This window comes from Allobosea sp. P1_B10, from assembly GCF_056406735.1.
The window spans coordinates 832239-888500 of record NZ_JBFTZP010000001.1 but is presented as its reverse complement, the minus strand read 5'-3'; the positions used below and the strand labels follow the sequence as shown (position 1 = coordinate 888500).

Genomic DNA, 56262 nt, shown 5'->3' with positions numbered 1-56262 from the left:
CAGTCGTGATGAACCACTGCAAACCGTGAGCCGGCACTGCTTAAGGAAGTGCTTCAAGCGCGTCGAAGAGCGCGCTTTTGCGTGTCTTTTTCCGGCAATGTGAGGGCGCCGTGCAACAATGGTCGAATATCTCTGGCGCTGGCGCCTCTGGGCGGCCGTGAATGCCTCCGTTTGCTTGCAAAGGGCTGTTGCGACGGCGATACAGGCAGCAGGGGTGGAACGGGAACGATCGGACGGACGCCGCAGACGGGCCGTTGACGCGGCGCCGTAGGGCAGGGACAGCACATCGACCATGGCGAGCCTTGATACCGCCGAACCTCAGGCCGTATTCCGTGACGATGCCGGCACTCTGTCGGTCGCGCTTGCGGGCTCGTGGAGCGCCGACCGGGCGCCGCGCGTCGAGGCACTTGTGTCCGAAATCGCCGGGCGCATCGCCAAGGGCCTGCCTGCGAGGCTCGATCTCTCCGCCGTCACACGCCTCGATACGCTCGGCGCCTATGTTCTCAACCGGCTGAAAGCACAGCAGGAAGAGGCAGGCCACGCGGTCGAGATCATCAGCAAGCGCCCCGAACATGCGGTGCTGCTGGCAGAGATCACGCTCAACGACGAGAGCACGCAGGGCCATGCCGGCCATTTCGGCGTCGTCAGCGTGCTGGTCAACATCGGCGTGTCCGTGGTGCGCTTCGGCCGCGACATGGTCGCCGGCGCGATGTTCCTGGGCGAGGTTGTGGTCGGCTCCATCAGCGTCGTGCTGGGGCCACGCAAGTTCCGCGGACCCTCGCTCGTCAACCAGATCGAGTTGATCGCCTTCAACGGCGCGCCGATCATCATGCTGATCTCGTTCCTGGTCGGCTGCATTGTCGCGCAGCAGGGCATTTTCCAACTTCAGCAATTCGGCGCGACCGCCTTCGTGGTCAATCTGACCGGCATCCTGATCCTGCGGGAACTTTCAGTCCTGCTCACCTCGATCATGATCGCGGGGCGCTCCGGCTCGGCCTTCACTGCCGAGATCGGCTCGATGAAGATGCGCGAAGAGATCGATGCGTTGCGCGTGATGGGGCTCGATCCCATCGAGGTGCTGGTGGTGCCGCGCATCCTGGCGCTAATCATCTCGCTGCCGATCCTGACCTTCCTCTCGACCTTGTCGGGCCTGACCGGGGCGGCGCTCGTGGCCTGGCTCTATGGCGGCATCGGCGTGGACACGTTCCTGGCCCGCCTTCAGTCGGTGATCACCTGGAAGCATTTCGCCGTCGGTCTCATCAAGGCCCCTTTTATGGCCTTCGTGATCGGTTTGATCGCGTCGATCGAGGGTTTGGCGGTAAAAGGCTCGGCTGAGTCGCTTGGCCGGCAGGTCACGGCGTCGGTGGTGAAGGCAATCTTCATGGTCATCGTCGTCGACGGCCTCTTCGCCATGTTTTTTGCATCCATCGCATTTTGAGGATCGTACCGGCCCGATGACCGAAGCAGCGACAGAGCTCCGCACCGATGCGCGCCAGGACGGCGCCGCATCCGGCCGCGATGCTGCTTCCGCCCCTGCGGATGCGGTGATCCGCGTGCGCGACCTCAAGGTCCAGTTCGGCGACAAGGTGATCATGGACGGACTCGACCTCGACGTGATGCGCGGCGAGATCCTGGGCTTCGTCGGCGGCTCGGGGCAGGGCAAGTCGGTCCTGACGCGCACGATCCTCGGCCTGGTCCGCAAATCGCGCGGGACCATCGAGGTGCTGGGCGAGGATGTCGACACGCTCGATGCCGTCCGGCGGCGTGCGCTGGAGAGGCGCTTCGGGGTGATGTTCCAGCACGGGGCGCTGTTCTCGGCATTGACCGTGAAGCAGAACATCCAGGTGCCGATGCGCGAATACCTCAAGCTCTCGCCGGGCCTGCTCGAGGACATGGCGATGGTGAAGCTCGATCTGGTCGGGCTGGCGCGCGATGCCGCCGACAAATCGCCCTCGGAACTGTCCGGCGGAATGATCAAGCGCGCGGCGCTGGCGCGCGCGCTGGCGCTGGACCCCGAGATCGTCTTCCTCGACGAGCCGACCTCGGGCCTCGATCCGATCGGCGCCGCCGAGTTCGACGAACTGATCATGACGTTGAAGCAGACGCTGGGGCTCACCGTCTTCATGGTGACCCATGATCTCGACAGCCTCTATTCGGCCTGCGATCGGATCGCGGCGCTGGCCGACAAGCGGGTGATCGCGGTCGGCCCGCTTGCCACAATGCTGGCCTCGGACCATCCGTGGCTCAAATCTTACTTCGGTGGCGAGCGGGCGCGAGCACGGCAGCCGGCGCATATGCAAGGATGAAGCGCTAGACCATGGAATCGCGGGCAAACTATGCGCTTGTAGGGTTGTTCACGCTTGCGGTTCTCGCGGCGCTGTTCGGCTTCGTCTATTGGTTCAACAGCGGTGGCGCCGGCCGCCGCGTCGATGTGCGCGTCATCTTCAGCGGCACGGTGACCGGCCTCGGACGCGGGTCGAGCGTGCTGTTCAACGGCCTGCGCGTCGGCGAGGTCACCCGCATCGAATTGCAGCCCGACGACCCACGCCAGATCTATGCGGTGATCCAGGTCGACAGCTCGACGCCGCTACGCGTCGATACGCGCGCTCGCATCGAGGCGCAGGGGTTGGCCGGCGTGGTCGCTGTCCAGCTCCTCGGCGGCGATCCCAACTCCGCCCCGCTCCAGGCTCAGCCCGGCCAGTCGATGCCGGTCATCATCGCCGAGCGTTCGGAACTGCAGGACATCATCGAGACCGTGCGCACCATCGCCAAGCGCGCCGACGAGGTGCTCGGCGGCATCGAGGGACTGGTCAAGGACAATGCCGGGTCGATCAGCAACACGGTCCGCAATGTAGAGAAGTTCTCGGCTGCGCTCGGCGACAACTCCGATGGCGTCGACAAGCTGATGAAGTCGTTCGGCACGATTGCCGAGACGATCGCGCCCCTGGCGCAGAAGCTCGGCGTCCTCAGCGATGAACTGACCGAGATCGTGCGCTCGGTCGACGACAAGAAGGTGATCGCGATCGTCGAGAATGTCGACAAGTTCACTGCGGCGCTTGGAAGCTCCAGCGGGGATGTCGGCAAGGCCGTGAAGGATGTCGCCTCGATCACCGACAAGCTCAACCGTGCGGCCGATCAGGTCGAGGGCGTGCTCAAGAGCGCGCAGGCTTTCCTGAACACTGCCGCCGGACAGGATGGCCGCAGCGCCTTCACCGAGGTGGGGGACGCCGCCAAGTCGATCCGCGTGCTTGCCGACAACCTCGACAAGCGCACCGCCGAGATCACCCGCGGCATCGCCGGCTTTACCGGGCCGGGCCTGCGCCAGATCGAGTCGCTCGCCAGCGACGGCAAGAAGACGCTGTCGGATCTGAACCGGACGATCCGCAGCATCGAACGCAACCCGCAGCAATTCATCTTTGGCGGCAAACCGTCATTGCCCCAGTACAATGGATCACGCTAGCCTCATGCCGATGATCTCCCGCCCAACGCCGCCTCGTCTCCATTCCCTCAGCGCCATCGCCCTGCTCTTCGCCGGTTCGATGCTTCTTGCGGGCTGCGGCGGAGGGGCGACGCCGACCACTTATGATCTCTCCGCGCCGGGGCCGCGCGATGTCGGGCGCGTCGCCGGCAGCCGTGCCGCGCTCGTCGTGGCCGAGCCGACGACGGTGCAGACGCTGGATTCCGACCGTATCATCGTCAAGGATTCCGCGGGCGCGCTGTCGTTCGCAGGCGGAGCCCAATGGGCCGATCGCGTGCCCAAGCTCGTCCAGGCGCGGTTGATCCAGACGTTCGAGAATGGCGGCCGGCTCACCTCGGTGTCGCGGCCGGGCGAGCGCATTGTTCCGGATATGCAGCTGAATACCGATATCCGCAGCTTCAACATCGATACGGCGAGCGGCACGGCCGTCGTCGAGATTTCGGCCAAGCTTGTCGGGGATCGTACCGGCCAGATCCAGCGCGCGCGCCTGTTTTCCGCTCGCGTGCCAGCCACCGCCGGCGATGGCGGAGCCGCGGCGCAGGCCCTGAACAAGGCACTGTCGCAGGTGCTGGTCGAGATCGTGCGCTGGGTGCGCTGACAGGCCGCGCGAAGGCGATGCCTCGCTAGAGATGCAGCGCCAGGATGTCGGCCAGGCGCGCCTGCTTGTCCCACAACGCGGCGTGCCATCCCCGAGCCCGCGCTGCGTCGATGTTCTCCTGCGTGTCGTCGATCAGAAGAAGTTCCTGCGGCTGAAGCCCGTCCGTTGCTCGATGCACGCAAAGAATCGCGCATCGGGCTTCGCCACGCCGAGATCAGCCGCATAGTGCATAGCCGTGAAATGGCGCTTGAAGCCCAGCACGTGCCAGAGGTAACGCGCCCGCGCGTGATCCTGCACCGTGGCGAGATGTAGTTCCGGGCCGGCTGATTGCAGTGCGACCAGCGCATCCAGCAGATCATGGTTCACATGGGCATCGTGTTCGAACCAGTAGTCGACCAGCCTTTCGGAGCTGACACCGGTGCCGATCTCCGCCAGGGCCGCATCCAGCGTCGGATGGAGATCCGCGCGCCCCACGACGATATCGTGCCAGTGCTTGGCGAAGAACGCATTCTGGAGCGTCTCTTTTGAGATGCCGAGGTCGCGTTCGAGATTGCTCGACCAGCCGCCGGGGTCGGGGTGCAAGATCAGCACGCCGTCGACATCGAGCATGAGAGCCTTGAGCCGCATCGCCGAACGCTATCAGGCTCTCTGTCTCCGTTGAAGCGCCGTGACGCGGGCGGCCGTCACGCTGACTTGCCGAATGTGCGAAAACGCAGCCAGCCGCAGTCCCCAACGAGAACAGGCCGCCCGTCAGGGCGGCCTTCCTTATCGGTCTGTCGAGGGCGCCCTCGGCGTCAGTTCGCCTCGAAGCGCCCGCTGGCATGGGCGAGCATGGTGTAGACCTTGCCCGTCTCGGAGGTGAGGTAGGTCTTGGCCACCATCGAGTCGCGATCGTCCTTGGCGGCTTCGCCGAGCAGGCGCTCGAACTCGTCGATGTAGCGATCGACGGTCTCCTTGAACTCCGCGTCGCGGCGGTATTTGCGCCGGATCTCGTCGAAGGTCTGCTGGCCCTGCAGCGTGTAGAGCCGGCGCGTGAAGACATTGCGCTCGCCGCGCTTGTAGCGGTCCCACAGCTCGACGGCCGCCTCATGATCGATCATGCGGGCGATATCCACCGACAGCGAGTCGAGCTTCTCGATCGAATGCGCGGTGGGCTTCGAGGTTTCGACCGGCGGCTCCTCACGCGAGGCGCGGTTGAGCAGGTCGGACAGCCATCCGGCCTTGGCCGGGGGCTGGGCCGGCTGCACCTGCTGCGGGCGGGGCTGCGCCTGCGGCTCGGCCGCGCGACGCGGCAGCTCCTGCACCGGCGCCGGCCGCTGCACGGGGGCAGGGGTGACGGGCCGGGGCTCGGGCCGCGCTGCCTGCTGGACCGGAAGCTCGGCGCTGGCGTCGATCGACGGCCGCAGCAGCGGCTCGGAAACCACCGGCATCCGGGCCTGGGTCACCGTCGTGTAGCTGGGCATCGCGGGGGCCGGGGCAGGCGCCGGAGCGGCTGCGACCGGAGCACGACGCGGCTGGCTGTCGGCTGCCGCCGCGACGTCGTGGCGACGGCCCGACTTCGTGACGATCTCCGTCAGCTCGTTCAGCGCCTTGATCTGCTCGGACACGACGCGGCGCATGGCGCTGGTCGATTCCTGCGTCTCGCGGGGCAGTTCGAGCACGCCGCGCTTGAGTTCCGCGCGGGTCGCCTCGAGATCCTGGTGGATCTCGGCGGTGACGTTCTTCATGTCCTTGGCCGCGCTCTGGAAGCGCTCGGTCACCTTGGCGAGTTCGTTGCCAACCTCGGTGGTGACCTGCTCATAGGCCGCGCGCAGGGCGCTGGCGGTGCGCTCGCGCTCCTTGCCGGTGGTGGCGCGGATCAGCTCGAACTGATGCTCGATCGCATGGGTCGAGGCCTCGGCGGATTCGCTGAGCACGCCGCCGATCTGGCGGGCGCGGGCTTCCGCCGAGCTCAGCTGGTCGTCGATCAGCGCCGCAAAGGAGCGCGTGATCGATTCGACGTCTTCTGTGCGCGTGGCGATCAGGCCGTGCAACTCGTCCAGTGCGGACTTGCGCTCGGTCAGGGCCTTGCCGACGCGGGCTTCGACCTGTTCGAGGCGTGCCGCGACGGCGTGCAGGGCCGATGCGCTCGTCTGGGTGGCTTCGCTGAGCGAGGCGCCCTTGTCGTCGAGCTGCGCGACGAGCGCGGTGGTCTCGCGCAACGTCCCTTCCGAGAAGGTCTTGAGCTCGGCGACCTGGGCGGCGACCTGCTGCGAGGCGCGCCCGGTTTCCTCCATCACCGTGCCGATCACCTCCTGCAGCTCGCCGACGCGGGTCGAGAGACCGCCTTCGATCGCTGCGAGGTTCTTGTTCGCGCCGGTGACGATCTGCTGCATCAGCTTGTTGGCTTCGCCGAGGCGGCCGAGCATGCCGCCGAGTTCGCCGCGCAACTGCTCGTTGGTGTTCACCAGCGCGTCCACGGAGAGGCGTGTGCCGGATTCGAGGGTTTCGCGCAGCGCGCCCGCCGATGTGTCGAGCGCGGTGGTGATCTCGACGCCATGCTGGCGCAGGCCCGCCACCATCGAGGTGCTGCGGCCTTCGATGGCGCGCACGATGGCCTCGCCGACGCTGGCGACCTCGCCGGCGATGGCCTCGCCACGCTGGCTCAGCGCGTCGACCATGCCGCCGCCCTTCTCGTCGAACAGGTTACGCAGTTCGTCGGCGCGGGCACCCAGCGCCGAGGCGATGGCCTCGCCACGCAAGGTGAGGGCGCTGACGGCATTGCCGCCCTTCTCGTCGAAGAGAGCGCGCAGGGCTTCGGTATGAGCCTCGAGCGCGGCGGCGATGGTCTCGCCGCGTTCGCCCAGCGCATCGACGACGCCGCTGCCCTTTTCATCGAGCAGGGCACGCAAGGCATTGGTGCGAGTTTCGAGCGCGGCGGCGATGATCTCGCCACGATGGCGCAGCATGTCGACCATGCCGCTGCCCTTCTCGTCGAACAGCCCGCGCAGTTCCTCGGTGCGGGCGGTGAGGGCGCCAGTGATGGCGTCCGAACGGCTCTGCAGCGTGTCTGCGAACTCCTGGCTGCGTGTATCGAGCGTGCCGGAGACGGTATCGAGCCGGTTGACCACGCGCTCCTCGAAGCGCGCGACGCTCTGGTCGAGCGTATCGGCGATCTGCAGGGCGCGTCCGCCGAGCGTGGCGTTGATGGCATCGGCCTTGTCGCCGAGCGTGCGGGTCAACGCCTCGCTCTTGGAGGTGACGACCTCGCCGATCTCGTCCGCCTTTGCGGCAAGCGCGCGGGTGACCTCGCGGCCGCCCTCCGCCAGCACGCGGGCGATGTCGACCGTGCGTTCCACCAGCGCCTCGTTGAGGGCCGTGGCGCGCGAGCCGAGATTGCCGTCGATGCGTGCGATCAGCGTGTCGAGCGACTGGCCGATCTCGGCGCTCTTGGCGCTGGAGCGATCCTCGAAGACCTTGATCTGGTTCTCCATCGCGGCAGCGGCTTCCGCAGTCCGGCCGGCCAGGATCTCGGCGGCTTCGAGCGAGCGGGAGCCGACGCGATCGGCCAGGGCAAGCCCTTCCTCGCCGAACAGGCGCTCGACCTGAGCCAGGCGCGCGGTCACGGTGTCCGAGAAGCTGCGAGCGTTTTCGGCGACGCGGGAGGCGAGGGAACCGCCCTGGTTGAGCAGGATGTCCTCGAAGGCGGCCAAACGAGCACCGAGATCAGACGAGATCTCGCGGCCCTGGGTGTCGAACAGCTTGATCAGCGCATCATGCTTGCCGGCGAGCGCCTCGTTGAGCGCCTGCGAGCGGCTTTCGACCGAGCGCAGCATGGATTCAGCGTTGGCAGCCAGCGCCTCGTTGACGCGTCCACCCTGCTGGGTCAGCGCCATCACGATCTCGCGCCCGGTGCCGGCCAACATCGTCCGTGCGTCCTCGGCGTGGACGGTGAAGGTGTCGCGCAGGGTCTGCGTCGCTTCGGTGACGCGGTCGGCGACGTGCCGTCCATCGACGTTGATCGTCTCGGTCAGGGTCCGGGTGGCGTCGGTCATCCGGCGCGCCAGCTCCTCGCTCTGCTCGCCGAGCAATCCGTGAACCTCGCGGCCTGTGCTGACGAGATCGCGAACCATGAGGTCGCGCTGCTCGCCGAGCAGCGAGCCGACCTGCTCGCTGGTCTCGCCGAGGCGGGCTAGGAAGCCGCTCTGCTGGTGTTCCAACGTGACGCGGGCGCTCTCCGTCGCGTCCTTGACGCGGGCGGCGAGAACCGCGCCCTGCTCGTCGAGCTGGCGGTTGACGGTATCCCCGGTCTCGTTGAGGCGGGTGATGAGCGTGCTGCTGCGCTCAGCCAGCACGCCATGGACGGAGCGGCCAACATCGGCGATCCGGGAGACCAGTGCCTGGCTCTCGTTTCCGAGCAGGTCCTTGAGCTCAAGCCCGGCCTGCGAGACCGTGAACGTCATCATGCCGGCCTGCTCGTCGAGCAGGGCGCCGACGCGCTGGCCGGTATCGGTCAGGCCCGTGATCAGGGCCTCGCGCTGGTTGCCGATCAGGCTCTCGACCTGCGTGCCGGCCTCGTTGATTCGCAGCACGAGCGCGTCGCTCTGGCGCTCGACCAGCGTATCGACCTCACGGCCGGCCTCGCTGAGGCGCGAGACCAGTGCATCTGTGCGGTTGGCGAGCAAGGCGTCGACTTCGGTACCGGCCCCCGAAACGCGGGAGACCAGCGCCTCGCTCTGGCCATCGATGAGCTTGACGAGCTGGGCTCCTGCGCCAGTGACGCGCGAAACCAGGGACTCGCTCTGTCCGGCGACCCGGGCCGCGAAATCGCTGCCGGCGCCCGCGACGCGCGACACCAAGGTCTCGCTCTGCTCGGAGAGCAGGGTTGCGACGTCGTTACCCGTGCCGGCGACGCGGGAGACCAGCGCCTCGCTCTGCTGCGCGAGCATGGCGGCGACGTCCGAGCCGGTGCCCGAGACACGCGAGACCAGCGCGTTGCTCTGCTCGGCGACCAGCGCCGCGACATCCTTGCCGGCGCCCGAGACGCGCGAGACGAGCGCATCGCTCAGTTCGGTCAGAAGGGTGACGACCTCGGTGCCCGTGCCCGAGACGCGGGCCACAAGGGCGTCGCTCTGCTCGGCGACGAGGGCGGCAACATCCTTGCCTGCGCCCGAGACGCGCGAGACGAGCGCATCGCTCTGTTCAGTCAGAAGAGAGACGACCTCGGTACCCGTGCCGGAGACGCGAGCCACAAGGGCGTCGCCCTGTTCGGCGACGAGGGCGGCGACGTCCCTGCCGGCGCCGTTCACGCTCGAAACGAGGGCCGCGCTCTGGTTGGCGAGCAGGCTGGCGACTTCGGCGCCCGTGCCCGAGACCCGGGTGACGAGGGCCTCGCTCTGCTCGGCAACGATCCGCGCGACGTCCTGGCCTGCGCCGGAGACCTTGGAGACCAGCGTGTCGGCCTGGCTGCTGAGCAGGTTGTGAACGGTTTCGCCGGTCTCCGAGAGACGCGCGACCAGGCTGCCGCCCTGTTCGCTGAACAGGCCGTGCACGGTGGCCCCGACCTCGGTGATGCGCGAGGTCAGTTCGTCGCCATGGCGGCTGACGCTGTCGCCGATCGACTGGCCGGCTTCGTTGACGCGCAGGACGATGGCGTCGCTGCGCTCGCGCAGCACATCATCGACCGTGCGGACGGTGTCGTTGAGGCGCGAGACCAGTGTCTCGCCCTGGGTTCCGATCAGTCCGTTGACGCTGTCGCCGATCTCGATCAGGCGCGATGCGATCAGCTCGTTCTGGCGGTTCAGCAGGCCGTGCACACCGCGGCCGACTTCGGCCAGGCGGGTGGTGACGCTCTCGCCTTCGTTGGAAAGCGTGCTGCGCAGGGTCTCGCCGGTCTCGGCCAGACGGGTGCCGATCTGCTCGCTCTGGCCCTCGATCAGGGCAACCATCGAGCGGCTCGAAGCCTCGAAGCGTTCGGCGACATCGGCGCCGCGTGCCGAGATTTCCTTGGCCAGGCCTTCGCCGGTGGCGCGCAGGGTCTCGTTGACGCTCTCGGCGCGCAGGGCAAGCGTGTCGGCGACCTGTGAACCGGTCTCGCTGATGGCGCGGGTGACGTCGCGGGCGCCGGCGGTGAGGCCCTCGGTCAGCACAGCGCCGGTGCGCTCCAGCGAGGAGGCGATTTCCTGGGCGCGGCCGTCGAGCAGCGTCGAGAGATTGTCGCTGGCGCCAGCAAGCCGATCGCCGACTTCGCCGGAGGTGATCTGCAGACGCTCGACGAGTTCGTTGCCGCGTCCGCTGATCTCGTCGACCATACGCTCGCCGGCCCGACCGAGCGCGAGCGTGATCTGGTCGCCCTTCTCGCCAAGCGAGCCGGTGACCCGGTCGCCGGCCTGGGCCACCGCTTCGGCGATGACGCGGCTGGCATTGTCGAGGTCCTTGGACAGCCCCTCATGGGCGCCGCTGATCGCAAACTTGACGCGCTCTGCATTGCCGACGACGGCCTCGCGCTGCGTCACCAACTCGTCGATCAGGGAGCGCAGGCGGATCTCATTGTCGGCATAGGCGCGCTCGAGCGTCGCGATCTCGCCACGCACGATCGTCTCAAGCTCGCCGGCACGGGCGACCGCCCGCTCGATGCCGTCGCCCATCGCGGCGACTTCGCGGCGGATGGTCTGGCTGAGGGAGAGGACGGAATCGGCGCCGACGATCTCGGGCTCGGCCAGGCGCAGGGCAACCTCGGTCATGGCACGGGCGACGAGGCGCATTTCCTGGCTGCGGCGATACAGCGCCGCCAGCACGAAGAAGAACACCAGCGGCGCGCCGATCGTCAGCGCGATCAGGGTCCATTCGGCGATGCCGAGCGCAGCCATGCTTTCGGGCACGCCCGCGCTGAAGGAGCCGAAGCGCCGGGTCAGGACGAAGCCGGCAGCGCCGAGCCAGGCGAGGGAGCCGGCGGCAGCGAACCAGTAGGGGCGCAGCGAAGGCCGCGCCGAGAAGGCATGGACCAGAGAGCTTGAATCGCGCCGGTCGTCATTGGCGACACGGCTGGTGTCAGGCGCGATCGAGGCACGCGCAGGGGCGGGCGGAGCGGCCGGGGGGGCGGCCTTCTCGGCGGGCGGCGGTGTTTCGACGCGCGGCAGCTCGATCCTGAGATCGGTATCGGCCGTGGAGGGCAGCTTAGGTTCGGGCAGCACCGGATCGATATCGGTCCTGACAGGCTGGTCCAGCCGCAAGGCCTCTTCGATGGCCGACATCGCGGCCTCGGTCGGATCCTGAAGCTTCTTTTGCCGGGTCATGCTTACCGCCTCGCAACGCTACAATCGAAGGGTGCTGCTTGCTGTCTGCGCCAACGCCACGAGCCGCCTCTGACCCGGGCACGACGGCAGACACTGCGCCCATCGTTTACCAGACAGGAAGGGTAGAGGAGGCATCAGGGTATGGGAACCCATTTGGGTGCCCGATTCACAAACGTCGTTAACGCCTCATTCACCATAGGAGCGCTTCTTGTAGCGTCAAAGCGCCGCGCGCGCGTCCTGTCCAAGCGTCATCCCACCCGTCATCCCGCCGAGCCAGAAATGCCTCAGACCGCCATCGATCTTGTCCATCTTTCCCGCCAGACCGGCGGTGACCACGAACTCGAGCGCGAGCTCCTCACGCTGTTCTCGCAGCAATGCGTGCGCCACCTGCGCACCATCCATGCCGGCGCCGACGCCAAGACCCGCATGGACGCCGCCCACAGCCTGAAGGGGGCGGCCCAGGCCGTCGGCGCCTGGCAGGTGGCCGATGCCGCCGCCGCAATCGAGCAGCAACTCGCGCAGCCCGACCCTCGCCGCGAAGAGACTGCGATGGACGCGCTAGCGCTCGCCGCCGCCGAGGCGCGTGCGGCGATTTCACGCTTCGACTGCGCCGCCTGAGCGGCGAAAACACTTCCCTCTGCGGATGGAAGTATTCTAAGCGGGGCGCGTCAATCGTCTGCCGGAGTTCTCCATGCCGACCATCACCTACATCGACGCTCAGGGAACGAGCCGCACCGCCGAGGGCGAAGTGGGCTCGACGGTGATGGAGGTTGCCGTGCGCAACGGCATACCCGGGATCGAGGCCGAATGCGGCGGCGCCTGCGCCTGCGCGACCTGCCATGTCTATGTCGACGACGCCTGGTCCGAAAAGGTCGGCGGCGCGGAGTCGATGGAAGAGGACATGCTCGACTTCGCCTTCGACGTCCGCCCGACCTCGCGCCTCTCCTGCCAGATCCGGGTCAGGGACGAACTCGACGGCCTGATCGTCCGCACGCCCGCCCGCCAGGGCTGATTTTCTGACGCATCGGAAACGACGCCCTCATCCAGCGGGCGCGAAGCTGCATCTCGACGGCTGAGCCCGCGCGGCCGGATGCGGGTTGAATCTGCCTTCGTGGTCCCGCCGCCTATTCCGCGGCTGCGGGCAGGGCTGGGGACATTGTCGTCTCGGCTCCCGCGACGGGATGGCGCGGCACGAGGAAGCCCAGCGACAGTGACACGGTCGCGACGCCCGCCCCGATATAGAACACGATCGCGGGATCACGGATCCAGAGCAGGCCGAAGGTCACCGGCAGGAACACGGCAGCGATGTGGTTGATCGTGAAGGCGACGGCCGACGTCGGCGCTATGTCGGCGGGATCGGCGATCTTCTGGAAATAGGTGCGCTGGGCCAGCGTCAGCGTGAAGAACACGCCGTCGACGATGAAGAGCGCGCCGGCGACATAGGCGCCCCATCCGGCGAAATGGCCGTGGCTCGCCAGCGCGTAGCCCACGAACACCGCGATCAGCGAGATATTCTCCATCTGGATGGTCGCGCGCTCGCCCACGCGCCCGATCAGGTTGCCCAGCATCGGCCCCATGAAGGTGTTGATGCCATAAGTCGCCAGCATCAGCGCCGCGGTGGCAGAGACGTCGTAGCCGAAGCGCTCGACCAGCAGGAAGCCGCCGAACGCCATGAAGATCTGGCGGCGCGCGCCCGACATGAAGGTCAGGGCATAGTAGAGCCAGTAGCGCTTGCGCAGCACGAAGCCCTTGTTCTGCGGCACGCTGCCCTGGAAGCGCGGGAACGCCAGCCACGCGCCCACGGCCAACACGATCGTCACCAGCCCCGCCACCATGAAGACGGTGATGTAGCCCGGCTGGAACAGGCGCCATACCAGGGCGATCGATCCGAAGGCGAGAAGCTGCGCCATCGCCGATGCGCCCGCGATGCGGCCCAGAAGTCGCGGCGCCTCGGCCTTTGGCAGCAACTGCAGCTGAAGGGATTGCTGTGCGGTCTCGTAGTAATGGAAGCCGAGCGACATGATCGTGGTGGTCAGCAGCAGGCCGCCCAGCGTCGGGTAGAAGCCGGTGATGGCGACTCCGACGCCGAGTGCGACCAGGCTGAAATAGGCCAGCACCTGCTCGCGCATGAACCAGAACAGGATGATGGCGGTGAAGGCGAGGAAGCCCGGGATCTCCCGCACCGATTGCAGGATGCCGATATCGGCGCCCGTGAAGCCCGCCGCTTCCTTCGAGAAGTTGTTGATCAGCGCGCTCCAGCTCGCGAAACCGAGCCAGTTGATGAAGGCGAGCACCATCAGGAAGGCGGTCGGCGAGCGCAAGACGGCCTGGATGCCGCGCGGGGCCTGCGAGAGATCGGTCATGGAATGGCCCGGAACGAGAAACGGCAAAAGCCGCGCCACTCTTAGTCCCGGATGCCGATGCGTCAATTTGCAGCGCATCATGACGACCATGCGCGGCTGTATCCTTCCTCACATGGTGGCTGCGGCTTTGGGGCCCGTGCGGGCAGGCTGAGCAGCGAGAGGAGGACGCCATGTACAAATCGATCCTGGTTCCCGTCGATCTTGCAGAGGCCGATCTGGCCCAGCCCGCGATCGACGCAGCCGTCATGCTCGCGGACGCGGCCGGCGGCACCGTCAGGCTGGTCTATGTCCGCTCGCTCGTGCCGATCACCTACATGGAATTCGTGCCCGCCGACTTCGACACCGAGCAGCAGGGCGATGCCGAGGCCAAGCTCGCAGGCATCGCGGCGACGGTGCCGTTGCCGCCTGAGCAGGTCTCGGCCAAGGTTCTCGTCGGCTCGGTCCACGGCGAGGTTCTGGCCGAGGCCGAGGCAAGCGGGGCAGACCTCATCATCATCGCCTCGCATGAGCCCGGCATGCTGGCCTATGTCATCGGATCGAACGCCTCGACGATCGTGCGCCGCGCGAAATGCTCGGTTCTGGTCGTGCGCTAGGGCATCGGCCCGAACAGCCGCATGCTGATGTCGGGACAGGCCGCTGCCTTGACGATCAGTTGCGCGGCCGCCCCGGGACGAGGTGGTCGGGCACTTCGCCATGGGCAAGCTCGCTTGGCCGGTTGAGCTTGACCATCGGCCAGACCTGCCACGTCGATGCTGCAAGCAGCGCGAGGCCGAGAAAACCGGTCGGCGCCGCGCCTTGCAGGAAGGCGCACGCCGTGAAAGCCGCCAGCATCACGAGCGACATGCCGCTCACCGCCGCCAGCGCCAGCCAGAGCGCGACCGGCTTGCCGGCCAGGAAGCGCGCCTTGGGAGAGGCGCGCGCGATCGTCTGCGAAAGCGCCGCCACGAAGGCGTGGTAGCCGGCATCGTCGCGTTCCATGTCGGTCAGCGAACGCCAGGACAGGTTGCCGAAGGTTACGACCTTGCCGTTGGTCAGCCTGAGCTGCGTTTTGAAGCCCTTGGTGCTGACGTTGCTAGGCGCATAGATGAAGCGCACCTGCTCGACGCTGTCGAGCCGGACATGGTCGATCTTGCGGGTGGTGTCGATCTCCAGCGTCTCGCCGTTGAGCCGGTAGCTGATCTCGAAGCCGATCGGCCTCGGACGCTGGCGCCAAGAGGGAAGGGGCGGGGTCTCGTGGGTCGGATCAGCGCGCATGGTGGGAGCCTTAGCGGCTTGCCGCTGCTTTGTCAGCGCGCCAGCACCTTCATCGCGCCGTCGAGCCCGTCGAGCGTCAGCGGGAACATGCGGCCGCCCATCAGGCCGCCGATGTGGCGGATCGACTGGGTGTAGCTCCAGAGATTCTGCTGCACCGGGTTGAGCCATACCGATTTCTGGAATCGGCCGGTGAGCCGTTCCATCCAGACCTGCCCGGCTTCCTCGTTCCAGTGCTCGACCGAACCGCCTGGCATGGCGATCTCATAGGGGCTCATCGAAGCGTCGCCGACGAAGACGACGCGATAGTCCGGCGGATAGGTCCGCAGGATGTCCCAGGTCGGAATCACCTGGTCGTGCCGGCGCCGGTTCTCGCGCCAGACCCGCTCATAGGGGCAGTTGTGGAAGTAGAAGTGCTCGAAATGCTTGAACTCGGCCCGGGCCGCCGAGAACAGCTCCTCGGCCAACTCGATATGCCAGTCCATCGAGCCGCCGACATCCAGGAACAGCAGCACCTTCACCGCATTGCGCCGCTCCGGCCGCAGCTTCACATCGAGATAGCCGTGGCGGGCGGTTTCCGAGATGGTTGAATCGAGGTCGAGTTCCTCTGCCGCGCCGGTGCGGGCAAATTTGCGCAGGCGGCGCAGCGCGATCCTGAGGTTGCGTACCCCGAGCTCGCGGGTGTCGTCGAAATCCTTGAACTCGCGCTTGTCCCAGACTTTCACCGCGCGGAAATTGCGGTTCTTATCCTGGCCGATGCGAACGCCTTCGGGGTTGTAGCCATAGGCGCCATAGGGCGATGTGCCGGCAGTGCCGATCCATTTCGATCCACCCTGGTGGCGGCCCTTCTGCTCCTCGAGGCGCTGCTTCAGCGTCTCCCAGAGCTTGTCCCAGCCCATCGCATCGATCTGGGCCTTCTCTTCGTCGGTCAGGTATTTCTCGGCGAGCTTGCGCAGCCAATCCTCGGGGATGCCGGTTGGCTCCATGGCCTGGCCCAGCGTCTCCATGCCCTTGAACACCTGGGCAAAGACCTGGTCGAACCGGTCGAGATGGCGCTCGTCCTTCACCAGGCAACAGCGGGCGAGATAGTAGAACTCGTCGACCCGGTGCTCGGCGAGATCCGCCTCTACGCCTTCGAGCAGAGCGAGGTATTCCCGCAAGGTGAGGGGAACCTTGGCTGCGCGCAGGTCGGTAAAGAGGCGGAGGAACATCCCGCTACTGTGCGGGTCGGCGCGCTGCGGTCAAGCAGCCCCGGCGCGAACGCCGGGTGCTGCCTGCCGACAACGCTTACGCCACGGCGTCGGCGAGGTCCTTGGTGACCTTGAACTTCACCACGGTCTTGGCGGGAACCTGGATCATGGCGCCGGTCGACGGATTGCGGGCCTCGCGGGCCTCGCGCTTGGCGGCCGAGAGCTTGCCGACGCCGCCGAGCGTGACGTCATCGCCGGACTTCAACGTCTTGGCGACGATGGCACCCAGCGCTGCGAGAACCGCAGACACGTCGGTCTTGGCCTTGCCGGTCTCGTCAGCGATGGCGGCGATCAGTTCGTTCTTGGTCATAAAATCCTCCTTGAGAAGGTTGTTTGGACAGCAACGCGTGAATGCGAGGCGTTTCGATTCCGCCTCCAATCGTACCCCCCAGTATTCCCGATCGCGTCACGCGTACTCGCCAGTTGGCACGGTCGTCGTCGAAAGACGACCTCCACGGCGGTACATACGCACAGAAATCAGCTTCGTTCCCCCTCCAATGACGCTAAAACGGCAGTACGTGGGCCGATTTTTCCGGCCGATTGACGAATCAGATCCTGTTATTTCAAGCTTAAAATAATAAGGTGGGGAGCGCAGACACATATGAAGATCATCATAGTCGGGGGCGGAATCGGCGGCTTGACGCTCGCTCTCATGCTGCACGCACGCGGAATCGAGGCGACGGTCTACGAGCAGTCGAGCGAGATCCGCGAACTCGGCGTCGGCATCAACACGCTGCCGCACGCGATCAAAGAGCTGGCCGACCTCGGCCTTCTGCCCGCGCTCGACGCGGTCGCAATCCGCACGCGCGAACTGATCTACATGAACCGCTTCGGCCAGCCCGTCTGGCGCGAGGCGCGCGGCCTGCATGCCGGCGCGCCGGTCCCGCAGTTCTCGATCCATCGCGGCAAGCTGCAGGGCCTGATCCGCGACGCCGTCGTCGCGCGCCTCGGGCCGGATGCGCTGCGAACCGGGCGGCGGTTGCAGGGCTTCATGCAGGATGAAGGCGGCGTCACCGCCCATTTTGCGGATGCAAGGCGGGGAGGGGCGGGCGAGACCGCGCGCGCCGATGTCCTGATCGCGGCCGACGGCATCCACTCCGCAGTCCGTGCGCATTATTTCCCGGACCAGGGGCCGCCGCGCTGGAACGGCGTGCAGATGTGGCGCGGCGCCTGCGACTGGCCGGCCTTCCATGATGGCGAGACGATGATCATCGCTGGCGGGATGAGCGGCAAGCTCGTGCTGTATCCGATCGGCGCGGGCTCCAAACCTGGAACGCGGCTGACCAACTGGGTCGTCAATGTCCGCACCGGTGATCCCGCCAAGCCGCCGCCGAAGGAAGCGTGGTCGAAGCCGGGCCGTCTGGAGGACGTGCTGCCCTTCGCGCGCCGCTTCACCATTCCCGGCGTCGATGTGCTGGGGCTGATCGAGGCGTCGCCCGGGTTCTGGGACTATCCGATGTGCGACCGCGACCCGCTGCCGCGCTGGACCCATGGCCGCGTCACTCTGCTCGGCGACGCCGCGCATCCGATGTACCCGGTCGGCTCGAACGGGGCCTCGCAGGCGATCCTCGACTCGCGCTGCCTCGCCGATTGGCTGGTCAAGGCCGAGCATCCGCGCCACGCGCTGGCAGCCTATGAGGCGGAACGCCTGCCCGCGACCGCCGAGATCGTCGCGATCAATCGCCTTGGTGGCCCCGAGCGGGTGATCGATGCCGTCGAGGCGCTGGCGCCGCACGGCTTCGACGATGTCGAGCGTGTCATGAACTATGCCAGGCGCGAGGCCATCGCCAAGTCCTACGCCGTCAAGACCGGCGCCTCGGAGCAGCGGCGGAGCTGATCGGCCCCGCCGGCCGGAGAAGTGGCCGCAAGGTCCGGTTCCAGGCTCTGGGCCGGACCTGCGGGGATCAGGCGCCTTCGGGAGGCGGCGGCAGGAAGTCGACCTCATGCTTGGCCGAGAGGGCCACGACATCGGCCGGGTTCTGCTGCGCCATCGAATGGATGCCCCAGAACAGGTCGAACAGGCGACCGGTCGGAGCGACCCAGAACAGGGCCTTCACCGTCGCATCGCTCTTGTTGAACAGGCCATGTGGGGAATTGCGGGGCAGGCGTACGAGATCGCCGGGGCCGGCAAAGCTCTCCTGGCCGTCCAGCACGACATCGAGGCGGCCTTCCAGAATGTAGACGAACTCGTCCTGCGTCGTGTGGATGTGGGGCGGGACGAAGGTGCCGGGCGGGAACGTCGCGTGCCAGGAGAACGAATCCTCTGTCAGCGTCTTGGGCACATAGGTCTGGCCAAGGATGTTCCACGAGATCGAGTCGAGGCCCTCATTGGCCTTGGTCACGCCGGCGGTGAGCGGCTTCATCATTCAATCTCCTCTTAAAGATGCAGAAAGCGGTCCTTGACGACGCTGTCGCTGCGCAGGTCGGCACTGCTGCCGCGCCAGACGACGCGTCCCTTTTCCAGCACGACATGACGGTCCGCGAATTTGGCGAGCGCGTCGACGTTCTTGTCGATCACGAGGATCGATTCACCCTCGCCCTTCAAGGCCGTCAGGCATGACCAGATCTCCTGGCGGATGATCGGGGCTAGACCCTCGGTCGCCTCGTCCAGGATTATCAGCTTCGGATTGGTCATCAGGGCCCGGCCGATCGCAAGCATCTGCTGCTCGCCGCCAGAAAGCTGGTTGCCGCGATTGCTGCGGCGCTCCTTCAGGCGTGGGAAGAACGCATAGATGCGCTCGATGTCCCAGCGCGCCTTGCCGAAGCGGCTGGCGGCGGTGGCGATCAGGTTCTCCTCGACGCTCAGCGTCGGAAAGATCTGGCGGCCCTCCGGCACCAACCCGATACCCGCCTGCGCGATCTTGAAGGGGGCGGCACCGGTCAGATCGCGGCCGGAGACGCTGACACGGCCGGACTTGGCGGGGATCAGCCCCATGATGGCGCGGATTGTCGTCGTCTTGCCCATGCCATTGCGGCCGAGGAGAGTCACGACCTCGCCCTCGGCGATGCTGAGGTCGATGCCGAACAGGATCTGCGCCTCGCCATATCCGGCGCTGAGGGCTTCGACGTTCAGCATTGTGCGGCACCCCATCGAGAGCCACGGACCGTTATTGCGAGGAGGCCATAGGGCGACGAAGCAATCCAGGGACAGACGGGTGCCGCGACGCTCTGGATTGCTTCGCTTCGCTCGCAATGACGATACAGGTGGAACGCCATCAGCCCTCCTCGCCGAGATAGGCTTCGCGGACTGCTGGGTCGGCGCGGACGACTGCCGGGGCGCCCGATGCGATGACGCGGCCATAGACCAGCACGGTCACGGTGTCGGCGAGCGCGAAGACAGCCTCCATGTCGTGCTCCACCAGCAGCATGGCGTAGCGGCCCTTGAGGCTGCGTAGCAGCGTGATCAGCCGTTCGCCTTCCTCGCGCCCGACGCCAGCCAGCGGCTCGTCGAGCAGGATTGCGGCTGGCTCGAGCGTGATCGCCATGGCGATCTCGAGCGCGCGCTTCTCCCCGTGGGAGAGCCTACCGGCCAGGACATGGGCGCGCTCGGTGAGACCGACCGCCTCGATGGCCGCCCATGCCGGCTTGTTCAGGCTGGCGTCCCGGGCGGCGTTGGCAAAAAGGGCGAGAGGATGGTTCGAGCGAGCCTGGACGCCGAGCGCGACGTTCTCCAGCACGGAGAGCGATGCGATGGTGGAGGTGATCTGGAATGTTCGGGCGAGGCCGGCTCGCGCGCGCTTCTCCGGGGGCAGGGCGGTGATATCGGTTCCGCGAAAACGAATGCTGCCGGTGTCTGGCCGGAGCATGCCGGAGATCTGGTGCACGAGCGTGGTCTTGCCGGCACCGTTGGGGCCGATGAGTGCGTGCAGTTCGCCGGGCGCGACCGCCAGGTCGACGCCGTCGGTCACCTTGAGCGCACCGAAAGCCTTTCGGACGCCCGTGAGAGTCAGGATCGGTTCAGCCATCGCCGCGCCCACCCAGTCTTGCGCCGAGCTTGCCGGCGAGCCCGACGATGCCGCCGCGCGTCAGCAGCACGAACAGCACGATCATCGGGCCAAAAATCGCCTTCCAGTGCTCGGTCCAGCTCGACAGGATATCCTCGGCGAAGAGGAAGGCGAGCGCGCCGATGATCGCGCCGTGGAGCGACCCGACCCCGCCGAGCACGACCATGAAGATCAGCTCGCCCGAACGCTGCCAGGACATGAAGGCAGGACTGACGAACTCGGTCTGGTTGGCGAGCAGGAAGCCCGAGAGCCCGGCGATCATGCCCGAGATGACATAGGCGATGAGCCGGACGCGATCGACGTCATAGCCGGTGACAGTGACCCGCGTGGCATTCTCGCGAGCCGCCCGCAGCACCCGGCCGAAACGCGAGGCGACGACGGTGGCGATCAGCAGGTAGCTTCCGGCCAATGTCGCCAGCACCACATAGTAGAACCGCGTCCGGTTGGAGAAGATGTCGATGCCCGCCAGCCTGCTGCGCTCATAGAGCGTCAGCCCGTCATCGCCGCCATAGGCCGAGAGGGCCTGCGCCAGGAAGAACGCCATCTGCCCGAAGGCGAGCGTGATCATGATGAAGGCAACGCCGCGTGTCCGCAGCGAGACCGCGCCGGTGATCGCGGCGAAGACGGCGCTGGCCGCCAGAATCACGGGGAGGATCAGCAGCGCCTCCGTGCGGCCCTCGGTGATCATGATCCCGGTCGCATAGGCGCCGATGCCGATGAAGGCGGCATGGCCGAAGGAGACCAGCCCGCCTATGCCGAGGATGAGATCCAGCGAGAGCGCGGCGATGGCGAAGATCATGGCGCGCGTCACCAGCGTCAGCCAATGCGCCGGCAGCCCAAGCTGGACCGCGAGCGGTACGGCCGCCAGGGCGAGGAACAGGACGATCGCGATGACGGGCGCGCGCCGCGCCCGCGCCGAAGGCTGGGCGGTGACTTCGGAAAGGGCGGTCATGAGCGGCCCTTGGCCGGGAGGAGGCCCTCAGGTCGCACGAACAGGACGATGGCCATCACCAGATAGATCAGCATGGATGAGAGCGCCGCGCCGGTTGCGCGCGCTGATGGCGCGCTCATGAACAGGCGCAGCAGGTCGTTCATGAAGGAGCGGCCGAGGGTGTCGACGAGGCCGACGATCAGCGCACCGACGAAGGCGCCCCGGATCGAGCCGATACCGCCGACGACGATCACCACGAAGGCGAGGATAAGGATGGTGTCGCCCATGCCGGGTTCCACGGAGAGGATCGGCGCGGCCATGGCGCCGGCAAAGCCCGCCAGCATCGTGCCGAAGGCAAAGACGATCATGAACAGCTTGCGGATATCGACCCCGAGCGCGGACACCATGGAGGCATTGGATGCGCCCGCCCGCAGCAGCATCCCCGTGCGTGTCTTCTCGACGATGAACCAGAGCAGCCCGCCAACGGCGAGGCCGGCGCCGATCAACGCAAAGCGGTATGTCGGGTAGAGGATGCCGTCCATCAGTGCGACCGAGCCGGACAGGAACTCGGGCACCGGGACGGAGAGGGGAGCAGCGCCCCAGACCAGCTTGACGCCCTGGTTCATGAGCAGGATCAGCCCGAAGGTTGCCAGAACCTGGTCGAGATGGTCGCGTTCATAGAGATGCCTGAAGACCAGGAACTCGAGCGCGAGCCCGATCAGCAGCGCCGCCGCCAGCGCAAGCGCCAGTCCGAGCACGAAACTGCCGGTCAGCGCGACGAAGGTCACGGCGAGATAGGCGCCCAGCATGTACTGGACGCCATGGGCGAGGTTGATGAAGTCCATCACCCCGAAGACGAGCGTCAGCCCCGCCGCCACCAGGAACAGCAGGATGCCGAGCTGGAGGCCGTTCAGGATCTGGACGATGAGGAGGCTGAGGGTCATGGGTCATACCGCCCGTCATGCCCGGGCTGGACCCGGGCATCTCAGGAAAGAGATCCTCGGGTGAGCGCTTCGCTTCACCCGAAAATGACGAAAAGGCTCACTTGAGAGCGCAATCCTTGGCGTGCGGATCGGCGTAGTCGGTGAACACCTTCTGCGCGATCTCGGTCTGGAACTTGCCGTCGGCGCGCTTGGCGACCTTGACCAGGTAGAAGTCCTGGATCGGGTAGCCATTGGTGTTGAACTTGAACTTGCCCCGCAGCGAGGTGAAGTCGGCCTTCTTGAGGGCGGCGCGCAGCTTGTCCTTGTCGCCGGTGCCGCCAGCGGCCTTGACCGCCGAGTCGATCAGCATGGCGGCGTCATAGGACTGCTGGGCATAGGAGCCCGGCACGATCTTGTAGGCGGCCTCGTAGTCCGAGACGAACTTCTTCGTCTGCGGGTTGTCCATGTTGGGCGCCCAGGTCATGCCGCCATACATGCCGACCGCGGCATCCTGCTGGGCAGGAAGCGTCGATTCATCGACCGTGAAGGCGGAAAGGAAGGGGATCTTGCCGGTCAACCCGGCCTGCGACCACTGCTTGACGAAGTTGACGCCGAGCCCGCCCGGGAGGAAGGCGAAGACGACGTCTGGCTTGGTCGAGGCGATCTTGGCGAGGTCGGAGGCGAAGTCCATCGAGGTGAGCGGAGCATAGACCTCGTCGACGATCTCGCCCTTGAAATAGGCCTTGAAGCCTGCAAGCGAGTCCTTACCGGCCTGATAGTTCGGCGCGATGATATAGGCGCGCTTGTAGCCCTGGTCCTGCGCGTACTTGCCCAGCACCTCGTGGACCTGGTCGTTCTGGTACGAGGTCACGAAGAAGTTCTGGTTGCAGGCCTTGCCGGCCATCGTCGACGGACCGGCATTGGGGCTGATCAGGAAGGCGCCGCTGTCGAGCACCGGCTTGGCGATGGCGCCGAGGATGTTTGAGAACACCGGGCCGACGACGAAGTCGACCTTGCCGCCCTCGACGAAGCTGCGGACCTTGCCCACCGCGACGTCGGGCTTCAGCTCGTCGTCGATCACGGTGATCTGCACCGGCACGCCGCCGAGCTTGCCGCCGTTCTTGTCGACGGCGAGCTGGAAGCCGTCGCGGACCTGCTGGCCGAGAGCCGCAGCCGGGCCGGTCAGCACGCTGACGACGCCGATCTTGAGCGGCTCCTGCGCCTGCGCGCTGGCGATGCCCAGTGCGAAAAGGCCTGTGCCCAGCGACAATGCGGATTTCAGTGTCATGTCTTTGTCCTCCCGGGACGAGCGAGAAAGCCTTGGCGCGACGGGGGACCCTCACCCTCTCTGCCGCGCGACGGGCTCATATTGTTTCAAGCTTAAAATATCTGCAAGGGGTGGCAGGCAGAGAATTTGAGGTGGGGATCCGGTGCGCGCTGCGGCGCTGAACACCACTCCGCAGACACGGGATCATCATCAGAAACAAGCGCTACGTGGCGCGCCGTCCCGCATCGGCGCACCAGCATGCAATGCTGCAGCGCGTGCGGGATGACTTGCGCCTCAGGCCTGCACGCCGTCGACGTACCAGTCCATCTTGGACATGATCTCGTCGCTCGCCTTCTCGCCGGCCTTGACCCGAACCTCGCCCTTCTGGTCCTTGAGTTCGCCAGTGAACGGGTGGAACGTGCCGGCCACGATGCCCTTCTGGACTTCGTCGGCAGCCGCGCGGGCGGCAGGCGTGATCGCCTCGCCATACGGCGCCATCTTGACCATGCCTTCCTTGAGGCCGTGCCAGACGTCGCCGGTCTTCCAGGTTCCGTCCATGACCTCCTTGACGCGCTTGATGTAGTAGCCTGACCAATCGTCGACGATGGCCGTCAGATGGGCCTTTGGCGCGAAGGCCTTCATGTCGGACGCCTGCCCGAAGGCGAAGACGCCGCGCTGCTCGGCCGCCTGCAGCGGCGCAGCGGAATCGGTGTGCTGGGTGATCATGTCGGCGCCCTGGTCGATCAGCGCCTTGGCTGCATCGGCCTCCTTGGCGGGGTCGTACCAGGTCGAGCACCAGATGACCTTGGTCTTGAAGTTGGGGTTCACCTTCCGCGCCGCGAGATGGAAGGCGTTGATGCCCATCACCACCTCGGGGATCGGGAACGATGCGACATAGCCGGCCTGACCCGATTTCGACATGTGGCCGGCGATTGTGCCCAGCACGGCGCGGCCCTCATAGAAGCGGGCGTTGTAGGTCGCGACGTTCTCGGCGCGCTGGTAGCCGGTCGCATGCTCGAACTTGATCTTGGGGAACTGCTTGGCTACCTGGATCGTCGGGTTCATGAAACCGAACGAGGTCGTGAAGATGATCTGGTTTCCGGCCTGGGCGAGCTGGCGGATGGCGCGCGCTGCGTCGGGGCCTTCGGCGACGTTTTCGATGAAGCTCGTCTTGATCTTGGCGCCGTATTCCTTCTCGAGCGCGAGGCGGCCCTGATCATGGGTCCAGGTATAGCCGTGGTCGCCGATCGGGCCGACATAGACGAAGCCGACGCCGAGCGGCGCCTGTGCCGAGGCGCCGCCGCCGATCAGGGGGAGGCTGGCGGCAGCCGCGCCGGCGCCGAAGCTGAAGCGGCGGCGGGTGATGATCGAGGTCATTGGTGTCTCCCGTTATGTCCGTGGCGGCTCTACTGGGCCGAGAAAGGTTTGCCGAGACAGGCAGGCGCATCGAGCCGGCCGGTCCTCCGTCCTAGCGACATCATGGTCAGAACCGCAATCGTCGCAAGGTAGGGGGCGGTGGCGAGAAGCTCGGGGGCGAGCCATGTCACGCCGGCGGCCTTGGCCTGAAGTTCGAGCGTCATGACCGCGCCGAAGAGATAGGCCCCGAACAGCAGCCGGCCCGGCTTCCAGGCGGCGAAGACCACCAGCGCCAGCGCGATCCAGCCGCGGCCAGCCGTCAGCCTGTCGGCCCACATAGGCGTCAGCGCCAGCGAGAAATAGGCGCCGCCCAGTCCCGCCAGCGCTCCGCCGAAGGCGATTGCGCCATAGCGGATGGCGATGACGGGATAGCCGATCGCATGGGCCGACGCGTCGTTCTCGCCGACGGCGCGCAGGATCAGGCCCGGCCGCGTGCGGCGCAGGAAGTAGCCGACGCCCGCCACCAGCAGCAGCGAGAGATAGACGACGATGTCGTGGCCGAAGATCGCGCGCAGCCAGGGATGGGCCGAAAGCGCGTCTGGGAAGATCGGACCCAGCCGTGCGATCGTCTTGCCGACGAAGCCGGCCCCGATCAGCGAGGAGGCGCCGATCCCGAAGATCGTCAGCGCGAGCCCCGTCGCGACCTGGTTGGCGGTCAGGCTGAGCGTCAGCACGGCGAAGACCATCGCGGTTGCGACACCTGCGAGTGCTGCCGCCACCAGTCCAAGCCCGGTGCTGCCGGTCGAGAACGCCACGGCAAAACCAGCGACTGCGCCGCAGAGCATCATGCCCTCGACGCCAAGGTTCAGCACGCCAGATTTCTCGACCACGAGTTCGCCCAGCGCCGCGAGCAGGATCGGTGTCGAGGCGGCGACGAGGGTCATCACGATCGAGACAAGGATGACGGAGTTCATGGGAGGGCATTCCGTGCAGCCAGCCCGTCATTGCGAGGAGGCGCAGCCGACGAAGCAATCCAGGACGTCGAGCGGGACCCCCTGGATTGCTTCGCTTCGCTCGCAATGACGGATGGGAAACTCATACGGCGCGCACCTTCCAGCCGATCCGGTAGCGCACCAGCACATCCGTCGCGAGCAGCATGAACAGCAGCAGCGCCTGGAACATGCCGGTTGCCGCTTGGGGCAGGCGCACCGTGGTCTGCGCGATCTCGCCGCCGACATAGGTCGCGGCCAGAACGATCCCGCCAAAGACGATTCCCAGCGGATTGAGCCGGCCCAGGAAGGCCACGATGATCGCGGTGAAGCCATAGCCGGTCGGGAATTGCGGCGTGAGTTGGCCGAATGGGCCCGCCGCCTCGAACAGACCGGCCAGCCCCGCAAGCCCGCCGCCCGCGAGCAGGGTCGCCCATGTGACCTTGTCGGCGCTGAAGCCGCCATGACGCGCGGCGGAGGGTGCGAGCCCCACGACTTTCACGGCATAGCCGGCGATGGTCTTCTCCATCAGCAGCCAGGCGAGGATCGCGATCACGAGCGCCACCGGGATACCGAGATGGACGAGCGATTCCGGGATGACGATCGGGAGCGCCTGCTCGGCGGTGAACATCCGCGTCTGCGGGAAATTGAAGCCGTCGGGGTCCTTCCAGGGGCCGCGCACGAGGAAATACAGGATCTGCACCGCGACATAGGTGAGCATCAAACTGGTCAGGATCTCGCTGACCTGAAGCTTGACCTTGAGCAGCGCCGGGATCGCCGCCCAGGCCATGCCGCCGAGCACGCCCGCGATGGCCATGGCTGGCAGGATCCACCAGCCGGTCATCTCATAGGTCGCCAGCGCGACGCCGGTACCTGCGATCGCGCCCATGACATACTGGCCCTCGGCGCCGATATTCCAGACATTGGCGCGAAATCCTGCGGCCAGGCCGAGCGCGATCATCACCAGCGGCGCAGCCTTGACCCCGAGATCGGGCCAGCGCTGCGGCTCCAGGAACGGCGTCAGGAAGATGTCGCGAACGGCATGAAAGCCGTCATAGCCCATCGCCGTGAACACGATCATCCCGATCAGCATCGTCAGGCCGATCGCGATCAGGGGGCTCAGGGCGAGCATCGTCGTGCTCGGCTCGCGTCGGCGGCGCCATTCAAGCATGGGCATGTGCCTCGCCGGGCGCCGCGCCATGCACGCCGCCCATCATGAGGCCGATCTCGTCGATGCCGAGGCTCGCGACCGGGCGCGGCGCCGAAAGACGGCCCTCATTGATCACGCAGAGCCGGTCGGCGAGCTCCAGTAATTCGTCGAGATCCTGCGAGATCACCACCACCGCCGAGCCCTTTGCGGCGAGGTCGACCAACTCCTGCCGGATCGCGGCGGCCGCTCCTGCGTCGACGCCCCAGGTCGGCTGGCAGACCACGAGAACACCCGGCTGCTGGCCGATCTCGCGGCCCATGATGAATTTCTGCAGGTTTCCGCCGGACAGCGAGCGCGCCAGAGCGCCGGGGCCTGTCGTGCGCACATCGAAGCGCCGGATCACCGATTCTGCGAAGCGCTGCACGTCGAGACGGCTGATCAGCCCGAGCGGCGTCAGCGGCAAGCGATGCCGCGCCGTCAGGATGCCGTTCTCGGCGAGCGAGAAATCCGGCACGGCGGCATGGCCGTTACGCTCTTCGGGCACGCAGGCAAGGCCGCGTGACCGGCGCGTGCCGGCGTCGAGCCGGCCGATCGGTTTGCCGTCGAGCTGGATGGACTGCGCGTGCCCGCTCAACCGCTCGCCCGAGAGCGCAGTGAGCAATTCCGCCTGGCCGTTGCCTGCGACCCCGGCGATCCCAAGGATTTCGCCGGCCCGCGCGTCGAAATCAATACCGCTCAGATCGGTCCCGAAAGGCGGCTCGCCCGCCAGCGATAAGCCTTCGACCTTGAGCCGGATGGTCCCCTCAGTGCGGCCCTTGCCATGTTCGATCTGGCGCAGCTCGGCGCCGATCATCAGCTCGGCCATGCGCTTGGTCGTCTCGGCTTTCGGGTCGCAGGTCGCAACCACCTTGCCGCCGCGCAAAATCGTCGCCGCCTCGCACAACGCTTTGATCTCTTGCAGCTTGTGCGAGATGTAGAGGATCGCGCAGCCCTGTGCCGCGATCTGCCGCAGTGTCTCGAACAGGCGCTCGACCTCCTGCGGGGTCAGCACCGAGGTCGGCTCATCCATGATCAGGAGTTTTGGCTCCTGCAGCAGGCAGCGCACGATCTCAACGCGCTGGCGCTCGCCGACGGAGAGCGTGTGCACCTCGCGCTCGGGATCGAGCGGCAGCGAATAGCTCTGCAGGATCTCTGCGACGCGGCGCTTCAGTTCCTCGCGGTCGACCGCCTCGTCGAGACCGAGCGCGATGTTCTCGATGACGGTCATCGCGTCGAACAGCGAGAAGTGCTGGAACACCATGCCGATGCCGAGTTTACGCGCGGCCTTCGGGGAGGTGATCGAGGCCGGTTGGCCGTCCCAATGGATCGTGCCCTCGTCGGCCTGCTGCACGCCGTAGATGATCTTGACGAGCGTCGATTTGCCGGCGCCGTTCTCGCCGAGCAGCGCATGAATCTCGCCCGGCCGCACGCTCAGGCTGATATCCTCGTTCGCCCTCACGCCCGGAAAACTCTTGGAGATATGGGCGAGCGTCAGCCGCGGGGGAGCGGTCTGCTCAGGCGGCTGAATCATGACCGGTGCGTCTCCCTGCAATCCGTCTCGGCCTCATTGAGGATGTCGCCTGTCGGCCAAGCAAGCAACGCACCAGCTCGGCCGCCGTCAAGGCCGCGATCACCTCCGGACGCTTGTCATCCACATCCGCTGCGCCGATCGGGCAGGTCAATCGGTCCAGAGCCGCGCTCCGGCCCCCGGCGCGCAAAAAACTCGCCTCGAAGCGTGCGCGCTTTGTCCCCGAGCCGATCATGCCGACATAGGCCGCGTCGCCCCGTGCCAGCGCCGCCTCGGTGAGGCGGTAATCGAGCGCGTGGCTGTGCGTGAGGATGACGAATGCGGCGGCCGCCGGCGCCTGCGCGATGGCGGGCACGGGATCGGCCATCCGGATGCAGGTCAGCTCCGGGGGCAAGCCGTTGAGCACGCCGTCGCGATCGTCGATCACCGTCGTCGCGAAGGGCAGGGCGGCGAGCGCCTGCGCCAGCGCGCGGCCCGTGTGCCCGGCGCCGAAGATCAGCACGGATGGGCGAGACGCCGCGGCCGCCTGTTCGCGCGCCTGCTGCAAGGCGAGGTCGGCTGCATTCGCTTGCTTGAGCAAAACCCGCACCCGCCCGCCGCAGCACTGTCCCATCTGCGGGCCAAGCGGGATGTCGAGTGTCCTTGAGCCGCCACCTGCCGCCAGCATCTCGCGGGCGATGTCGATGCAGTGGAATTCGAGTTGTCCGCCCCCGATCGTGCCAGCCATCGCGCTGCGGCTCACCGCCATGGCCGCGCCGGCCTCGCGAGGCGTCGAGCCCTCCGCGCGCTCCAGCGTGACGATGACGACACCATCGCGCAGGGTTTTGCTGAGGAAGGTGGTCAGCATCATGCAGCCCTCCCGTCATTGCGAGCGAAGCGAAGCAATCCAGAACGATTACGCGAGACGCTGGATTGCTTCGCTTCGCTCGCAATGACGGGCGAAAACGTAGTCATCGCCCCGCCTCCGCCCGTACGCGATCGACAGCATCCAGAACCCGCTCCGGCGTCGCAGGCGTGTCGAGCCGCGGGCACACCCGGTAATCGCCGACACTCGCCACAGCATCCGACAAGGCATGCAGCACCGAGATCGCCAGCATCAGCGGCGGCTCGCCGACGGCTTTCGAGCGGCCGATCGTCGGTTCCCGGTTCGCCACGCCATCGAGCAATTCGACATTGAAGATGCGCGGGCGGTCTGAGGCGACCGGGATCTTGTAGGTCGAGGGCGCATGCGTGCGCAGCCGGCCCTTCTCGTCCCAGACCAGTTCCTCGGTGGTGAGCCAGCCCATGCCCTGCACGAAGCCGCCCTCGATCTGGCCCTTGTCGATGGCGGGGTTCAGCGACGTCCCGCAATCATGGAGGATGTCGACGCGCTCGACCTTGTACTCCCCCGTCAGCGTATCGATGGCGACTTCGGCGGCGGCCGCGCCGTAGGCGAAATAATAGAACGGATGGCCACGCCCGGCCTTGCGATCCCAATGGATCTTTGGCGTCGCGTAGAAGCCGGTGGCCGAGAGCTGGATGCGCGCCATGTAGGCCGCCGCGATCAACTCCGTGAAGGCGATCTCGCGGGCGCCGATCCGCACGCGCCCCGGCAGGAAGGCGATCGCCTCAGGGCGCTCCTGCCAATGTCGCGCGGCGAAGGCGACGAGCCTTGCCTTGATTGTCTCGCAGGCATCGAGCGCCGCCATGCCGTTGAGATCTGAGCCCGAGGAGGCTGCCGTCGCCGAGGTATTGGGTACCTTTCCGGTGGTCGTGGCGGTGATCTTGACCGCGTCGAGCCCGATGCCGAAGGCCTCCGCCACGACCTGCGCCACCTTGATGTAGAGCCCCTGGCCCATCTCGGTACCGCCATGGTTCAGCGCGACCGTGCCGTCGGTATAGACATGCACCAGCGCGCCGGCCTGGTTGAACCAGGTCGCGGTGAAGGAGATGCCGAACTTGACCGGCGTCAGCGCAATGCCGCGCTTGACGATCGGGCTCTTCGCATTGGCCGCACGGATCGCCGCCTGCCGGGCGCGATAGTCGCAGCGCCGCTCCAGTTCTGCGATGACCTCACCGGCGATATTGTCCTCGACGGTCTGGTGATAGGGCGTGACGTCCCGGCCCGCACCGCCATAGAGGTTGCGCTTGCGCACCTCGAGCGGGTCGAGCCCGGTGGCATACGCGACCTCTTCGATGAAGCGCTCGGCCCCGACCATGCCCTGCGGCCCGCCAAAGCCACGAAAGGCTGTGTTGGAAACCGTGTGCGTGCGCAGTGGCTCGGAGCGGCCGCGCACCGCCGGGTAGAAATAGCAATTGTCCATGTGGAACAGCGCGCGGTCTGTGACCGGCCCCGACAGATCGGCGTTCCAGCCGCAACGGGCGGCATAGACGGCATCGACCACATGGATGCGGCCCCCATCGTCAAATCCGATCTCGTAGTCGCAGACGAAATCATGGCGCTTGCCGGTGATGACCATGTCGTCGTCGCGGTCGGGCCGCAGCTTCACCGGCCGCTTCAGCCTGTCGGCGGCAATCGCCGCGACGCAGGCGAACAGGTTGGCCTGCGTCTCCTTACCGCCAAAACCGCCGCCCATGCGCCGGACCTCGACGGTCACCGCATGCGAGCCGACGCCGAGCACATTGGCGACCATGTGCTGGACTTCCGAGGGATGCTGCGTCGAGGACAGCACCAGCATGTCGCGATCCTCGCCGGGGATGGCGAGCGCGATCTGGCCTTCGAGATAGAAATGGTCCTGGCCGCCGATCTCGATCGAGCCCTTCAGCCGGCGCGGACTGGCATCCAGCGCGGCAGCGACATCGCCGCGTTCGAGCTTGAGCGGATCGGTGACCAAAGCGCCGCCGGCCGTGCGCGCTGCCGCGACATCGAGCAAAGGCTTCGCTTCATCGTAGACCGCCTTGGCGAGGGCGGCGGCATGGCGTGCGGCTTCGCGGGTCTCGGCGATCACCGCGAAAAGCGGCTGGCCGTGATGCAGGATCCTGTCGCTGACAAAAACCGGCTCGTCATGGCGATGCGTCGAGGAGATGTCGTTCTGGCCGGGGATATCGGCGGCGGTCAGCACGTTCAGAACGCCCGGCGCGCTGCGCACCGGATCGAGATCGAGCGAGACCAGCCGGCCATGCGCGATCTCGGCCAGACCGAGATAGGCATGCACCAGCCCGGCCGGTTCCGCGACGTCGTCGATGTAGAGCGCCTCGCCGGCGACGTGCTTCGCGGCGGAATCATGCGCCTGCGCCGTGCCGAGCGGGCCGGCATCGACCTGGGCTTCCAGCCGCTTGCGTGCATCAGCCATGGGCGGCCTCCGCGAGCAGGCCGGCGACGCGGGTCTCGATGTCGGGCTGCGTCGTCTCGATCAGGAAGCGCCGCAGCAAATTGCCGGCGACCTTGAGCCGGTAGCCGGCGGAGGCGCGCATGTCGCTCAGCGGGGTGAAATCATGGGGCAGGGCGGCGATGGCAGCGCTGACACTAGCCTCGTCCCACGCCCTGCCGATCAGCGCGGCTTCCGCCGCTCGCGCCCGCTTCGGAATGCCTGCCATGCCGCCATAGGCGAGGCGGGCCTCGGTGATCGCACCAGCGCCATCGCGCCGGATGAAGAACGCGCCGCAGACGGCCGAAATGTCCTCGTCGAAGCGTTTAGAGATTTTCGAGACATGGAACAGCGCATCAGCCGGCAGTTTTGGCACGATGACGGCCTCGACGAACTCGCCCTCGCGCCGGTCCTGCTTCCGGTAGTCAAGGAAGAAGGATTCCAGCGGGATGGTTCGCCGGGTGAGGCTGGGCACCGCATCGTCATTGCGAGCGGAGCGAAGCAATCCAGAGGTGTCGCGCTCCCGCTCCTGGATTGCTTCGTCGCTGCGCTCCTCGCACTGACGGGAACAGGCCAGCACCAGCCGTGCGCCCCGTGCGATCAGCGCGGGCGGCAGGTCGCCGATCGGCGAACCATTGGCGATGTTGCCGCCGATCGTGCCGGCATTGCGGACCTGCTCCCCGCCGAAGCGACGCATCATCTCGTCGAGTTCCGGCGACAGCTGTGCCAGCGCTTGACGGACATCGAGATGGCTGGCCATCGCCCCAAATCGCAGATGGTCGCCCTCGTCGGAAATCGTGCGCAGGGCCTCGATCCGCCCGAGCGAGATCACCGGGTCGAGTTTTCGCATCCCTTTGGTCACCCAGAGCCCGACATCGGTGGCGCCCGCGACGAGCGTGGCGCGCGGCTCGGCAGCAACAAGCGCCGCCAACGCCTCGATGCTGGCGGGCGCGTAAAATCGCCTGCCGGAGCCTTCGAGCGCCAGCGTCTCGTCGTCTTGCAGCTCCGCCAGCCGCCGCGCAATCTCTTCGCGCTGCCGCGCAAACCGGTCCTGTTCGCGCTCGCCGATCTCGTACATCCGTCGGGCCGCTGCGATGATCGGCTCATAGCCGGTACAGCGGCAAAGATTGCCGGCGAGCGCGTCCTCGATCCGCGAAAGGCTCGGCCTGTCCTCGTTCAACCGCAGAGCGAGCAGCGACATCACGAACCCCGGCGTGCAGAAGCCGCATTGCGAGCCATGGCATTCGACCATCGCCTGCTGCACGGGATGCAGGGCCCCGTCATCGGCCTTCAAATGCTCGACCGTCAGGAGATGGCAGCCATCGAGCGTGGGCAGGAAGCGGATGCAGGCGTTGATCGCCTCATAGCGCAGCCGTCCCTGGTCGAGCCTGCCCACGACGACGGTGCAGGCGCCGCAATCGCCCTCGGCACAGCCTTCCTTGGTGCCGGTCATGCGCTGGTCTAGACGCAGCCAGTCCAGCACCGTCAGCGTTGGATCGCACGACGCGATCTCGACCAGCCTGTTGCCGAGAAGGAAGCGCAGCATTTCACGCATCCCTCGAGCATCCCTCGCATAGCGAACTCATGCCCTTAGATTAGGCACGATCAAGGCTTGGCCGAAAGCTTTGATTTGGTGCAGATATGACCTGAATTTGAGCCGGAGCTTTATCCGTGACAGCATCTCGCGCCATCCGTGCCCTGCGCGGCCGCCTGCTCTGGTTCGTCGGCGATACCGACACGGCTGGGGATGCCGCGCACGCTTACGTCGAGGATGGCCTGCTCGTTGTGGAGGAGGGGCTGATCCGGGCGGCAGGCGAGGCGAGCGCTCTGCTACCGACCTTGCCGGAAACGGCCGAGATCATCGATCACCGCCCGCATCTGATCATGCCGGGCTTCATCGACGCCCATATCCATATGCCCCAGACTCAGGTGGTCGCCTCCTATGGCGCGCAGCTGATGGACTGGCTCAGCAAATACACATTCGTGGAGGAGCAGAAGCTCGGCCAGCAGGGCCATGCCGAAAAGCTCTCAGTCTTCCTGCTCGACGAACTGCTCGCCAGCGGCACCACCACCGCTGCCGTCTATTGTTCGGTTCACCGGCAGTCTGCCGAGGCGTTCTTCGCGGAATCCGACCGCCGCAACACCCGCATGATCGCCGGCAAGGTCATGATGGACCGCAACGCCCCCGAGGCGCTGACCGATACCGCCGAGAGCGGCTATGCCGACAGCAAGGCGCTGATCCAGCGCTGGCACGGCAAGGGCCGCCAGCTTTACGCAATCACCCCGCGCTTCGTGGTGACCTCGACGCCGGATCAACTGGCTGCGGCCGGCGAACTCACGGCCGAATTCCGGGACTGCCACGTCCAGACCCATATCAACGAGAACCGCGGCGAGATCGCGCTGGCGCGCGAACTCTACCCGGATTCCGAGGACTATGCCGGCATCTATGCCGATTACGGGCTGCTCGGCCCGCGGAGCCTGATGGGCCACTGCATCCACATGACCAAGCGTGAATGGCGGGCCTTCGCGGAGGCCGGAGCGGTCGCTGTGTTCTGCCCGACGTCGAACCTCTTCCTCGGCTCGGGGCTGTTCGACTGGGCGCGGGCGAAGCGGGAAGGCGTGCGCGTCGCGGTTGCGACCGATATCGGCGGCGGCACCTCCTATTCGATGCTGCGCACCATGGCGGAAGCCTACAAGGTCCTGCAACTGCAGGGCCAGTCGCTTTCCGCCTTCGCAGCGCTCCACGCTATCACGCGCGGCAATGCGGTGGCGCTGGGATTGGATCACCTGATCGGCTCGTTCGAGCCGGGGCGCGAGGCGGATGTCGTGGTGCTCGACACCTCGGCGACGCGGGCGATGGCGCACCGCATGGAGACGGTGCGCGATCTCGCCGAGGAGCTGTTCGTGCTGGTCACGCTCGGCGACGAGCGCAACGTGGCCGCAACCTATGTAATGGGCGAGCGGGCGGCGCCCGCCGGGTGATGTTCAACAAAAAAGAAAAGTGTTGAACATGCGGTCGGCGAGATAACGCGTCAGGGGCCGCCAGCCTGAAATCGATCAAGGACCGCAGGCAGGCGGCATTCCTGATCGATGTCCTGGCGCGCGATCGTTCCGACGAACTGCGTGAAGCCTATCGGGACGCCTTGTCGCGTGGCCCGCGCTGGCGCGAGCGGCTCGGATCAGCCGCCGCGCGGATCGCGGGTCTGAAGGAGCGGCTCGACGCCTTGTGAGCCGCTCCCGAAAGGCTCAGCCGAGCTTGCCACCCTTGCGGGCGAAGTCGAGATAGAGCTCGCGCAGGCGCAGCGCCACGGGGCCCGGTGCGCCATTATGGATGCTGTGGCCGTCGATCGAGACGATCGGCATCACGAAGGCGGTCGCCGAGGTCGTGAAAGCTTCTTCTGCGTCGAGCGCTTCGTCGAGCGTGAAGGTGCGCTCCTCGAAGGCGAAGCCGGTCTCTTCGAGATAGGCCAGCACGGCCTTGCGGGTGATGCCCGGCAGCACCTTGTGCGAGAGCGGCCGCGAAACCAGCGTCTTGTTCTTGACGATCCAGGCTGTCGAGGACGCGCCCTCCGTCACCACGCCGTCCTCGACCAGCCAGGCTTCGCCCGCGCCGCTCTCGGCTGCGAACTGCTTGGCCAGCACGGGGGCGAGCAGGTTGACGCTCTTGATGTCGCGGCGGCCCCAGCGGATGTCGGGGCAGGAGACGACCTTGATGCCGGTCTTGGCGCTGGGGGAGTCGCAGAGGTTGCGTGCCTGGGTGAACATCACCAGCGTCGGCTTGATGCCGGCCGGGAACGCGAACTCGCGGTCCGAAGCGCCGCGGCTGACCTGAAGGTAGATGCCACCCTCGTCGAGTTCGTTGCGCGTGATCAACTCCTCGTGGATCGCGACGAGTTCGGCGCGCGACCAGGGCAGCTCGAGGCGGATTTCCCCGCAGGAGCGCTCGAGCCGGGCCAGATGGGCCTCGCAGTCGACGAGCTTGCCGCCGATGACCGCGGACACCTCGTAAATGCCGTCGCCGAAGATGAAGCCGCGGTCGAAAACAGAAATCTTGGCGTCTTCCTCAGGGAGATAGGCGCCATTGACATAGACGATGCGGCTCATGGATGTGCTCTTGCGCAATGGGGGCTGGAAGGCTGGATAGCGGCATCTTCCTAGCCGAGCCCGCGGCGTGATGCGAGCGTCAAAGCCGGCTTGCAGATCGGCATTGCGCGCAACACTGTGCCACGGCCTTTCGCACAAGGAATCAGCCGTGACCGCCCAGCCCGACCGCATGCCTGTGATCACCGATGCCGAGCAGACGCCCGAGCAGCGCGCCGCCGCACAGACCTTCAGGACATTGCGCGACGACCAGCCGATCTTCGGGCCCTTCGTGCCGCTGCATCGCAGCCCCGACCTGATGTTGCGGCTGGCGCCTGTCGGCGATTTCATGCGCAAGGAGCTGGTGTTCGGTGTCCGGCTGGCGGAGATCGCGATCCTGTTCACCGCGCGTCGCTACGACCAGCCGGTCGAGTGGGCGATCCATAGCCAGATTGCGGCCAAGGCCGGCCTGCCGGCCCATGTCATCGCGGCGCTGAGCGAGGATCGCCGCCCTGCCGACATGACCGATGACGAGGCGCTGATCTGGAACGCGGTGGCTGAGATCGACCGCTCAAAGCGCCTCAGCGATGTGACCTACGCCGCGATGACGGCCCGCTTCGGCGAAAAGGGCGTCGTCGAACTCGCCGCGCTGATGGGCTACTATCAGCTGCTGGCCACGGTCATGAACTGCGCCCGTACGCAGGCGCCGGAAGGCCCCGAGCTGCCGCCGGTACGGTAGCGCTCAGGTCAACCACCCCATTACTGTCATCCCGGACAAGCGGTGCAGCCGCGCCGATCCAGGATCCATTCCGGAGCGCATGTCGATCAAGTTCAGGAATGGATCCCGGATCTTCGCTTCGCTGCGCCCGGGATGACAGCGCCCTCGCGCCTCGCAGTCGGCTTCTCACCCCTTCGCGGCAGCCGCGAGCAGCCGCCGCGTGTAATCCTCCCGCGGAGCGGCAAAGATCTCAGGCGTCGGTCCCTCCTCGACCACGCGACCATCCTTCATCACCATGATCCAGTCGGCCATGGCGTGAACCACGGCGAGGTCGTGGCTGATGAAGAGGTAGGAGAGGTCGTGCTGCGCCTGCAGGTCCCGCAGCAGCGCCACGATGCTCTTCTGCACGGTCCGGTCCAGCGCCGAGGTCGGCTCATCGAGCACCACCAGCGCCGGGTGCAGGATCATGGCCCGCGCGATCGCGACGCGCTGTCGCTGGCCGCCTGAGAACTCGTGGGGGTAGCGGTTGCGCAAGGCGGGATCGAGCGAGACCTCCAGCAGCGCCTCCGCGACACGCGCATCGCGTTCGGCGCGCGTCAGGTGCGGGGCATGGACCAGCAGCCCTTCGCCGACGATCTCGCCGATGGTCAGACGGGGCGAGAGCGAGCCGAACGGATCCTGGAACACCGCCTGGAGGCTCTTGCGCAGGGGGCGCATCGCGGCGCGGTCGAGCGGGCCGAGCATGCGGTCCTCGAAGCGCACCAGCCCGGCCGACGGCACCAGCTTCAGTACGGCCTTGCCGAGCGTCGACTTGCCCGAGCCGGATTCGCCGACGATGCCGATCGTCTGGCCGCGCCGGAGCGTCAGGTCGACGCCGTCGACGGCATGGAGCAGCGCGTATTGGCGCTTGAGGAAGCCCCGGCTCAACTCGTAACTGACCCGGAGATCTTTGGCCTCCAGCAGCACCGGCGCATCGCTGGCCGGCGGAGCTTTGTGCCCCTCCGGCTCGGCCGCCAGCAGCAGGCGCGTATACGGGTGCGCGGCCCGTGAAAACAGCGCTGCGGTCTCGCCGCTTTCTACGATTCTGCCTCCTTGCATCACATGGACGCGCTGCGCATAGGCGCGCACCAGCCGCAGGTCGTGGCTGATCAGGATCACGGCCATGCCGAGCCGCTGGCGCAGTTCTGCCAGCAGCCCCAGGATTTCGGCCTCGATGGTGACGTCGAGGGCTGTCGTCGGCTCGTCGGCGATCAGGATGTCGGGATCGTTGGCGAGCGCCATCGCGATCATCACGCGCTGGCGCTGACCGCCTGAGAGCTCGTGCGGATAGGCGTCGAGCCGGGTTTCCGGCCGCGCGATCCTTACCATTTCCAGCAGTTCCAGTGCCCGCGCCCGCGCCGCCTTGCGGGAGAGCCCCTGATGCCGGCGCAAGGGAGCCGCGATCTGCGCTGCGATCGTGAACAGCGGATCGAGCGAGGTCATAGGCTCCTGAAAAATCATCGCGAGTTTCTTGCCGCGATAGGCGTTGAGCGTGCCGGGCGGCAGCCCGAGAAGCTCGGCACCGCGAAAGCGGACCGAGCCGCTCGCCTCGCCATTCCCGGCGAGCAGGCCCATCAGCGCCATCACGCTCTGGCTCTTGCCGGAGCCGGATTCGCCGACGATGGCGACGAACTCGCCCGCCGCTATGTCGAGATCGATCCCCCGCACGGCCTCGACCATGCCGTCATTGGTCCGGAACCGGACATGGAGGTCGCGGACGCTCAGCAGCGGTCGGTCGCGCGTCACCTCAACACTCCCGGGGATCGAGCGCATCGCGCAGGCCGTCGCCCAGGAAGTTCAGCGCAAACAGCGTCGTCACCAGGAAGGCGGCGGGGAAGGCGAGCAGCCACCAGGCGCCCTCGATGGCACGCGCGCCGTCCGCGATCAGCACGCCCCAACTCGTCATCGGCTCCTGCACGCCTAGCCCCAGGAACGACAGGAAACTCTCGAGCAGGATCACCTTCGGGACCAGCAGCGTGACATAGACGATGACCGGCCCCAGCGTGTTGGGGATGATGTGCCGGAGCAGGACGGCCCGGGTGGGGACGCCTAGCGCCTCGGCCGCCAGCACATAGTCCTGACGCCGGATCGAGAGGGTTTGCCCGCGCACAATCCGGGCCATGTCGAGCCATTCGATCGCGCCGACCGCCAGGAACATCAGCACGAAGTTGCGACCGAAGAAGACCACCAGCAGGATCACGAAGAAGATGAATGGCAGGGCATAAAGCACGTCGACGACGCGCATCATCAGCATGTCGATGCGGCCGCCGAGATAGCCCGCTGTCGCGCCGTAGACCACGCCGATCACCAGCGCGACGCCGGTCGCCAGCAGGCCGATAGCGAGCGAGACGCGGCCCGCGATGAGCGTGCGCGTGAGCAGATCGCGGCCATTGCCATCGGTGCCGAAGACGAAGCGCAGGCGCTTGAGCGGCACCTCGACGACGATGCGGCGGCCCTCCTGCTCGCTGCCGGTGAGTTGCGCCGGTCCGAACTGGTCGGAGCGTTCGAAATAGACCAGCAGGCGCGGGTCGATCGGCCTTGCGGCTGCGAGCGTCAGGCGGACGCGGTCGCGCTCGACCGCGACGTCGTCGGCCGTGGCGCGGATGCGGGCGGCAATGCGCCGGACGGCTTCGGGAATGGCGTCCGCGCGCGGATGCGCCTCGAGGCTCGCGGGCGCACGGACATAGTCGGGATAGACGCGGTCGTAAGCGTGTCCGGTCAGCCAGGGGCCGACCAGGCAGGCCAGCGCCATCACGGCCAGAACGATCAGGCTGGCCATCGCGGCGCGGTTGCGTCGCAGCCGGATGCGTCCGTCTTGCCAGAGCGAGCGGCAGACCAGCGGCGGCGGGAGTTCTATCACGTCGCTCATGGCGTCAGTCCAGCCGGACGCGTGGGTCGAGCAGCGCATAGAGCACGTCGACGACGAGATTGAACGCCAGCACGAAGACGGCGACGACGACGACGGTGCCCATCACCAGCGTGTAGTCGCGGTTCAACGCGCCCTCGACGAAATATCGGCCGATGCCGGGGATACCAAAAATCGTCTCGACGACGACGGAGCCCGTCAGCAGGGCTGCCGCCGCCGGCCCGAGATAGGACACGATCGGCAGGGCAGAGGCTCGCAGCGCATGGATGCCGATGGTCCAGCCGGAGAGCCCTTGCGCCCGGAGCGTCCGAATATGGTTGGCGCGCAATGTCTCGATCATGCTGGCGCGTGTCATCCGCGCGATCACGGCGATCTGCGGCAGTGCCAGCGTCACGATCGGCAGGATGGTGTTGCGCATGGCGCCGCCATTCCAGCCGCCGACGGGCAGCCAGGCCAGCGTCAGGCCGAATACAATCTGCAGCAGCGGCGCCACTACGAAGGTCGGGATCGTGATCCCGACCGTGGCGAGCCCCATAACGGCATGGTCGGCATTCTGGTTCTGGCGGAAGGCCGCCCAGATGCCCAGCGGCCCGCCCACCAGCAACGCAACCGCCAGCGCGGAGGCGCCGAGCCGCATCGAAACCGGCAGCCCCTGAGCCAAGAGCTCGCCGATCGAGAAGTCGCGGAAGAAGAAGGACGGTCCGAAATCGCCGCGCAGCAACGCGCCGAGATAGGTCAGGTATTGGGCGTGCAGAGGCCGGTCGAGTTGGTAGATCCGGCGCAAATTCTCCATCACCTTGGCGTCGAGCGGGTGCTCGAGATCGAACGGCCCGCCCGGCGCGAGACGCATCAGCAGGAAGGACAAGGTGATCACGACGAAAAGCGTCGGCAGCGCGGTCAGCAACCGGCGCAGGATGAAGGGGATCATCGCACGCGTTGTCCACCTCGCATCACTGCGAGCGAAGCAAAGCAATCCAGAGAGGCGTAGAGCGCTACGATGCTGGATTGCTTCGCTTCGCTCGCGATGACGGCAAGCGCTTTCCTCAAGGCTTCAAGCTCAAAAACCGTGTCGGGATCGCGCCGCGCAGGTTCTGTTCGAAGCCCACAAGCTTGGGCGAGACCAGGTTCTTGGTCGAATAGTACATGATCGGGATCCAGGGCATGTCGGTGGCCAGGATCGCATCGGCCTCGCGCAGGATCGCGGCGCGCTTGGCGAGGTCGACCTCGTCGGCCCCGAGCTTCACCAGCGCGTCGAATTGCGGGTTGTTGTACTTGCCCGAGTTGAAACCGGTATTGTCGCTCTGGAACAGGAACAGGAAGTTCTGCGGGTCCGAATAGTCGCCGATCCAGCCATAGCGGGCGACGTCGAAATCGCCGCCATCGCGAAGATGGGCGAAATGCGTCTTGCCGTCGGTGTTGATGAAGGAGGTCTCGACGCCGATCGCCTTCCACTGCTCGGCAACGGCGATCATGGTGCGGCGGTTATTGTCGGTCGTGTTGTAGCGCAGCTCCAGCCGCAGCGGCACGCCGACGCCATAGCCTGCCGCCGCCATCAGGCGCTTGGCCTCGTCTTCCCGGTCGAGCGGGGAGGCCGCCTTGAAATCCGCTTCGGCACGCTCGCCATAATTGCCGATATTGGGCGGGATCACGCCATAGGCCGGCAGCATCGTGCCCGCCCAGATTTCGTCGGCGATGAATTCCCGGTCGATGACCAGAGCCAGCGCCCGGCGGATGCGGACATCGTCGAACGGCGGCTTCGACGAGTTGATGAGCAGGAAGTACGTGCCGAGATAGGGCGCGACCCGAACCTGGTTGCCGAGCTTTTCGCGGAGCTGCTTGATCTGGTCGGCCGGAACGTCGGTCGTCAGGTGGAGCTCGCCGGCCTGGAAGCGGCGCGCGGCTGCGGCGAGGTCCGACGCCGGATAGTAGATCACGGTGTCGATCTTGACGCCGGCCACATCATGGAAGGCGGGGTTCCTGTCGAGGCGGATATGCGAGTTCGGTACGAACTCCTTCAGCACATAGGCGCCGTTGGAGACCCAGTTGTCCGGCTTGACGAAATCCTTGCCGAACTTCGCAACCGACGCGGGATGCACCGGCAGCCCGGTCTGGTGGGTCAGAAGCTCCAGGAAATACGGGGTTGGCCGCTCCAGCACGATATCGAGATGGTGGTCGTCCCGGGCCGCGACGCCCAAGTCCTCCAGCTTCGCGCCCGCCGAGGCCTTGTTGATCTTCTCGGCATTGAGGATCGGGTAGAGGATGTTTGCGTATTTCGCGCCGGTCTCGGGGTCGACCATGCGGCGCAGCGAAAACACGAAGTCCGAGGCCCTGACCGGGTCGCCATTCGACCATTTCGCATTGGCCCGCAGTGTGAAGCTGTAGGTCTTGCCGTCGGGGCTCATCGTCCAGCTCTCGGCGACGCCGGGGATGACCTCACCCTTCATCGAGTGGATCACGAGGCCCTCGCAGAGGTCTCGCAGGAGATGCGCCTCGGAGACTGTCGAGGTCTTGTGCGGGTCGAGCGTCTCGGGGTCGCCATCATTGCCGCGGTGGAACACGACATTCTGCGCCAGCGCCGGCGCGGCCTGCGAAAGCGCCACCAGGGCGGCGAGAGCGAATGGTGCGGAGCGGCGCGTGATGTCGAGCATGAGAGCCTCCCTTCGCGAACAGGACTCGTTTGTGGCGAGGCCTGATGGCGAAGAGTAGAGCCCGGCTGTCAGCGCATGCCAAGGTAGAAAAATGGTCTGCAGACAGCCAATTTCGCAGGGTCGGCTGTCAGCAGGCGGCGGCAGGCCTCAGGCCTTTGCGGCCCGTTCCTGCGCTTCCACTACGGCCAGCGCGGTCATGTTGACGACGCCGCGTGCCGTGACCGAGCCCGTCAGGATATGGGCCGGCTTGGCGGCGCCGATCAGGATCGGACCGACCGGCAGCGCATCCGCCAGCACCTTGGCGAACTGATAGGCGATGTTGGCCGCGTCGAGGTTCGGGAAGATCAGGACATTGGCCACCCCCTTGAGACGCGACGAGGGCAGCACGCGCTCGCGCACCATGGCGAGCAGCGCGGTATCGGCCTCCATCTCGCCATCGCATTCGAGTTCGGGCGCACGCTCGCGGATCAGGCCGAGCGCCTTGCGCATCTTCAGTGCGGAGGGCGTGTCGGAGGCGCCGAAATCTGAATGCGAGAGCAGGGCGATCTTGGGCTCGATGCCGAAGCGCGCGACATGGCTGGCGGCGAGCACCGTCATGTCGGCGATCTCCTCGGCGGTCGGGTCCGGCTTCACATGGGTGTCGGCCAGGAAGAACGCGCCCTTGTTGGTGATGATCAGCGTCATCGCGGAGATGTCGCAGACACCCGGCTGCAGGCCGATGATGTCCTTGATGTGCCGCAGCCGCGAGAGGTAGCGCCCTTCGAGCCCGGTGATCATGGCGTCGGCCTCGCCGCGCGCCAGCGCTAGCGCCGCGATAACCGTGTTGTTGGTGCGTACCAGCGCGCGTGCGGCCTCTGGCGTGATGCCGCGACGGCCGGCGATGTCGAGATAGGTCTGGACGTAGTCGCGATAGCGCGGATCGTCCTCGGGGTTGATCAGCTCAAAATCCTTGCCGGGCCGGATAGACAGGCCGAAGCGTTCGACACGGGTCTGGATCACGCTGGGGCGGCCGATCAGGATCGGGATTGCCAGCCCTTCCTCGATCGCGACCTGGGCGGCGCGGAGCACGCGCTCATCCTCGCCCTCGGCATAGATCACGCGCTTGGGATCGGCCTTCGCCTGGGCGAAGAGCGGCTTCATGATAAAGCCCGAGCGGAACACGAAGCGCGACAGGTCCTCGCGATAGGCCTCGATATCCTCGAGCGGCTTGCGGGCGACGCCGGTCGCCATCGCGGCCTCAGCCACCGCCGGCGCGATCCGCAGGATCAGGCGCGGGTCGAACGGATTGGGGATCAGCGAATTCGCCCCGAAGGTCGAGGCCTCGCCGCCATAGGCGCGCGCCGCGATATCCGAGGTCGCCTCGCGTGCCAGCGCCGCGATGGCGCGCACGGCGGCGAGCTTCATCGCCTCGTTGATCGTTGTCGCCTGCACATCGAGCGCGCCCCGGAAGATGTAGGGGAAGCACAGGACGTTGTTGACCTGGTTGGGATAGTCCGAGCGTCCGGTGCAGATCATTGCGTCGGGGCGTGCCGCCAGCGCATCCTCCGGCGTGATCTCGGGATTCGGGTTGGCCAAGGCCAGGATCAGCGGCTTCTGCGCCATCGCCTTGGCCATCTCGGGCTTCAGCACGCCGGCGGCGGAGAGGCCTAGGAAGACGTCGGCCCCGGGGATGACCTCGGCCAGCGTGCGCGCATCCGTCTCCTGAGCGTAAACTTCCTTCCAGCGGTCCATCAGGGTGTTGCGGCCCTTGTGGACCACGCCCTCAAGATCCGTGACCCAGATGTTGGCGCGCTTGGCGCCAAGCTCGACCAGCAGGTTGAGGCAGGCGAGTGCCGCGGCGCCGGCGCCGGACACGACGATCTTGACCTCGCCGATATGCTTGCCCGCGAGGTCGAGCCCGTTCAGGATCGCGGCCGAGACGATGATCGCAGTGCCGTGCTGGTCGTCATGGAAGACCGGGATGTTCATCCGGGCCTTGAGCTGCTCCTCGATCTCGAAGCATTCGGGACCCTTGATGTCCTCGAGATTGATGCCGCCGAAGGTTGGCTCGAGCGCTGCGACGACCTCGACGAACTTCTCGATGTTCTTTTGCTCGACCTCGATGTCGAAGCAGTCGATTCCGGCGAATTTCTTGAAGAGGACCGCCTTGCCCTCCATCACGGGCTTGGACGCGAGCGGCCCGATATCGCCGAGTCCGAGAACGGCCGTGCCGTTGGTGATGACGGCGACCAGGTTCTGGCGCGAGGTCAATTCGGCGGCCTGGGAGGGATCGTCGACGATCGCCTCGCAGGCGGCGGCGACGCCGGGCGAATAGGCGAGGGCGAGATCGCGCTGGTTCCCGAGCGGCTTGGTCGCCTGGATCTCGATCTTACCGGGCTTGGGAAGGCGGTGGTAGACGAGCGCGCCCGAGCGGAGATCGGCTGACAAGGTGCTCTTCATCGTGGTGTATCTCCGGGCCGGCCGTCGCGATCAGATGCCAAGTGAGCGAGGTCGCGCGGAATGAGCCGCGGCGTCAAGCATCGACAAGGCAACAATCCTGCGCCCAAGGCGACAAAGATGCGATGTCGCGGATGGGCTGCAGGCAGATCGGGGCCGGCAATGGTTCAGCGAAACATGGTTAGCGAAGTGATAAGACGTCTCAGGAAGTCTCTGTAGCGAATTGAAACGATTCAACTTCCCTGGTTGAATCGATAGATGAGGCAGGCCGGGCGCGCTGCACCTCGCGAGCAAGGCTCGCGTCGGGTGAAACGCGAACTGCTTTCAGAACGCCTTGAAGGTGATGATGGTGTGGGTGTCGGCGATCTCCGGGATCGACTGCACCTTCTGCGCGACGAAATGGCCGATATCGACATCCGCCGCGACATGGAATTTCGCCAGGATGTCGTAGTTTCCGGCCGTCGAGTAGATCTCGGATGCGATCTCGCGGTCGGCGAGTTCGCTGGCGACCTCGTAGGTCTTGCCGAGCTTGCATTTGATCTCGACGAAGAAGGTCTGCATCGCGCGCTCCGATAATCCAGGGCCTTGAAATCCGAGCCTCTGGATAGCCGCTCGTGCGGGAAGATCAAGCGCCGGCGAGTTCGGCGAGCCTGCGACTCATCGCGCTGTCGGGGTCGGGCAGCTCCGCGAGCACGGTGAAGTGGTTCGCGCCGGCGATCTCGCCATAGCGGGTCTTCACCCCCTCGAGTCCCCAGACGTCGGCGATGCGGCGGCTCTGCTTGTGATACTCGTCGCTCTCGGCCCCGCCGACGACTGCGTCCATCAGCAACCCGGATGGCGCGGGCCAGAACAATGGGCTCTCGCGCTCGGCAGCCTCCATGTCGAGCTTGAGCGCGCCGTTGATGCTGGTCTCGGTCAACGGCTTGAGGTTGTAGAGCCCGGAAATGCCGTAGGCGGCGGGAACCAGCTGGTCGGGCAGGTCAGGGTCGACATTCTTCCAGTCGGTGGCGAGCAGGCAGGCCGCGAGATGTCCGCCGGCCGAATGTCCGCTGGCGACCACGGGGAGGGCGTAGCGCCGCCAGATCGCAGCGGCCGCCTGCTGCATCTCCCATACGATATGGCCGAGATGCACCTGCGGGCAAAGGTCGTAGCCGACGACCGCGACAGGCACGCCGAGCCGGTTCAGGCCGCGCGCCATATGCGAGAAGAAGGAGCGGTCGAGCGCCTGCCAGTATCCGCCATGGATGAACATGACGATCGCATTGCCGGTGGCGGTCTCCGGTTTGAACAGGTCGTAGCGCTGGCGTTCGCTCTCGCCATAGGAGATGCCGAGCTCGCAGACGGCTTCCGCGCGATAGGCTTCCGCATCGCTGGCCCAGCCTGCGATGATGCCGGGATGCTCGGGCACGCGGGCCCGGTTGTTGTATTCGGTTTCGTAGTCCGGTGACATTCCTGGCTCTGCTCTGCAGCTTGATCCGAACGGGCGAAGGCCTCTTGCATGACAGGCCCGGCGGCTCCGCGCCACTGCTTTTGACAGGCCGGGGCTCAAGCGCCACAAGGCGGTGCGCCAAGTGCAGAGCCAGTCGAAGCCCGGAGAGATCGCCATGGAAAACCCCGTCCTCGCCGAGATCACACGCGGCAATACCGTCGAGTCCCGCCATCGCGGCGCGGCGATTGTCGTCGATGCCGATGGCAAGGTCGTGTTCGAGGTCGGCGACGTCGAGCGGCCGGTGTTTCCGCGCTCCGCCGTGAAGGCTATCCAGGCCCTGCCGCTGTTCGAGAGCGGCGCGGCCGACAAATACGGTTTCACGGAGGCCGAGATCGCGCTGGCGGTCTCCTCGCATTCGGGCGAGCCGCTCCACGCCGAAACCTCGCTGAGGATGCTGAGAAAGGCCGGCCGCGATGCCGGCTGCCTGGAATGCGGCGTGCAATGGCCGATGAACGAGGCCGCCGCCCGCACTATCGCGAGGTCCGGCGCCGAGCCGAGCGCCCTCAACAACAACTGCTCGGGCAAGCATGCCGGCTTCGTCTGCCTGTCCTGCGCGCTGGACGAGGATCCAGCCGGCTACGTCAAGCCTGGCCACGCCGTACAGCAGGCCGTGCGGGCGGCGCTGGAAGAGGTGACGGGTGCACGGCATTCGGCCGATCACATGGGCACGGATGGCTGTTCGATCCCGAGCTATGCCGTGCCGCTGAAGGCGCTGGCGCTCGGCTTCGCCCGCATCGGTACCGGCCATGGGCTCGAGCCAGAACGCGCAAAGGCTGCGGCCCGCATTCGCAAGGCCGTCGCCGCCAACCCCTTCATGGTGGCGGGCACCGGGCGCTTCGATACCCGCGCCATGGAGTTGTTGCGCGAGCGCATCTTCACCAAGACCGGCGCGGAGGGCGTCTATTGCGGCGCAATTCCGGAACTGGGCTACGGCATCGCCCTGAAATGCGATGACGGGGCCGGGCGCGCGGCCGAGGTCGTGATGGCCGAGATGCTGCGCCGCTTCCTGCCGATGGACGACGCGACCGCAACGGCGTTCGCACCATTGCGCGAGACGGTGCTGAAGAACTGGAACGGCATCGAGGTTGGGCGCGTCCAGGCGGCGGCGTTCTGAGGCCTTTTTCGATCGGACTGAATCGTCATTGCGAGCGTCAGCGAAGCAATCCGAAGCAATCCAGGGGGCGGCAGTGCCCCATGTCCTCCTGGTGCTTCGTCGCCTTGCTCCTCGCAATGACGGCGATTCAATCAGGCCGGAAGCTCTGCTAAGGCCGCCGCTCAGCCCACCGCGTTGTTCTCGACCCTGACCCCGGACGCCCGGGCGTCGGGGGCCTTGGTCAGGTCGCCCGTGACCGGCTTGCCGTACTCTGTCCCGACGACGGCGCCTTTGGCGGCGTCGGCGATGATGTTGTTGGCGATCACAGCGTTGCGCTCCTTGGGCACCAGCGACACCGAGATGCCGATGCCGGTCTTGCGCACCATGTTGCCCGTGGCGACGAGGTTGCGCATGCCCCAGGACCAGCCGAGCGAGATACCGATGTCGCTGGTGTTCTCCACGACGTTGCCTGTGACGGCGGCCTCCGCCTCGACATGCAGGCCCATGCCGCCGACCAGTTCCTTGCCCTTCGGCGCCAGCCCCTTCTGGGCGCCGCGTACGATGTTGTTGGCGACGACTGCGAGGCGACCGCCATGGTCGAGATTGGTGACGTTGATGCCCGCGGCACAGTCTTCGACCAGGTTGCTGGCGATGATTGCGCCCTCGAAAGCGAACTCGGAGAAGATCGCGGTCTCCCCGCAGCGCCGCCCCTGATTGCCAGTGATCTGTACGCCGGAACCCGAATTGTTGCGGATGAAGGTCAGCGCGCAGTCGCGCAGCGTGTTGCCGTCGATGATGACGCCGCCGGCCTTGAAGAGGCTGATGCCGTTTCCGTTGGGGCCGTCCCCGCCGTCATCCGAGCGGACCCGGTTGATGCGGTTGCCACGGATGATCGATTGGTCGTCGCCGGGCTGGCTGCGCCAGATCTGGATGCCGTTGTTGCCGCAATCCTCGATCTGGTTCTGCTCGATGGAGAGCCCGCGCGAATCGAAGGAGAACAGGGCGGAATCGCGCATGCCGCGAAAGCGGTTGGTTGCGACACGCCCTGCCGTCCGCTGCAGCGTCAGCCCGACCGATCCGGCATTCGCGAACTCGCAATCCCTGACGTCGAAATCGAGAACCTCCTCGGCGACGATGAGCCCGCTGCGCTGCGCGATACGAATGTCGAGCCCGTCCAGTAGCAGGCCAGACAGAGAGGCGCGCTTGATCCGCCTTGCCACCAGCAACGGCCCGGCCTCGGCCGCGACCAGCTGCGTCGCGCCGGGAACGCCGATCAACCGCGTCCCCTCGGGCAGCACCACCTGCGAGAGACGGTAGCGGCCGGGCGCAAGGACGAGCGGAGCGTCGCGCTTGGCGGCTTCCATCAGCGCATTCTGCAGCCGGCGCGACTGGTCCTCCGCCGAGCCCGGGCGCAGCCCGAACTGCGCGGCCTCGATCCCGAACTGGCCGAGCGGCATCGGCATCGCTGGCGCGACACGCGGGCCAACCTGCCCCAGCGCGCGGGGCGCATAAGCGGAAAACGTGCCGAAACAGGCCGCTGCCAGCAGGAAACGCCGGGAAAACTGCATCGAAGCCTCCGTGAATGCGAGAGGCTTCAAGTCGCGTGCCGCAGCCTTTGCGTCATTCTGGCATGGTTCAGGCGGCCGCTGCGGGCGAGGTCCGTCCCGAATGTGGCGAGTGCCTGTGCCAGGCGGACCCGATCCGGGCGGAACGCCTCGACATGGTGGCGCGGCCGGACGCCGGCTTCGGGCCGCAGCCACGGGACATGGATGAAGATCACCGGGATGCCCGAACCCTTGGTCGCGGCCAGCGCGGTGGCATAGCTGGCGTCGCAAAGGTAGCGACCAGCCGAGGGCGAGAACCGCGAGCGAAGGCCGTGCCGCGTCAAGGCAGAGAGCGCGGCGTACGGATTGGCGGTGGTCAAGGCAGGGCGCGCAGGCGCCTGCATCGGGCCGGTTGCGGGCGCCTTTCCCGAGACATCTGGATGTAGCAGGCTGGCGCGGCCCCTCGCCAGAAGCTCGACACGGATGAAGCGCGCACGCGCCGCGAGCCCCAGCATCAGGACGGCCTTGGGGTGCCGCTTGGCAAGCTCGGCCCGTAGCGTCGGCAGTCCGCCAGCATAGCTCGTCTCCAGAATCAGCGCCTGCGCATCGAGCCCGGACGCGGCGAGCCTCCTGGCGACGGCCTTGGCCAGTGTCGTCGTCGGGTTGACCCGCACATGCGGGAAGGGGCCGAAGCCGGTGACGAGGATGTCCATCAGTCAGCCCTCACAGCCCCAGCGCTTGCGCGATTTCGTCGGCCGCGACGGTTGCAGCCGTTTCGCCCGCGGCAACGGCGGCCTCGAGCGCAGGCGTGCGGGCTTTCAGCGCAGGGTCATGCCGCAGCTTCGCCTGCAAACGGTCCTGCACCATGGCCCACATCCACTTGACGTCCTGCCGACGGCGCTTCTCGGCGACCAGTCCCTTGGCCTCGTGCCGGGCGCGATGATCGCCGATCGTCTCCCAAAGCGTGCCGAGCCCATCGCCCGTCAGCCCGGAGATGGTGACGACGGGTGTCGACCAGAGCGGGGAGGCGGGCGCGAGGATATGCAGCGCCGATCTGTACTGGGCCGCCGCGCGCTGCGCCGCGATCGCGCCCTCGCCATCCGCCTTGTTGACCGCGATCATGTCGGCGAGCTCGATGATGCCCTTCTTGATGCCCTGCAACTCATCGCCGGCATTGGGCAGCATCAGCACGAGGAAGAAATCCGTGAGGTCGGCCACTGCCGTCTCGGACTGCCCGACGCCGACCGTCTCGACCAGGATCACGTCGAAGCCCGCAGCCTCGCAGAGCAGCATGGTCTCGCGCGTCTTTGCCGCGACACCGCCCAGTGTGCCGGAGGAGGGCGAGGGGCGGATATAGGCATTCGGATCGACCGCGAGCCGGGCCATGCGGGTCTTGTCGCCGAGGATCGAACCGCCGGTGCGGGTGGAGGAGGGGTCGACCGCCAGCACCGCGACCTTATGGCCGAGGCTCGTGAGGTAGCTCCCCAGCGCGTCGATCGTGGTCGACTTCCCGACGCCCGGCACGCCGGTGATGCCGACGCGGATCGCGCCTCCGGTTTTCGGCAGCAGGAGCTGGATCAGTTCCTTCGCCTGCTCGCGGTGGTCGGCTCGACGGGATTCGACCAGCGTGATCGCGCGTGCAAGCGCTGCCCGCTCGCCGGCGAGGATCGCGTTGCCCAGGGCGGAAGCGGAGAAAACGGCCATGATGCCACCTAGCAAGGCTTGGGGGCGCGGGACAAGCGCGTCGATCCCAAGGTCACTGTGGCGTGGTTGCACTTGCTCCTGCTCGGGTTCGATGAGAGCAATCCACGATGGTCTTTCCGGCATCGTGGCTTCGTCTGGTTTTCGCTGTTGTCTTGGCTCCGGTGGTGCTGTCGGCCTGCGCCGGCCAGCCGCGTAACCTGGCCGTGACCGCCGAGGCCAGGCCCGGCGATACGGCCGGAACCGTGCGCATTTTCGTCGCCTCCACACGCGCCGCAGCCGACGAACCCCAATATTTCAACGGCGAGCGCGCGATGAAACTGGCTTTCGCCAGGCTCGACATCTCCGTCCCGCGCAGCCACAAACCCGGCGAACTCGAGCTCCCCGACCCCAGCGCCAAGACCGATCCGGCGAAGCATTTCGCGGTGGCGGAGGTCGACCGTCTCGACCTGCCGCCGATCGTCGCCGAGGTGAAGCGCGAGATCCAGCGCCGCCCGGTTGCGGAGCGGGACGTGCTGGTCTTCGTGCATGGCTACAACACGAATTTCGCCGATGCGGCCTTTCGCTTCGCCCAGATCGTCCATGATTCCGGCTTCAAGGGCGTGCCGGTGCTGTTCACCTGGCCCTCGCGCGGCGAGCTCCTGCAATACCCTTATGACCGCGAGAGCGCGTTCTATTCGCGCGACTTCCTGGAAATGAACCTGCGCGCAATCGGCCGGGATCTCGGCACCACGCGCATCGACATCCTCGCCCATTCGATGGGGACGTTGCTGACGCTCGAGGCCGTGCGGCAGGCCGCGATCCGCGGCGATGGCAGCTTCGGCGGCAAGCTGCGCAACATCATCCTGGCGGCGCCCGATGTCGATCTCGACGTCTTCAAGACGCAGATGCGGCAGATCAAGCGGCCGGTCACGGTGTTCGTCTCCGCCGACGACAGGGCGCTGGCGTTCTCGCGGCGCTTTGCCGGAGACAAGACGCGGCTGGGCTCGGTGTCGGCGCAGGATACCGAGATCGTCGCCGATCTCGCCAAGCTCGGCGCGCAGATCATCGACATTTCGGCCGTCGAAACCAGCGATCAGCTCAACCACGCCAAATTCGCGGCGTCGGCGAAGGTCGTATCGCTGATCGGCCAGCGGCTGCAGGCCGACCGTGGCATCGGCTTCGCCGGGCCGGGACTCGGCGACAGCTTCGGCGATATCGCCGGCGGCGTCGTTGGGGTGGTGGGGTCGACGCTCAACCTCGTGGTCACGGCGCCGGCCGCAATCACGCGCCGGTAGGACCTTCGCCGCAATCTGGCCGCGTTAGGCTGGCCTTAAGGGCGTGCTGGCCAACTCGGCCGGTTCTCGAATCCCGGATGGTCGACCCAATGCCTGTTTCGCGGCACGATACCCTTTGCCGTCGCGCGGTGCTGATGGCGCTGCTCTCGACGACGCTCGCTGCCTGCGCGCAGACCGAAGCAGCGATCTCGCCCTTTTCGGAGCCGACCCGCGCGGATGCATCCGGGATCGGCAAGGCGCCGACTTTGCTCGTCGCGACCACACGGCGACCGACACAGGACGGCGCTCCGCCCTATTTCAACTCGGACCGCGGCTCGGGCCTCATCTTTGCCGAGGCGAGGCTGGCGCCTCCCGGGCGTGGCATCGCCGGGCAGGTCAGCTCGGTCGTCAGCGGTGACTGGGCGGTGATGGGGGTGGACAAGCGCAGTTCCTCCGATGCCGCCGGCAAGTTCGCGCAGGCCGCGACCGGCAGCGACGTGCTGATCTATGTCCACGGATACAACGAGACCTTCGAATCCGCCGCGACCAATGCGGGGCAGCTCTCGCACGCGCTCGCTTTCGAAGGCCGCACCGGCATCTTTACCTGGCCTTCAGGTGGGAAGCTGCTCGACTATGCCTATGATCGCGAAAGCGCGCTCTGGTCGCGCGATGCCTTCGCGCAGGTGTTGAAGGCTTTGTCTGCCAATCCCACGGTCGGCCGAATCCATATCGTCGCACATTCGATGGGCAGCTTCCTCACGCTGGAAACCCTGCGCGAACTGCGCGACGCTCCCGACGTCGTCGCGCGGCTGGGAGCGATCGTCTTCGCCTCGCCCGACGTCGATATCGATGCCTTCGAGCAGGCGGTCACGCGGCTGGGAACGCTTGCACCGCGCATGACGCTGATCATCGATCCCGGCGACCGTGCTCTGGCGATCTCCTCGAAGCTTGCCGGCGGCGTCGCCCGCGCCGGCTCGGCCGATCGCGCCAGGCTGGAATCGCTCGGCGTGCGCGTTGCCGATACCTCGGGGCGCGGCTGGAGCCTGCTGCGGCACAGCCTGTTCCTGTCGAACAGCGGCGTCACGCAGGTGGTCAAGCGCGCGCTGGAGCGCGCCGGCGCCTGACGCATTCTCGACCCGGGAGGCTTGCCGCCCGGCCATGCGCGGGCGCAGGATCGGCAGGGTTCTCCTGCTGATTTGCGAGGCGACGATGACGGTGGGTGCCTGGGTTGCCCTCTCCTTGCTGTGCTGCCTCCCGGCATCGCTGGCCGTGGCGCATGACGCGACCCCGTTCCAGGAGGCCGGGCGCGGTCATGTCGTCTACGAGGACGCCGGCGGGGCCGGCTTCGAGCCGATCAATATCGAGACCTATGTGCCGGCTGCCTGCGCGGCAAAACCCTGTCCGCTGGTCATTTCCATCCATGGGCTGAACCGGAACGCCGAATCCGCCCGCGACAACTGGGTTGCGGCGGCTGATCGCTACGGGCTGCTCGTCGCCGCCCCGCATTTCGACAAGGACCGCTTTCCGACGCGGCTCTTCCAGCAGGGCGGCGTCCGCGACCAGCCCGATCGCTCGCGTTGGGTGTATGGCGTGATCGAGCGCTTCTTCGACAAGGCGCTCCAGAGTGGACGGGTCGCTGGCTCGGACTATGTCCTGTTTGGCCATTCGGCCGGAGGGCAATTCGTGCATCGCATGGTCATGCTGATGCCGCAGGCCCGTTACTCGACCGCGATCAGCGCCAATGCCGGCTATTATACGCTGCCGGCCGGGAAGGATGGCGCCGACGGGGTCAGCTATCCTTATTCGCTCGACGGGACGCCCGCGACCGATGCCGACCTGAAGGTCGCCTTCGGCAGGCCGCTTCTGGTCATGCTGGGAGACATGGACACCGATCCCGACCATCCGCAGCTCAACACGTCCCGGCGTGCGGAAGCGCAAGGGGCGACCCGTTTGGCGCGCGGCCAGAACTTCATGAGGGTGGCTGATGCCCAGGCGAGGCGGCTCGGGGTCGAGACCCGCTGGCGCGAGATCATCGTGCCCGGCGCGGCGCACGAGCAGCGCAAGATGGCCCGCGCCGCTGCCGAGGTCCTGTTCGGCGCGAAATGACGGTTCACAGCGGCGGCAGGGCGTTCCGCTTCTTGATCGTCGCCAGGGCGAAGTTCGATTCCACCGACTGGATGCATTTCAGCCGGGTCACCTTCTGCTTGAGGAAGCGCTCATAGCCCTCGATGCCGTCGGTGAGCACACGCAGGTGATAATCCTGGCTCCCCGTCATCAGGTAGCATTCGGCGACCTCGTTCCAGCTTTCGACCGCCTTCTCGAATTCGGCGATGTTCTCCTGCGTCTGCTGCGACAGCCGTACCGAGACGAATACGCTGAAGGGCAGGCCATACGCCTTGGGATCGACGATTGCGGCATAGCTGCGGATCACACCGGTCTCCTCGAGCCGCTTCAGCCGGCGCAGGCAGGGGGTCGGCGACAGCCCGACCCTTTCGGAGAGTTCCTGATTGGTGATCCGGCCATCCTCCTGAAGGACGGCCAGCATGCGGCGATCGACGGCGTCGAGCATAGTCTGCTCTCTCCTGCTGGCATCGTGGCATAAAGCTGCAGATCGGAGCTTTAAGGCAGGCGGGATCGGTCATGCAATGGCGCAGCGAAAGGCGTAGCCTGTAATCGCGCCGGCGCTCGCCGCGCAGGGACTGCGCGAGGGGAAGAACCGATGAGCAAAGACAGCTATCACAAGGACCGCATCGCCAATCGGAAGCTCCATCCGGAGACCTTGATGATGGGCTTCGGCTATTCGCCGGCGATGTCGGAGGGTTCGCTCAAGCCGCCGGTCTTCCTGACCTCGACCTTCGTTTTCGAGAATGCGCAGCAGGGCAAGGATTTCTTCGACCTGACCTCTGGCCGCCGCCAGCCCAAGCCCGGCGAGAAGTCGGGCCTAGTCTATTCCCGCTTCAACCACCCCAATATGGAAATCCTCGAGGATCGCCTCGCGATCTGGGACGAGGCTGAGAAATGCGCCGTCTTCGCCAGCGGCATGGCCGCGATCGCGACGACCTGCTTCGCCTTCCTGCGTCCCGGCGACACGATCCTGCATTCGCGCCCGCTCTATGGCGGCACCGAGACACTGCTCAAGAACCAGATGGGCGCCTTCGGCGTGATGCCCTTCGGCTTCACCGACGGGCTCGATATCGACCAGATGCGGGACGTCGCCAAGGCAGCGGCCGCCAAGGGCCGGGTCGCGATGATCCTGGTCGAGTCGCCGGCCAATCCGACCAACGGCCTCGTTGATCTCGCCGCCTGCAAGCAGATCGCCGACGAACTCGAGCAGAGCCAGGGGCACCGTCCGCCCGTCGTCGTCGACAACACCATGCTCGGTCCGAAATACCAGAAGCCGCTGCTGCAGGGCGCCGATCTCTCTCTGCTTTCGCTGACGAAATATGTCGGCGGCCACAGCGATCTCGTCGGCGGCTCAATCAGCGGCTCCGAGGCGCTGGTGCGCCAGGTCAAGAGCTGGCGTGGCTCGCTCGGCACGCAGGCCGACCCGAATTCCTGCTGGATGCTGATGCGCTCGCTCGAGACCCTCGACATCCGCATGAGCCGCGCCAACGAGAACGCCAAGCTCGTCGCCGAGTATCTCTCAAGCCATCCCAAGATCGCCAAGGTGCATTATCTCGGCGACCTCAAGGACGGCGACCCCCGCAAGGCCGTGTTCGACCGACAGTGCACGGCAGCAGGCTCCACCTTCGCCTTCGATGTCGTCGGCGGTGAAAAGGAAGCCTTTGCGCTGCTCGATAACCTGCAGATCATGAAGTTGGCGGTCAGCCTCGGCGGTACCGAGACCCTGGTCTCGCACCCCGCCGCGATGACGCATTCGGGTGTCGCCCGCGAATTGCGTGAGGAGATCGGCCTGACCGACGCCCTGATCCGCATCTCGGTCGGCATCGAGAATGTCGAAGATCTGATCTCGGATCTCGCCCAGGCGCTGGAAGCGGTCTGAGGGTAAAGCCTGCCCGTTATTGCGAGGAGCACAGCGACGAAGCAATCCAGGAAGGGCCGCGCTGGCCCGGCTGGATTGCTTCGCTGCGCTCGCAATGACGGAGAGCAACTACAGAAACCCGACCCGCCCCCAGCCCGGCAATTTCAGCGCGGGGCTCCTGAGGTCGACGCCGGCGACGAGCCCGAGCAGGTTGATCTCGACGCCTTCGACCCAGCCGAGCGTGACGCCTGCCAGCCCGTAGACAGAGGCCTGGATGCCGGTGCGGCTGGGCGTCAGCCCCGCAAACAGCCCGCTCTCGCGAAAATCCTTGCCGATCGCCGTCGGGGGCAGGGCCTGCGCCAGCTCGGGCACCTCGGCCAGCACATGCTGCACAAAGCTGTTCGAGTTCGGCCCCGGCCAGGCGGAGTAGGTTCCCGGCGTGACATAGGCATAGCTCTTCACGGCCTCGCGGATACGCGGGATCAGGCGCTCTGCTGCCTCGCCACGGATCTCGGCCACCGGCTCGGGAACGTTCCCGTACCAACGGCCGTCTGCCTCGCGATGGTTCAGCCGGACCGGCGTGCCCCAGCCGACGACGTCGAAGCGGGTATAGGCGCTGGCGCCCTTCTCCTTCACCACGATCCAGGAATGATGCGCGAACGCGCCGCGCCAGCGCCCTACGCGGGCGGCGAAGACGTGCA

The 56262-nt window shown here is 66.5% G+C and carries 47 protein-coding genes and 1 pseudogene (1 of these 48 cut by a window edge); 16 read left to right on the top strand and 32 right to left on the bottom strand.

Annotation, left to right across the window (positions count from 1 at the left end):
* Window positions 1-292 precede the first annotated feature (292 nt).
* From AC1D2L_RS04420 to AC1D2L_RS04405, 4 genes are read left to right on the top strand one after another with little or no spacing between them, the layout of a single operon-like run.
* Window positions 293-1438 (top strand): ABC transporter permease, encoded by a 1146-nt coding sequence (locus tag AC1D2L_RS04420; RefSeq protein ID WP_476844588.1) that lies wholly within the window; start codon window positions 293-295, stop codon window positions 1436-1438.
* A gap of 16 nt (window positions 1439-1454) precedes the next feature.
* A complete protein-coding gene (locus AC1D2L_RS04415; protein ID WP_476844587.1) occupies window positions 1455-2306 on the top strand; it encodes an ABC transporter ATP-binding protein in 852 nt (283 codons plus the stop codon).
* Between the two features lie 11 nt (window positions 2307-2317).
* Window positions 2318-3460, top strand: coding sequence for an MlaD family protein (locus tag AC1D2L_RS04410; protein ID WP_476844586.1), 1143 nt, complete (start codon window positions 2318-2320; stop codon window positions 3458-3460).
* 4 nt (window positions 3461-3464) lie between these two features.
* A complete protein-coding gene (locus tag AC1D2L_RS04405) occupies window positions 3465-4076 on the top strand; it encodes an ABC-type transport auxiliary lipoprotein family protein (RefSeq protein ID WP_476844585.1) in 612 nt (203 codons plus the stop codon).
* A gap of 132 nt (window positions 4077-4208) precedes the next feature.
* Here AC1D2L_RS04405 and AC1D2L_RS04400 read toward each other — a convergent pair whose 3' ends face one another.
* Both AC1D2L_RS04400 and AC1D2L_RS04395 read right to left on the bottom strand, forming a co-directional pair.
* Window positions 4209-4685 carry an HAD family hydrolase gene (locus tag AC1D2L_RS04400; protein ID WP_476844584.1) on the bottom strand — a complete coding sequence of 159 codons (477 nt, stop codon included), beginning with the start codon at window positions 4683-4685 and terminating at the stop codon, window positions 4209-4211.
* Window positions 4686-4870: 185 nt separating this feature from the next.
* Window positions 4871-11350: an apolipoprotein A-IV repeat region-like domain-containing protein gene (locus AC1D2L_RS04395; protein ID WP_476844583.1), complete on the bottom strand. Its 6480-nt coding sequence runs from the start codon at window positions 11348-11350 to the stop codon at window positions 4871-4873.
* A gap of 279 nt (window positions 11351-11629) precedes the next feature.
* Here AC1D2L_RS04395 and AC1D2L_RS04390 point away from each other — a divergent pair, with 279 nt between their 5' ends.
* Both AC1D2L_RS04390 and AC1D2L_RS04385 read left to right on the top strand, forming a co-directional pair.
* Complete coding sequence (locus AC1D2L_RS04390; protein ID WP_476844582.1) at window positions 11630-11968, top strand: Hpt domain-containing protein; 339 nt, start codon at window positions 11630-11632, stop codon at window positions 11966-11968.
* 73 nt (window positions 11969-12041) lie between these two features.
* A complete protein-coding gene (locus AC1D2L_RS04385) occupies window positions 12042-12362 on the top strand; it encodes a 2Fe-2S iron-sulfur cluster-binding protein (protein ID WP_476844581.1) in 321 nt (106 codons plus the stop codon).
* 112 nt (window positions 12363-12474) lie between these two features.
* Here AC1D2L_RS04385 and AC1D2L_RS04380 read toward each other — a convergent pair whose 3' ends face one another.
* The gene (locus AC1D2L_RS04380) at window positions 12475-13713 is read right to left on the bottom strand and encodes an MFS transporter (RefSeq protein ID WP_476844580.1); all 1239 of its coding nucleotides are present in this window, start codon (window positions 13711-13713) and stop codon (window positions 12475-12477) included.
* A gap of 170 nt (window positions 13714-13883) precedes the next feature.
* Here AC1D2L_RS04380 and AC1D2L_RS04375 point away from each other — a divergent pair, with 170 nt between their 5' ends.
* On the top strand, window positions 13884-14306 hold the full coding sequence (locus tag AC1D2L_RS04375; protein WP_476844579.1) for a universal stress protein: 423 nt from the start codon (window positions 13884-13886) through the stop codon (window positions 14304-14306).
* A 55-nt stretch (window positions 14307-14361) separates the two neighbouring features.
* Here the strand turns inward: AC1D2L_RS04375 and AC1D2L_RS04370 are convergent, their stop codons facing one another.
* The 3 genes from AC1D2L_RS04370 to AC1D2L_RS04360 form a co-directional block, all read right to left on the bottom strand.
* Window positions 14362-14967 carry a hypothetical protein gene (locus AC1D2L_RS04370; RefSeq protein WP_476844578.1) on the bottom strand — a complete coding sequence of 202 codons (606 nt, stop codon included), beginning with the start codon at window positions 14965-14967 and terminating at the stop codon, window positions 14362-14364.
* A 32-nt stretch (window positions 14968-14999) separates the two neighbouring features.
* On the bottom strand, window positions 15000-16175 hold the full coding sequence (locus AC1D2L_RS04365) for a vWA domain-containing protein (RefSeq protein WP_476844577.1): 1176 nt from the start codon (window positions 16173-16175) through the stop codon (window positions 15000-15002).
* A gap of 76 nt (window positions 16176-16251) precedes the next feature.
* Complete coding sequence (locus AC1D2L_RS04360) at window positions 16252-16524, bottom strand: HU family DNA-binding protein (RefSeq protein ID WP_476844576.1); 273 nt, start codon at window positions 16522-16524, stop codon at window positions 16252-16254.
* A 291-nt stretch (window positions 16525-16815) separates the two neighbouring features.
* Here AC1D2L_RS04360 and AC1D2L_RS04355 point away from each other — a divergent pair, with 291 nt between their 5' ends.
* On the top strand, window positions 16816-18051 hold the full coding sequence (locus tag AC1D2L_RS04355) for a flavin-dependent oxidoreductase (protein WP_476844575.1): 1236 nt from the start codon (window positions 16816-16818) through the stop codon (window positions 18049-18051).
* Between the two features lie 67 nt (window positions 18052-18118).
* On the opposite strand, the gene AC1D2L_RS04350 is transcribed toward AC1D2L_RS04355, so the two are convergent.
* The 13 genes from AC1D2L_RS04350 to AC1D2L_RS04290 form a co-directional block, all read right to left on the bottom strand.
* The gene (locus AC1D2L_RS04350; RefSeq protein WP_476844574.1) at window positions 18119-18577 is read right to left on the bottom strand and encodes a cupin domain-containing protein; all 459 of its coding nucleotides are present in this window, start codon (window positions 18575-18577) and stop codon (window positions 18119-18121) included.
* A gap of 14 nt (window positions 18578-18591) precedes the next feature.
* Window positions 18592-19290: an ABC transporter ATP-binding protein gene (locus AC1D2L_RS04345; protein ID WP_476844573.1), complete on the bottom strand. Its 699-nt coding sequence runs from the start codon at window positions 19288-19290 to the stop codon at window positions 18592-18594.
* A 139-nt stretch (window positions 19291-19429) separates the two neighbouring features.
* Entirely contained in the window at window positions 19430-20179 is a 750-nt protein-coding gene (locus AC1D2L_RS04340; protein WP_476844572.1) for an ABC transporter ATP-binding protein, read from the bottom strand.
* Window positions 20172-21170 carry a branched-chain amino acid ABC transporter permease gene (locus AC1D2L_RS04335; protein ID WP_476844571.1) on the bottom strand — a complete coding sequence of 333 codons (999 nt, stop codon included), beginning with the start codon at window positions 21168-21170 and terminating at the stop codon, window positions 20172-20174. Before AC1D2L_RS04335 ends, AC1D2L_RS04340 begins: the two co-directional genes overlap by 8 nt.
* Complete coding sequence (locus AC1D2L_RS04330; RefSeq protein WP_476844570.1) at window positions 21167-22093, bottom strand: branched-chain amino acid ABC transporter permease; 927 nt, start codon at window positions 22091-22093, stop codon at window positions 21167-21169. The genes AC1D2L_RS04335 and AC1D2L_RS04330 overlap by 4 nt, the downstream gene beginning before the upstream one ends.
* A gap of 97 nt (window positions 22094-22190) precedes the next feature.
* A complete protein-coding gene (locus tag AC1D2L_RS04325) occupies window positions 22191-23360 on the bottom strand; it encodes an ABC transporter substrate-binding protein (RefSeq protein ID WP_476844569.1) in 1170 nt (389 codons plus the stop codon).
* Between the two features lie 273 nt (window positions 23361-23633).
* Window positions 23634-24716, bottom strand: a complete 1083-nt coding sequence (locus AC1D2L_RS04320) for a BMP family ABC transporter substrate-binding protein (protein WP_476844568.1) — start codon at window positions 24714-24716, stop codon at window positions 23634-23636.
* A gap of 29 nt (window positions 24717-24745) precedes the next feature.
* Window positions 24746-25669 carry an ABC transporter permease gene (locus AC1D2L_RS04315; protein WP_476844567.1) on the bottom strand — a complete coding sequence of 308 codons (924 nt, stop codon included), beginning with the start codon at window positions 25667-25669 and terminating at the stop codon, window positions 24746-24748.
* Window positions 25670-25790: 121 nt separating this feature from the next.
* The gene (locus AC1D2L_RS04310) at window positions 25791-26861 is read right to left on the bottom strand and encodes an ABC transporter permease (protein ID WP_476844566.1); all 1071 of its coding nucleotides are present in this window, start codon (window positions 26859-26861) and stop codon (window positions 25791-25793) included.
* On the bottom strand, window positions 26848-28404 hold the full coding sequence (locus tag AC1D2L_RS04305; RefSeq protein WP_476844565.1) for an ABC transporter ATP-binding protein: 1557 nt from the start codon (window positions 28402-28404) through the stop codon (window positions 26848-26850). The genes AC1D2L_RS04310 and AC1D2L_RS04305 overlap by 14 nt, the downstream gene beginning before the upstream one ends.
* Window positions 28388-29251 carry a xanthine dehydrogenase accessory protein XdhC gene (gene xdhC, locus AC1D2L_RS04300; RefSeq protein ID WP_476844564.1) on the bottom strand — a complete coding sequence of 288 codons (864 nt, stop codon included), beginning with the start codon at window positions 29249-29251 and terminating at the stop codon, window positions 28388-28390. The genes AC1D2L_RS04305 and xdhC overlap by 17 nt, the downstream gene beginning before the upstream one ends.
* Window positions 29252-29351: 100 nt before the next feature.
* Complete coding sequence (gene xdhB, locus AC1D2L_RS04295; RefSeq protein WP_476844563.1) at window positions 29352-31694, bottom strand: xanthine dehydrogenase molybdopterin binding subunit; 2343 nt, start codon at window positions 31692-31694, stop codon at window positions 29352-29354.
* Window positions 31687-33264 (bottom strand): xanthine dehydrogenase small subunit, encoded by a 1578-nt coding sequence (locus AC1D2L_RS04290; protein WP_476844562.1) that lies wholly within the window; start codon window positions 33262-33264, stop codon window positions 31687-31689. The genes xdhB and AC1D2L_RS04290 overlap by 8 nt, the downstream gene beginning before the upstream one ends.
* A gap of 116 nt (window positions 33265-33380) precedes the next feature.
* On the opposite strand from AC1D2L_RS04290, the gene guaD reads away from it, so the two are divergent.
* Both guaD and AC1D2L_RS04280 read left to right on the top strand, forming a co-directional pair.
* Window positions 33381-34691: a guanine deaminase gene (gene guaD / locus AC1D2L_RS04285; protein ID WP_476844561.1), complete on the top strand. Its 1311-nt coding sequence runs from the start codon at window positions 33381-33383 to the stop codon at window positions 34689-34691.
* A 62-nt stretch (window positions 34692-34753) separates the two neighbouring features.
* A pseudogene (locus AC1D2L_RS04280) lies at window positions 34754-34939 on the top strand (nucleotidyltransferase family protein); the annotation flags it as partial.
* Window positions 34940-34955: 16 nt separating this feature from the next.
* Here AC1D2L_RS04280 and AC1D2L_RS04275 read toward each other — a convergent pair.
* Window positions 34956-35813 (bottom strand): D-amino-acid transaminase, encoded by an 858-nt coding sequence (locus AC1D2L_RS04275; protein WP_476844560.1) that lies wholly within the window; start codon window positions 35811-35813, stop codon window positions 34956-34958.
* 148 nt (window positions 35814-35961) lie between these two features.
* On the opposite strand from AC1D2L_RS04275, the gene AC1D2L_RS04270 reads away from it, so the two are divergent.
* A complete protein-coding gene (locus tag AC1D2L_RS04270) occupies window positions 35962-36528 on the top strand; it encodes a carboxymuconolactone decarboxylase family protein (RefSeq protein ID WP_476844559.1) in 567 nt (188 codons plus the stop codon).
* 165 nt (window positions 36529-36693) lie between these two features.
* On the opposite strand, the gene AC1D2L_RS04265 is transcribed toward AC1D2L_RS04270, so the two are convergent.
* The 7 genes from AC1D2L_RS04265 to AC1D2L_RS04235 all read right to left on the bottom strand — a co-directional run bounded on the left by AC1D2L_RS04265 (window position 36694) and on the right by AC1D2L_RS04235 (window position 45946).
* Window positions 36694-38319: an ABC transporter ATP-binding protein gene (locus AC1D2L_RS04265; protein ID WP_476844558.1), complete on the bottom strand. Its 1626-nt coding sequence runs from the start codon at window positions 38317-38319 to the stop codon at window positions 36694-36696.
* Window positions 38294-39415, bottom strand: a complete 1122-nt coding sequence (locus tag AC1D2L_RS04260; RefSeq protein WP_476844557.1) for an ABC transporter permease — start codon at window positions 39413-39415, stop codon at window positions 38294-38296. Before AC1D2L_RS04260 ends, AC1D2L_RS04265 begins: the two co-directional genes overlap by 26 nt.
* A gap of 4 nt (window positions 39416-39419) precedes the next feature.
* The gene (locus tag AC1D2L_RS04255) at window positions 39420-40340 is read right to left on the bottom strand and encodes an ABC transporter permease subunit (RefSeq protein WP_476844556.1); all 921 of its coding nucleotides are present in this window, start codon (window positions 40338-40340) and stop codon (window positions 39420-39422) included.
* A gap of 115 nt (window positions 40341-40455) precedes the next feature.
* The gene (locus AC1D2L_RS04250; RefSeq protein WP_476844555.1) at window positions 40456-42060 is read right to left on the bottom strand and encodes a peptide ABC transporter substrate-binding protein; all 1605 of its coding nucleotides are present in this window, start codon (window positions 42058-42060) and stop codon (window positions 40456-40458) included.
* Window positions 42061-42207: 147 nt separating this feature from the next.
* Window positions 42208-44499, bottom strand: a complete 2292-nt coding sequence (locus AC1D2L_RS04245; protein WP_476844554.1) for an NADP-dependent malic enzyme — start codon at window positions 44497-44499, stop codon at window positions 42208-42210.
* Between the two features lie 321 nt (window positions 44500-44820).
* Window positions 44821-45057, bottom strand: a complete 237-nt coding sequence (locus AC1D2L_RS04240) for an Lrp/AsnC ligand binding domain-containing protein (RefSeq protein WP_038361355.1) — start codon at window positions 45055-45057, stop codon at window positions 44821-44823.
* 64 nt (window positions 45058-45121) lie between these two features.
* Window positions 45122-45946: an alpha/beta hydrolase gene (locus AC1D2L_RS04235; protein WP_476844553.1), complete on the bottom strand. Its 825-nt coding sequence runs from the start codon at window positions 45944-45946 to the stop codon at window positions 45122-45124.
* Window positions 45947-46100: 154 nt separating this feature from the next.
* Here AC1D2L_RS04235 and AC1D2L_RS04230 point away from each other — a divergent pair, with 154 nt between their 5' ends.
* Window positions 46101-47099, top strand: coding sequence for an asparaginase (locus tag AC1D2L_RS04230; protein ID WP_476844552.1), 999 nt, complete (start codon window positions 46101-46103; stop codon window positions 47097-47099).
* Window positions 47100-47260: 161 nt separating this feature from the next.
* On the opposite strand, the gene AC1D2L_RS04225 is transcribed toward AC1D2L_RS04230, so the two are convergent.
* Genes AC1D2L_RS04225 through meaB form a run of 3 tightly spaced genes read right to left on the bottom strand, consistent with a single transcriptional unit; the run spans window position 47261 to window position 50326 of the window.
* Window positions 47261-48646: a TIGR03808 family TAT-translocated repetitive protein gene (locus tag AC1D2L_RS04225; RefSeq protein ID WP_476844551.1), complete on the bottom strand. Its 1386-nt coding sequence runs from the start codon at window positions 48644-48646 to the stop codon at window positions 47261-47263.
* Window positions 48647-48672: 26 nt separating this feature from the next.
* Window positions 48673-49335 carry a pyroglutamyl-peptidase I gene (locus AC1D2L_RS04220; RefSeq protein WP_476844550.1) on the bottom strand — a complete coding sequence of 221 codons (663 nt, stop codon included), beginning with the start codon at window positions 49333-49335 and terminating at the stop codon, window positions 48673-48675.
* Window positions 49336-49345: 10 nt separating this feature from the next.
* Window positions 49346-50326 carry a methylmalonyl Co-A mutase-associated GTPase MeaB gene (meaB, locus tag AC1D2L_RS04215; RefSeq protein ID WP_476844549.1) on the bottom strand — a complete coding sequence of 327 codons (981 nt, stop codon included), beginning with the start codon at window positions 50324-50326 and terminating at the stop codon, window positions 49346-49348.
* 107 nt (window positions 50327-50433) lie between these two features.
* On the opposite strand from meaB, the gene AC1D2L_RS04210 reads away from it, so the two are divergent.
* From AC1D2L_RS04210 to AC1D2L_RS04200, 3 genes are all read left to right on the top strand, one after another.
* Window positions 50434-51600: an alpha/beta hydrolase gene (locus AC1D2L_RS04210; protein WP_476844548.1), complete on the top strand. Its 1167-nt coding sequence runs from the start codon at window positions 50434-50436 to the stop codon at window positions 51598-51600.
* 89 nt (window positions 51601-51689) lie between these two features.
* Window positions 51690-52703: an alpha/beta hydrolase gene (locus AC1D2L_RS04205; RefSeq protein ID WP_476844547.1), complete on the top strand. Its 1014-nt coding sequence runs from the start codon at window positions 51690-51692 to the stop codon at window positions 52701-52703.
* Window positions 52704-52788: 85 nt separating this feature from the next.
* Window positions 52789-53685 carry a hypothetical protein gene (locus AC1D2L_RS04200; protein WP_476844546.1) on the top strand — a complete coding sequence of 299 codons (897 nt, stop codon included), beginning with the start codon at window positions 52789-52791 and terminating at the stop codon, window positions 53683-53685.
* 4 nt (window positions 53686-53689) lie between these two features.
* On the opposite strand, the gene AC1D2L_RS04195 is transcribed toward AC1D2L_RS04200, so the two are convergent.
* Window positions 53690-54148, bottom strand: a complete 459-nt coding sequence (locus tag AC1D2L_RS04195; protein WP_476844545.1) for an Lrp/AsnC family transcriptional regulator — start codon at window positions 54146-54148, stop codon at window positions 53690-53692.
* 150 nt (window positions 54149-54298) lie between these two features.
* On the opposite strand from AC1D2L_RS04195, the gene AC1D2L_RS04190 reads away from it, so the two are divergent.
* On the top strand, window positions 54299-55582 hold the full coding sequence (locus tag AC1D2L_RS04190) for a cystathionine gamma-synthase family protein (protein ID WP_476844544.1): 1284 nt from the start codon (window positions 54299-54301) through the stop codon (window positions 55580-55582).
* Window positions 55583-55690: 108 nt separating this feature from the next.
* On the opposite strand, the gene AC1D2L_RS04185 is transcribed toward AC1D2L_RS04190, so the two are convergent.
* Window positions 55691-56262, bottom strand: the 3' portion of a protein-coding gene (locus AC1D2L_RS04185; RefSeq protein WP_476844543.1) for a DUF3750 domain-containing protein. Its footprint extends 169 nt past the window's final position; 572 of the gene's 741 nt are visible here — the last part of the coding sequence; its start codon lies off the right edge, out of view; its stop codon occupies window positions 55691-55693.

What these genes read in the sequence shown, in the direction of transcription:
- AC1D2L_RS04420 (WP_476844588.1), top strand. Translation starts at nt 293, where the DNA reads ATGGCGAGCCTTGATACCGCCGAACCTCAGGCCGTATTCCGTGACGAT.
- AC1D2L_RS04415 (WP_476844587.1), top strand. Translation starts at nt 1,455, where the DNA reads ATGACCGAAGCAGCGACAGAGCTCCGCACCGATGCGCGCCAGGACGGC.
- AC1D2L_RS04410 (WP_476844586.1), top strand. Translation starts at nt 2,318, where the DNA reads ATGGAATCGCGGGCAAACTATGCGCTTGTAGGGTTGTTCACGCTTGCG.
- AC1D2L_RS04405 (WP_476844585.1), top strand. Translation starts at nt 3,465, where the DNA reads ATGCCGATGATCTCCCGCCCAACGCCGCCTCGTCTCCATTCCCTCAGC.
- AC1D2L_RS04400 (WP_476844584.1), bottom strand. Translation starts at nt 4,685, where the DNA reads ATGCTCGATGTCGACGGCGTGCTGATCTTGCACCCCGACCCCGGCGGC.
- AC1D2L_RS04395 (WP_476844583.1), bottom strand. Translation starts at nt 11,350, where the DNA reads ATGACCCGGCAAAAGAAGCTTCAGGATCCGACCGAGGCCGCGATGTCG.
- AC1D2L_RS04390 (WP_476844582.1), top strand. Translation starts at nt 11,630, where the DNA reads ATGCCTCAGACCGCCATCGATCTTGTCCATCTTTCCCGCCAGACCGGC.
- AC1D2L_RS04385 (WP_476844581.1), top strand. Translation starts at nt 12,042, where the DNA reads ATGCCGACCATCACCTACATCGACGCTCAGGGAACGAGCCGCACCGCC.
- AC1D2L_RS04380 (WP_476844580.1), bottom strand. Translation starts at nt 13,713, where the DNA reads ATGACCGATCTCTCGCAGGCCCCGCGCGGCATCCAGGCCGTCTTGCGC.
- AC1D2L_RS04375 (WP_476844579.1), top strand. Translation starts at nt 13,884, where the DNA reads ATGTACAAATCGATCCTGGTTCCCGTCGATCTTGCAGAGGCCGATCTG.
- AC1D2L_RS04370 (WP_476844578.1), bottom strand. Translation starts at nt 14,967, where the DNA reads ATGCGCGCTGATCCGACCCACGAGACCCCGCCCCTTCCCTCTTGGCGC.
- AC1D2L_RS04365 (WP_476844577.1), bottom strand. Translation starts at nt 16,175, where the DNA reads ATGTTCCTCCGCCTCTTTACCGACCTGCGCGCAGCCAAGGTTCCCCTC.
- AC1D2L_RS04360 (WP_476844576.1), bottom strand. Translation starts at nt 16,524, where the DNA reads ATGACCAAGAACGAACTGATCGCCGCCATCGCTGACGAGACCGGCAAG.
- AC1D2L_RS04355 (WP_476844575.1), top strand. Translation starts at nt 16,816, where the DNA reads ATGAAGATCATCATAGTCGGGGGCGGAATCGGCGGCTTGACGCTCGCT.
- AC1D2L_RS04350 (WP_476844574.1), bottom strand. Translation starts at nt 18,577, where the DNA reads ATGAAGCCGCTCACCGCCGGCGTGACCAAGGCCAATGAGGGCCTCGAC.
- AC1D2L_RS04345 (WP_476844573.1), bottom strand. Translation starts at nt 19,290, where the DNA reads ATGCTGAACGTCGAAGCCCTCAGCGCCGGATATGGCGAGGCGCAGATC.
- AC1D2L_RS04340 (WP_476844572.1), bottom strand. Translation starts at nt 20,179, where the DNA reads ATGGCTGAACCGATCCTGACTCTCACGGGCGTCCGAAAGGCTTTCGGT.
- AC1D2L_RS04335 (WP_476844571.1), bottom strand. Translation starts at nt 21,170, where the DNA reads ATGACCGCCCTTTCCGAAGTCACCGCCCAGCCTTCGGCGCGGGCGCGG.
- AC1D2L_RS04330 (WP_476844570.1), bottom strand. Translation starts at nt 22,093, where the DNA reads ATGACCCTCAGCCTCCTCATCGTCCAGATCCTGAACGGCCTCCAGCTC.
- AC1D2L_RS04325 (WP_476844569.1), bottom strand. Translation starts at nt 23,360, where the DNA reads ATGACACTGAAATCCGCATTGTCGCTGGGCACAGGCCTTTTCGCACTG.
- AC1D2L_RS04320 (WP_476844568.1), bottom strand. Translation starts at nt 24,716, where the DNA reads ATGACCTCGATCATCACCCGCCGCCGCTTCAGCTTCGGCGCCGGCGCG.
- AC1D2L_RS04315 (WP_476844567.1), bottom strand. Translation starts at nt 25,669, where the DNA reads ATGAACTCCGTCATCCTTGTCTCGATCGTGATGACCCTCGTCGCCGCC.
- AC1D2L_RS04310 (WP_476844566.1), bottom strand. Translation starts at nt 26,861, where the DNA reads ATGCCCATGCTTGAATGGCGCCGCCGACGCGAGCCGAGCACGACGATG.
- AC1D2L_RS04305 (WP_476844565.1), bottom strand. Translation starts at nt 28,404, where the DNA reads ATGATTCAGCCGCCTGAGCAGACCGCTCCCCCGCGGCTGACGCTCGCC.
- xdhC (WP_476844564.1), bottom strand. Translation starts at nt 29,251, where the DNA reads ATGATGCTGACCACCTTCCTCAGCAAAACCCTGCGCGATGGTGTCGTC.
- xdhB (WP_476844563.1), bottom strand. Translation starts at nt 31,694, where the DNA reads ATGGCTGATGCACGCAAGCGGCTGGAAGCCCAGGTCGATGCCGGCCCG.
- AC1D2L_RS04290 (WP_476844562.1), bottom strand. Translation starts at nt 33,264, where the DNA reads ATGCGTGAAATGCTGCGCTTCCTTCTCGGCAACAGGCTGGTCGAGATC.
- AC1D2L_RS04275 (WP_476844560.1), bottom strand. Translation starts at nt 35,813, where the DNA reads ATGAGCCGCATCGTCTATGTCAATGGCGCCTATCTCCCTGAGGAAGAC.
- AC1D2L_RS04265 (WP_476844558.1), bottom strand. Translation starts at nt 38,319, where the DNA reads ATGCGCTCGATCCCCGGGAGTGTTGAGGTGACGCGCGACCGACCGCTG.
- AC1D2L_RS04260 (WP_476844557.1), bottom strand. Translation starts at nt 39,415, where the DNA reads ATGAGCGACGTGATAGAACTCCCGCCGCCGCTGGTCTGCCGCTCGCTC.
- AC1D2L_RS04255 (WP_476844556.1), bottom strand. Translation starts at nt 40,340, where the DNA reads ATGATCCCCTTCATCCTGCGCCGGTTGCTGACCGCGCTGCCGACGCTT.
- AC1D2L_RS04250 (WP_476844555.1), bottom strand. Translation starts at nt 42,060, where the DNA reads ATGCTCGACATCACGCGCCGCTCCGCACCATTCGCTCTCGCCGCCCTG.
- AC1D2L_RS04245 (WP_476844554.1), bottom strand. Translation starts at nt 44,499, where the DNA reads ATGAAGAGCACCTTGTCAGCCGATCTCCGCTCGGGCGCGCTCGTCTAC.
- AC1D2L_RS04240 (WP_038361355.1), bottom strand. Translation starts at nt 45,057, where the DNA reads ATGCAGACCTTCTTCGTCGAGATCAAATGCAAGCTCGGCAAGACCTAC.
- AC1D2L_RS04235 (WP_476844553.1), bottom strand. Translation starts at nt 45,946, where the DNA reads ATGTCACCGGACTACGAAACCGAATACAACAACCGGGCCCGCGTGCCC.
- AC1D2L_RS04230 (WP_476844552.1), top strand. Translation starts at nt 46,101, where the DNA reads ATGGAAAACCCCGTCCTCGCCGAGATCACACGCGGCAATACCGTCGAG.
- AC1D2L_RS04225 (WP_476844551.1), bottom strand. Translation starts at nt 48,646, where the DNA reads ATGCAGTTTTCCCGGCGTTTCCTGCTGGCAGCGGCCTGTTTCGGCACG.
- AC1D2L_RS04220 (WP_476844550.1), bottom strand. Translation starts at nt 49,335, where the DNA reads ATGGACATCCTCGTCACCGGCTTCGGCCCCTTCCCGCATGTGCGGGTC.
- meaB (WP_476844549.1), bottom strand. Translation starts at nt 50,326, where the DNA reads ATGGCCGTTTTCTCCGCTTCCGCCCTGGGCAACGCGATCCTCGCCGGC.
- AC1D2L_RS04210 (WP_476844548.1), top strand. Translation starts at nt 50,434, where the DNA reads ATGGTCTTTCCGGCATCGTGGCTTCGTCTGGTTTTCGCTGTTGTCTTG.
- AC1D2L_RS04205 (WP_476844547.1), top strand. Translation starts at nt 51,690, where the DNA reads ATGCCTGTTTCGCGGCACGATACCCTTTGCCGTCGCGCGGTGCTGATG.
- AC1D2L_RS04200 (WP_476844546.1), top strand. Translation starts at nt 52,789, where the DNA reads ATGACGGTGGGTGCCTGGGTTGCCCTCTCCTTGCTGTGCTGCCTCCCG.
- AC1D2L_RS04195 (WP_476844545.1), bottom strand. Translation starts at nt 54,148, where the DNA reads ATGCTCGACGCCGTCGATCGCCGCATGCTGGCCGTCCTTCAGGAGGAT.
- AC1D2L_RS04190 (WP_476844544.1), top strand. Translation starts at nt 54,299, where the DNA reads ATGAGCAAAGACAGCTATCACAAGGACCGCATCGCCAATCGGAAGCTC.